Below are 53,753 nucleotides of genomic sequence, written 5' to 3' on the forward strand. Positions count from 1 at the left end.
TGGTGACCTTGACCAGGCGGTTCTGGGCCAGCGACAGCGTGCCGCCGGTACCCTTGACGCTGATCTGGTCGTTCTTGATCTGCACGTCCACGCCCTGCGGGACGGCGACCGGCATCTTTCCTACTCGGGACATTTGTCTTTCCTTCCCTTTAGGCCACGTAGCACAGCACTTCGCCGCCGACCCCGGTGGCGCGGGCCTTGCGGTCGGTCATCACGCCCTTGGGGGTGGTGATGATGGCCACGCCCAGGCCGTTCTGCACCTGGGGGATCGCCTCGCGGCCCTTGTAGACGCGCAGGCCGGGGCGGCTGACGCGCTCGATGCGCTCGATCACCGGACGGCCGGCGTAGTACTTCAGCGCGATCTCGAGCTCGCTCTTGTTGCCGTCCTTCTTGACCTCGAAGCCGTCGATGTAGCCCTCGTCCTTCAGGACCTGGGCGATCGCGACCTTGATGTTGGACGCCGGCACGCTGACCGTGGCCTTGGCCACCATCTGCGCGTTGCGGATGCGGGTCAGCAGGTCGGCGATGGGATCACTCATGCTCATGTCTTGTCACTCCTCGCCGTGGCTTACCAGCTGGCCTTGATCACGCCCGGGATGTCGCCGGTGAAGGCCATCTCGCGGATCTTGTTGCGGGCCAGGCCGAACTGGCGGAACGTGCCACGCGGGCGGCCCGTGATCTCGCAGCGGTTGCGCTGGCGGGTCGGGTTGGCGTTGCGGGGCAGCTTCTGGAGCGCCAGGCGCGCGGCGGCACGCTCCTCGTCGCTCTTCTTGGCATCGCCGGCGATGGCCTTCAGTTCCGCGTGCTTCTTCGCGTACTGGGCGACCAGCTTGTCACGCTTGAGTTCGCGCTGGATCAAAGCAGTTTTTGCCACGATGTACCTTCAGTTCTTGAACGGGAAACGGAAGCCCGCGAGCAGCGCCTTGGCTTCCTCGTCGGTCTTGGCCGTGGTGGTGATGCTGATGTTCAGGCCGCGCAGGGCGTCGACCTTGTCGTACTCGATCTCGGGGAAGATGATCTGCTCCTTCACCCCGATGTTGTAGTTGCCGCGGCCGTCGAAGGCGCGGCCGGAGATGCCGCGGAAGTCGCGCACGCGCGGCAGCGCCACCGTGACGAAACGGTCGAGGAACTCGAACATCTTCTCGCCGCGCAGCGTGACCATGCAGCCGATGGCCTGGCCTTCGCGGATCTTGAAGCCGGCGATGGCCTTCTTGGCCTTGGTGACCACGGGCTTCTGGCCGGCGATCTTGGTCAGGTCGCCGACGGCGTTGTCCATCACCTTCTTGTCCGCCACCGCCTCGCTCACGCCCATGTTCAGCGTGATCTTGGTCAGGCGCGGCACCTGCATCGGCGACTTGTAGCCGAACTTGGCGGTCAGCTCGGGGACCACCTTCTCGCGATAGTGTTGTTGCAGTCGTGCCATGGTCATGCCACCTTGATTTCTTCGCCGCTGGACTTGAAGACGCGCACGCGCTTGTCGCCCTTCAGCTCGATGCCCACGCGGTCGGCCTTGCCGGTCGCGGGATTGAAGATGGCCACGTTGGACTGGTGGATCGGCATGGCCTTCTCCACGATGCCGCCGGTCGTGCCCTTCATGGGGTTGGGCTTGGTGTGCTTCTTCACCTGGTTGATGCCCTCGACCACCACGCGCTCGTCGTCCTTGCGCAGGATGACCTTGCCGCGCTTGCCCTTGTCACGGCCGGCGAGGACGATGACCTCGTCGCCTTTGCGAATCTTGTTCATGGCTTTGCCTCTTACAGGACCTCGGGGGCCAGCGACACGATCTTCATGAACTTCTCGGTGCGCAGCTCGCGCGTCACCGGGCCGAAGATGCGGGTGCCGATGGGCTCCAGCTTGTTGTTGAGCAGCACGGCGGCGTTGCCGTCGAACTTGACCAGGGAGCCGTCGCCGCGGCGGATGCCCTTGGCGGTGCGCACCACCACGGCGCTGTAGACCTCGCCCTTCTTGACGCGGCCACGCGGGGCGGCTTCCTTGATGCTCACCTTGATGATGTCGCCCACGCTGGCGTAGCGACGCTTGGAGCCACCGAGCACCTTGATGCAAAGCACGGACTTCGCGCCCGTGTTGTCGGCGACTTCGAGCCGGGATTCAGTCTGGATCATGTCAAATATTCCCAACTTGACCCCAGCGCTGTCCTTGCGGGCGGCGCGTGGGTCAGTCTTGGGCCCGCCGTCGCTGAAAGCGAACCGTTCGCAGCCAGCTTCGAATGGGCAGAAGTTTGCCTCGCCTCATGGCAAGGGCCCGCCAAAAAATGGCGAGCCCGCGATTGTGCCATATCGCGGCGGCTTGTCAAACCCCCGGGTTCGGCAGGCCCTGGTAGGCCTGGGCCACGCGCTCGAAGGCCTGCACCTGGGGGTCGGCCCCGGTCTCCTGCCGCAGCAGCTCGCCGACCGCCGGCGCCAGCGAGGCGGCCAGCCCGGCATCGAGGAACAGCAGCCGCTGGCGCCGCGCCAGCACGTCTTCCACGGTCCGCGCGTATTCACGGCGGGCGGCGAAGCGGACCATGGCCTCGCTCAGGCCGCCGCCCAGTTCATGACGGGCGCCGGGCAGCGCGGCCACCTCGTCGGCTTCGCTGCCGTACAGGTGCAGGCCCGGCGGCGCGCTCAGGGGGCGGCAGGCGGCCGGCGCCACGTCGGCCCCGACCAGGGGCAAGTCAGCCGTCACCCCGGCAACGGCCCGGTCCAGCAGCCGTTCGGCAAAGCAGCGTTCCAGCACGTCCTCGGCCATGGCGCGGTAGGTCGTCCACTTGCCCCCGGTCACGGTGACCAGGCCGGAGCGGCTGACCAGCACGGTGTGCTCGCGGCTCAGGCTCTTGGTGTCCTCGCCGTCGTCGCCCTGCGGCTTGACCAGGGGGCGCAGGCCCACCCAGATGCTGCGCACGTCCTCGCGCCGCGGCGCCCGGCGCAGATAGCGGCCGGCCTCGCCGAGGATGAAGTCCAGTTCGTGGCCGAACGGGGTCGGCTCGCGCGCCAGGTCGTCGCGCGGCGTGTCGGTGGTGCCCAGGATCAGCTTGCCCAGCCAGGGCACGCCGAACAGCACCCGGCCGTCCGCGGTCTTGGGCACCATCAGCGCGTGGTCGCCGGGCAGGAAGTCGCGGTCCACCACCAGGTGCACGCCCTGGCTGGGCGCCACCATGGGGCGCGCCGCCCGGCCGGTGGCCTCGCCGTCCTGGCGCCGCAGCTCGTCCACCCAGACACCCGCCGCATTGATCACGCAGCGGGCGGCCAGCGGGAACTCGCGGCCGCTCTCGCGGTCGCGGCAGCGCAGGCCGGCCACCTTGCCGTCCTCGTAGACCAGGCCGGCGGCTTCGCAGTAATTGACCAGCAGCGCGCCGCGGGCGGCCGCGGTGCGCGCCAGGGCCAGGGCCAGGCGCGCGTCGTCGAACTGGCCGTCCCAGTACTTCACGCCGCCCTTGAGGCCCTCGGGCCGCAGGGTGGGCAGCAGGCCCAGCGTCTCGCCGCGGCCCAGGAACTCGGTCGAGCCCAGGCCGGCCCGGCCGGCCAGCACGTCGTAGAGCTTGAGCCCGGCGCCGTAGAACGGCGTCTCCCACAGCCGGTAGGACGGCATGACGAAGGGCAGCGGCTGCGCCAGGTGCGGCGCGTTGCGCAGCAGCGTGCCGCGCTCGTGCAGGGCCTCGCGCACCAGCGAGACATTGCCCTGCGCCAGGTAGCGCACGCCGCCGTGCACCATCTTGGTGGCGCGCGAGGAGGTGCCGCTGGCGAAATCGTGCGACTCGATCAGCACCGCCGAGAAGCCCCGCGCGGCGGCATCCAGCGCCACCCCCAGCCCGGTGGCGCCGCCGCCGATGATGGCCAGGTCGTATTTCTTGGGCCGGGCCAGTTCGGCGAGCAGCTGCTGTCGTTGCATGGCCGCGATTCTCGCAGGCAGCGCCGGGGCGGGACGTAGACTCGCGCCATGGCTTCCTCTTCCCCCGATCCCGTTCCCGGCGGCCTTCCGGTGCTGGCCTTCATCGGCGGCGGCAACATGGCCAGCGCCGTCATCGGCGGCCTGCTGCGGCAGGGGTTGCCGGCCTCGCAGGTGGAGGTGGTCGAGCCCTTCGAGCCAGCGCGCGGGCGGCTGCGGCAGCAGTTCGGCATCCAGGCGCTGGAGGCCGCCGGCCCGGCGCTGGCGCGCGCCGGCCTGGTGGTCTGGGCGGTCAAGCCCCAGACCTTCCGCGATGCGGCGGCGCAGGCCCGGCCGCACCTGGGCGCGGCGCTGCACCTGAGCGTGGCGGCCGGCATCCGCACGGACAGCATGGGCGCCTGGCTGGGCAGCGAACGCATCGTGCGCGCCATGCCCAACACGCCGGCCCTGGTGGGCCAGGGCATGACCGGCCTGTTCGCCCGGCCGGGGGTGAGCGCAGCGGACCGCGCCCTGGTCGAGCGCGTCATCGCCACCACCGGCGAGTCGCTGTGGGTGGACGGGGAGCAGCAGCTGGACGCAGTGACCGCGCTGTCCGGCTCGGGCCCGGCCTACGTGTTCCTGTTCCTGGAGGCGATGGCGCAGGCCGGCGCGGAGATGGGCCTGCCGCGCGAGCAGGCGCTGCGGCTGGCGATAGGCACCTTCGCGGGCGCCTCCTCGCTGGCGCGCGACGCGCAGGAGCCGCCGGAGGTGCTGCGCGAGCGCGTCACGTCCAAGGGCGGGACGACCTACGCCGCCATCACCTCGCTGCAGCAGGACGGCGTGCCGGCGCAGTTCGTGAAGGCCCTGCACGCGGCCCGCCGGCGCGCGGCCGAACTGGGCGACGAGTTCGGCGCGGCCTGAAGGCTCAGCGCCAGCCGTGGCCGGCCACCACGCCGGCGAACACGGTGAAGCCCAGCCAGTGGTTGAGCCGGAAGGCCCGGAAGCAGCCCTCGCGGCTGCGCCGGCGGATCAGGAAGAAGTGCCACACGGCCTGCGCCGCGGCCAGTGCCGTGGCCACGAAGAACAGCGCGCCCAGCCCGCGCGGCGCGAGGGCCAGTGTCCAGATGGCGAGGTAGGCCGCGTAGCAGGCCATGACCACGGCGACGTCGGCCCGGCCCAGGGTGATGGCCGAGGTCTTCATGCCGATGCGCAGGTCGTCGTCGCGGTCGACCATGGCGTACTCGGTGTCGTAGGCCAGCACCCAGAACAGGTTGCCGGCCAGCAGCACCCAGGCGATGGGCGGCACGCGCGACTGCACCGCCGCGAAGGCCATCGGGATGCCGAAGCTGAAGGCGACGCCCAGCACCGCCTGCGGCATGGACACGTGGCGCTTGGCAAAGGGATAGGCGAGGGTGATGGCCAGCGCGGCGAACGACCAGGCCACGGTGGCCGCGTTGGTGGTGAGCACCAGGCCGAAGGCGGCAAGCGCCAGCACCGCGCCCACCGCCAGGGCCTCCTTCACCGACACCTTGCCCGCCGTCACCGGCCGCTGTGCCGTGCGCTTGACGTGACGGTCAAAGTCGCGGTCGGCGACGTCGTTGACGCAGCAGCCGGCGCTGCGCATGAGGATGGTGCCCAGCACGAACACCGCCAGCAGGTGCCAGCCGGGGAAGCCCTGCGCCGCCACCCACAGGGCCGACAGCGTGGGCCACAGCAGCAGCAGCCAGCCGGCCGGCCGATCCCAACGAATCAGATCCAGATAAAGGGCGGCTTTCGAGCCGCCGTCACCGTCAGCCTTCAAGCAGCGAGCGCAGCATCCAGGCCGTCTGCTCGTGCACCGCCAGGCGCTGCGTCAGCAGGTCGGCCGTGGGCTCGTCGCTGGCCTTGTCGGCCACCGGGAACAGTCCGCGCGCCGTGCGGGCCACGGCCTCGTGGCCCTTGACCAGGATGCGCACCATCTCCATCGCCTGGGGCGGCTGCACCGGCACGTCGGGCAGCGAGGTGAGGCGGCCGAACTCGGCATAGGAACCGGGCGCATGGGCGCCCAGCGAGCGGATGCGCTCGGCGATCGGGTCCACGGCGTTCCACAGCTCGGTGTACTGCGCCATGAACATGTCGTGCAGCGAGGTGAACATCGGGCCGGTGACGTTCCAGTGGAAGTTGTGCGTGGTCAGGTACAGGGTGTAGGTGTCGGCCAGCAGGCGCGACAGGCCCTCGGCGATGGAGGCGCGGTCCTGCTCGCTGATGCCGATGTTGATGGCGGGTGCGCTCATCCTTGTGCTCCTTGAAAGTCGTGGTCGATCCGACACTGTAAGGCGCTGCCGGAAACCCGGGCAACAGAGGGCGTCAATCGGCCCCATAGGCGCGCACGGTCGCGCAGCGCGCCGGCGGCGACGGATCAGGACAGTCGCTTGACGCCCGGCAGCTCGCAGGCGTAGATGGCGTTGCGCAGCGCGGCGATCGCCTCGTAGCGGGTGAAACTGCGGCGCCAGGCCAGCACCACCCGGCGCATCGGCGGGTCGCCGTCGAACGGGATGTAGCGCACGAACGCCTGGTCCTCCTTGCGCCGCTTGGGCCGGGGCTCCAGCGCCTCCTTGGGCACCGACAGCCGCGGCACCAGGGTCACGCCCATGCCGGCGGCCACCATGTGCTTGATGGTTTCCAGCGAGGAGCCCTCGAAGCTCTTGCGGATGCCCTCGGCGTCGCTGGAGAAGCGGGCGAACTCCGGGCACACCTCCAGCACGTGGTCGCGGAAGCAGTGGCCGGTGCCCAGCAGCAGCATGGTCTCGCTCTTGAGCTCCTGCGAGGTGATGGCGGCGCGCGAGGCGAACGGATGGGTGGCCGGCACCGCCGTTAGGAAGGGCTCGTCGTACAGCGGCGCCAGCGCCAGGCCGGTGTCGGGGAAGGGCTCGGCCATGATGGCGCAGTCGATCTCGCCGGTGCGCAGCATCTCCAGCAGCCGCGCGGTGAAGTTCTCCTGCAGCATCAGCGGCATCTGCGGCGTGCGGGCGATGGCCTGGCGCACCAGGTCGGGCAGCAGGTAGGGGCCGATGGTGTAGATCACGCCCAGCTTGAGCGGGCCGGCCAGCGGGTCCTTGCCGCGCTTGGCGATCTCCTTGATGCTGGCCGCCTGCTCCAGCACGCTCTGCGCCTGCCGCACGATCTCCTCGCCCAGCGGCGTCACCGTCACCTCGTTGGCGCTGCGCTCGAACAGCTTGACCTCCAGCTCGTCCTCCAGCTTCTTGATCGCCACGGACAGCGTGGGCTGGGAGACGAAGCAGGCCTCGGCCGCCTTGCCGAAGTGCTTTTCCCGGGCGACGGCGACGATGTATTTGAGCTCGGTGAGGGTCATGGTCGTCCGGAATTGTCGCGCAACGCTAGGCCTTGAGGTAATCCTGCCGCCCGCCCAGCCAGCGGGCGACGTGCTTGCGCGCCAGCTCCGCATGGCGGTCCAGCATCACCGGCGCCAGCTCGCGCACCCGCTCGAGCAAGGCCGCGTCCGCCACCAGGTCGGCGAACCGCAGCAGCGGCGCGCCCGACTGGCGCGCGCCCAGGAACTCGCCCGGGCCGCGGATCTCCAGGTCGCGCCGCGCGATCTCGAAGCCGTCGGCCGTCTCCACCATGGCCTTGAGCCGCGAGCGCGCCGTCTCGCCCAGCCGGCCGTTGTCGCCGGGCGAGTACAGCAGCACGCAGGCCGAAGCCGCGGCGCCGCGGCCCACGCGCCCGCGCAGCTGGTGCAGCTGCGACAGGCCGAATCGCTCGGCATGCTCGATCACCATCAGCGAGGCATTGGGCACGTCCACGCCGACCTCGATCACCGTGGTGGACACCAGCACCGCCATCTGCCCGCCCTCGAACAGCGCCATCACGGCCTTCTTCTCCGGCGACGGCATGCGCGAGTGCAGCAGGCCCACCAGCACGCCCGGCAGGGCCTGGGACAGGGCCTGGTGCGTCGCCGTGGCATTGGTCAGGTCCAGCGCCTCGCTCTCCTCGATCAGCGGGCAGACCCAGTACACCTGCCGTCCCTGCGCGAGCTGGGCGCGGATGCGCTCGACCACCTCGTCGCGCCGGCTGTCCGAGATCAGCTTGGTGACCACCGGCGTGCGGCCCGGCGGCAACTGGTCGATGGTGGAGACGTCCAGGTCGGCGTAGTAGCTCATGGCCAGGGTGCGCGGGATGGGCGTGGCCGACATCATGAGCAGATGCGGCTCATGCCCTGCCTCGGCCATCTTGCTGCGCAAGGCCAGCCTCTGCGCCACGCCGAAGCGGTGCTGCTCGTCGATGATGGCCAGCGCCAGCCGCTGGAACTGCACCTGCTCCTGGATCACCGCGTGCGTGCCCACCACCAGCGCTGCTTCGCCGCTGGCGACCTGGGCCAGCATCTGCGCGCGCTCCTTCTTCCTTTGGCTGCCGGTCAGCCACGCCACGCGCAGGCCGCGCGGCGCCAGCAGCGGCTCCAGCCAGCCGATCAGCTTGCGGAAGTGCTGCTCGGCCAGGATCTCGGTGGGCGCCATCAGGGCGCACTGCCAGCCGGCGTCGATGGCGACGGCGGCGGCCAGCGCCGCCACCACGGTCTTGCCCGAGCCGACGTCGCCCTGCAGCAGGCGGTGCATGGGCACGGCGCGCCCCAGGTCGGCGGCGATCTCCTCCACCACGCGGCGCTGCGCCGCGGTGAGCGCGAACGGCAGCGCGGCCAGCAGCTGCTCGTGCAGCCCGCCACGGCGCGCGGCCAGCGCCGGCGCGCGCAACGCGTCGCGTTCGCGCTTGGCCTCGATCTGCGACAGCTGCTGCGCCAGCAGTTCCTCGGCCTTCAGCCGCTGCCAGGCCGGGTGGCTGCGATCTTCCAGCGTGGCCAGCGCGGTATCCGGCCCGGGCTGGTGCAGGAAACGCAGTGTGCGCCCCAGGTCCCATTCGGGCTGCAGGCCCAGCGGGCCCAGGGCCGGCGGCGGCAGCGTGTCCGACAGGTCCGCGCGCCCCAGCGCGGCCAGGATGGCCTTGCGCAGGTAGCTCTGGGGCAGGCCCGCCGCAGTGGGATAGACCGGCGTCAGCGCCTGCGGCAGCTCGCCCGCCGCCGACCGGCACACCGGATGCACCATCTGCCAGCCGAGCAGGCCGCCCTTGAGCTCGCCGCGCGCGCGGATGCGCGCGCCCACGGCCAGCGCCTTCTGCTGCGAGGGGTAGAAGCTGAAGAAGCGCAGCACGCAGGCATCGCTGCCGTCGTCCACTGTCACCACCAGCTGGCGGCGCGGACGGAAGGCGATGTGGTTGTCGGTGACCACGGCCTCGATCTGCACCGTCTGGCCCTCGCGCGCGTCGGCCAGCCGCGTGATGCGCGTCTCGTCCTCGTAGCGCAGGGGCAGGTGCAGGGCCAGGTCGATGTCGCGCTTCAGGCCCAGCTTGAGCAACGCTTTCTGGGGCTCGGTCAAGGCGGGGCCGCTGGGCATGGGCGAGAATTCTGCCTCCTGCAAGCATGCGCACCTTCACCCTCGCCGATTTCGACTTCGCCCTGCCCCCCGAGCTGATCGCCCAGCACCCGGCGGCCGAACGCAGCGCCTCGCGCCTGCTCGACGGCACCGGCGCCGAGCCGGCCGACCGCGTCTTCCGCGACCTGCCCGCGCTGCTCGCGCCGGGCGACCTGCTGGTGTTCAACGACACGCGGGTGGTCAAGGCGCGCCTGTTCGGCGAGAAACCCACCGGCGGCAGGCTGGAGCTGCTGGTCGAGCGGGTGCTGCAGGACCACGAGGTGGCGGCCCACATGAAAACCGGCAAGAAACCGCCGGTGGGCACGCAGCTGACCATGGACGGCGGCTTCAGTGCCACCCTGCTGGGCCGCTGGCCGGACGAGGACGGCACGCTGTTCCGCCTGCGCTTGTCCGGCGAGCCGCATGCGCTGATGGAGCGGCATGGCCACGTGCCGCTGCCGCCGTACATCACGCACGGGGATACGGCCGAGGACGAGCGGCGCTACCAGACCGTGTTCGCCGCCCGGCCCGGCGCCGTCGCGGCGCCCACCGCCGCCCTGCACTTCGACCAGGCCCTGCTCGCCGCGCTGGAGGCGCGCGGCATCGAGCGCGCCAGCCTCACCTTGCACGTGGGCGCAGGCACCTTCCAGCCGGTGAAGACCGAGAACCTCGCCGAGCACCGGATGCACAGCGAGTGGTACGAGGTGCCCGCGTCCACGCAGCAGGCGGTCCAGGCCACGCGCCGGCGCGGCGGCCGCATCGTGGCGGTGGGCACCACCACCGTGCGCACCCTGGAATCCTGGGCGCTCACCGGCCAGGCCAGCGGCGACACCCGCATCTTCATCACGCCCGGCTTCGGCTTCCGCCTGGTCGACCTGCTGGTCACCAATTTCCACCTGCCCAAGTCGACGCTGATGATGCTGGTCAGCGCCTTCGCCGGCCATGCCCAGGTGATGGACCTGTACCGCCACGCCATCGCCCGGCGCTACCGCTTCTTCAGCTACGGCGACGCCATGCTGCTGGCCCGGCGCGGGTCCGGCGCGCCGCCCGCCTGAGCGGCCTCAGGCCGCCCGCGCCACCCGGCCCTGCACCCCGGCGGCGATGCCCGCGATCTTCTGCAGCACGGCCGCCGCGTCCTCGCGCGTGGCCAGCTGGGCGATGTGCACCTCGCGCACGGCGCCGCGGGCGCGCACCTGCGCCGGGTAGCCGGCCCGGCGCAGGCGCTGCGCCAGGGCCGTGGCGCCCGCAGCATCGCGCGCCTCGCCGGCCACCACGCGCCAGCGGCCGCCCGCCACCGCGATGCCGCGCCCGGGCTGCGGCTCGGTCGAGCGCAGGAAGCGCGCCAGCTCGTCCGGCGTGGCGTTGCCCACCGGCTGCACCGGCCGCTCGAAGAAGCGGGCCCAGAAGGCCGTCGGCTTGTCCAGCACCAGCGCGCCCTGGTCGCGCGTGGCCAGCTCGATGCGGCCTTCGAACAGGCAGGCGGCGTCGTGCACCGCGTCGGTCATGCTCCAGAAGTCGGTGCCCCGGATGCCGATGGTGGCGGTGCGCAGCGTGACGTCGATCTCGCGCCGGCCCACGGCCTTGGCCACGGCCGAGGTGGTGAAGCGGAAGAAGCCCTCGGTCAGCTTCAGCTGCGAGCGCACCACGGTCTGGTCCTGCTCCTGCGCCACCGACAGCTGGGGCACGGCCAGGCGCGACTTCTCGCCCAGGCGCACCAGGCTGCCTTCGGGCAGGCGCATCACCAGCGCCGCATTGGCGCCGGTCTCCACCTCCTGGGCGGTGCTGACGGTATCGCCCGGGGCCAGCGGGCGGCGCTGGCCGTCCGCCTCTATCCAGGCGGGCATCTGCACGGCCTCGACCTGCAGGGTGCGCGCGGGGGCGGTGGCGGCAACGGCGGCCTCAGCGCCGGAAGCGGCCGCGGCCAAGCCGGCGGCCGACAGGCTGCCTTGCAGCAGCAGTCTGCGTTTCATGGAACTCTCCTCCAGGTGGCCGGGACGGCCGGGCGTGACTCCCTGGGCTTTGTTACGCAGCCAGCCTGCGGGTGGATGCGGGCAGCGGCCCGATCAAGCGACATGGCTGCGCGCGTTGGCCATCCGCAACGAAAACAGCTTGTATTCCAGCCGCTGCAGCCCGGCCGGCCAGGACCGCGGCGTGCCGGCACGCTGCTCGATCACCGCGCTGGCGGTATAGACGCGATCGGCCACGGGCAGGCGCAGCTGGCTGCACAGGCGCTCCAGCCGTGCCTTGACCTCGGCACCGGAGCCGGCCAGCATGAGCAACGCCCGGCCCCGGCCCCAGGACATCAGCGACTCCCCGGGCCCGACCGCGGCTTCCAGTGCCTGGGTCAGGCCGCGTTGCACCGCCACCAGCTCGTCCACGTGGGCATGGCGGTCCAGCTCCTGCCATTGATCGATCTCCAGCAGCGCCATCCAGCCGCCCGGCCCCATGGCGCCTTCCACCCCCTGCTGCCGGGACAGGGCGAACGCGCCGGCATCCAGCAGCGGCGCCCGCGAGCGGTCCAGGTGGGCCAGGGCCCGCACCAGCACCCGCAGCAGGCGCCCCACCTCGTCCTGGCCGGCGCCCGAGGCTTCGAACAGGCGGCCCTCGGTCATGAAGCGCTGCAGGCCGTCGGCGGCCCGGCGCAGCGGCTCGAACAGGCGCCACAGCGAGGCCAGCACCAGCACCGTGGCCACCAGCGTGAGCGCCAGGGCCGCGGTGAACACACCCCAGGGCGTGAGCGCGTCGGGGAACAGGACGATCAGGGCGATCAGCCCCAGCAGGGGGATGTGCGTGCTCAGAAAGGCCATCACGAAACTCTTGACGGCGACCGAGTCGTACCAGCGCGACTTCAAGCTCATCCGCCGATCCTATCGGCCTATGGGCCCGCCAACTCATCCGAGTTGCTTCTTCGAGACAATCGGCCCATGCTCCATTTCGAATTGCTGGCGACCGAGGGCCTGGCCCGGCGCGGCCGCCTGACCCTCCGCCACGGGGTGGTCGAGACCCCCATCTTCATGCCCGTGGGCACCTATGGCACCGTCAAGGGCGTGACGCCGCGCTCGCTGGAGGAGATGGGCGCGCAGATCATCCTGGGCAACACCTTCCACCTGTGGATGCGCCCGGGCCTGGACGTGCTGGCGCAGTTCGGCGGGCTGCACCGCTTCGAGCGCTGGGACCGCCCCATCCTCACCGACTCGGGCGGCTTCCAGGTCTGGAGCCTGGGCGAGATGCGCAAGATCAGCGAGGAAGGGGTGCGCTTCGCCTCGCCCGTCAACGGCGACAAGCTGTTCCTCACGCCCGAGACCTCCATGCAGATCCAGGCGGCGCTGAACAGCGACATCGTGATGCAGTTCGACGAGTGCACGCCCTACGAGACCAAGGGGCACGTCACGACCGAAGCCGAGGCCCGCTTCTCGATGGAGCTGTCGCGCCGCTGGGCGGTGCGCTGCAAGGCGGAGTTCGCGCGGCTGGAGAACCCCAACGCCTTGTTCGGCATCGTGCAGGGCGGCATGTTCGAGCACCTGCGCGAGGAGTCGCTGGCCGCGCTGGTCGAGATGGATTTTCCCGGTTACGCGGTGGGCGGGGTCAGCGTGGGCGAGCCCAAGGAGGACATGCTGCGCATCATGGCGCACACGCCCCGGCTGCTGCCGGCGGACAAGCCGCGCTACCTGATGGGCGTGGGCACGCCGGAGGACCTGGTGGCCGGCGTCGCGCAGGGGGTGGACCTGTTCGACTGCGTCATGCCCACGCGCAACGCGCGCAACGGCCATCTGTTCACCCGATTCGGCGACCTGAAGATCCGCAATGCCAGGCACCGCGGCGACGAGCGCCCGCTGGACGAGAGCTGCACCTGCTATGCCTGCCGGGGCCACACCCGGCCCGACGGCAGCGTCTCGGGCGGCTTCTCGCGCGCCTACCTGCACCACCTGGAGCGCTGCGGCGAGATGCTGGCGCCCATGCTGGCGTCCATCCACAACCTGCACTACTACCTGAACCTGATGCGCGAGGTGCGCGAGGCGCTGGACGCGGGCCGCTTCGCCGACTTCGCGCGGCAGTTCCGGCAGGACCGCGCGCGCGGCGTCTGATGCCCTCCGCGCGGACGCCACTCAGACCAGCAGCGCCACCGCGAAGATGCCCACCATCACGAAGGCCAGCACCACCTTGGCCAGCATGCCCAGCATGATGCCGACCCAGGTGGCCACGCCCACCTTCATGGCGCGCACCTGGTCGCGCCGCGCGACGAATTCGCCGATGGCCGCGCCCACCAGCGGCATGAAGAACACGCCGACCAGCCCCATGAAGATGCCGGCCACCGTGCCCACCGCCGCGCCGATCACCGCCTGGCGGCTGGCCCCCGCGCGGCGCGCGCCCAGCAGGCCGGCCACGTAGTCCAGCGCCCAGGCCAGCACGGCCAGCACCGACACCGCGGCCACCGCCCACCCGCCCACGCGGGTGAAATCGTCGATCCATGCGCCCAGGACGATGCCCATCAGCACGAACAAGGTGCCCGGCAGCGCCGGCAGCACCGTGCCCGCGATGCCCAGCGCGATCAGCGCAATGCTCAGCAGCCACCACAGGGAATCGACCATCTCAGCCTTTCAGCGCACCGCGCCACTTGTTTGTTAACCGATGGAAAAAGCGCCCCACTTCCAGCCAAGGCCGCGCAGGGTCTGTCGCAGAATTTGCGCGTGTCCATTTTCCACCTGCTGTCGGCGGCCCTGGTGGGCGTGCTGGTCGCGTGCGAAGCCACCGCGGCAGCGCCGGTGCGCGGCCGCGCCACCGGCCTGTGCCCCAGCGGTGAAGCGCGGTTCTGGCGCGACCAGGCGCTGACGGTGCGGCTGGCCGGCCAGCTGCAGATGCACCAGCCGCTGCGGCGCGAGCGCATCGAGGTCCAGGTGCGCGGCGGCGTGGTGCTGCTGTCCGGCAGCGTGTCGTCGCCGCGGCAGCAAAGGGCGGCGGCGCAATTGGCAGCGCGGGTCGAGGGCGTGCGCTGCGTGCAGAACTTCATGCGGGTCGGCCCGCCGCGTTCGCGCTGAGGCGGGGCGCGCCTCAGGCCGGGGCCGCGGCCGCCGCCCCGCAGGCGTGGCAGAAGCGGGAGAACGCGTTCTTGCGCGTGCGGCAGCGGCCGCAGGCGTCGTGCAGGCCGATGCCGCAATGCGGGCAGAAGTCGATCGCCGGGTTCTTCAGGTCCACCGGGCGCTCGCAGCCGGGGCAGACCGACTTGGCCAGCCGCGTCAGCGCCGTGTCGTAGCTCATCTCCTCCCGGCGCTGCGCATCGGGCAGCTGCTCGGCCAGCTTCTGCCGCTCCAGGTAGCGGTTGAGGGCGACGATGGCCCAGCGCCCCACCAGCACGGTGATCACGATACCGACGATGTAGCGCACGTAGCCGCCGTAGCTGGGCAGGTAGGGCACCAGCTCCACGAAGAAGGCGAACAGCGCGAACAGGATGAAGCCCCAGACGAAGGGCCACCAGCTGCCGCGCCGGTGCTGCGCGAACAGCCAGCCGGCCGCCGCCAGCAGCGGCAGCGTCAGCGCCAGGCGGTACAGGAACACGCGCAGCTCCTGCCGGCGCCGCTCGGCGGCCAGCCGCTGCTGGCCCTGGCGCTCCATCTCGGCCAGCGCCTGCCGGCTGCGCTGCTGCGCCTGCCGCGCGTCCAGCGCCGCCTGCTCCTGGCGCTCCACCTCACCGGCGGCCTGGCGCTCGGCCTGCTGCAACCCGTCCAGCGCGCGGGTGCGCGCCAGCACCTGCGGATCCTGCTCGGCGCGCTGCGTGGCGTTGCGCGTGGCCAGCCAGTTGGCCAAGGTCTCGCGCGTGCTGCGGGTGTCGGCCTGGGCCACCTGCAGCTTCAGCCGCGCCTGCTCCAGGGCCGCCTGCGCCTCCTGCGCGGCCTGGCCCGACTGGCGGATGCCGGCGCGCAGCCGCTCGGCCTCGGCGCGGTCCAGGAAGTCGTCCAGGACCAGCGTCCGCTCCACCCTGGGCAGGTCGCCCACCACCGTGCCGCCCAGCCCGGTCAGGAAACCGGCGAACACCAGCGCCACCAGCCACAGGCCGCGGCGGAACCACTTCTCGGACAGGCGCAATGCCTTGCTCATGATCGCTCCTCCTTGCCGATTCAGGCCGCGAGCAGGGCCGCCACCCGTGCCTGCAGCGCCTCGGGCTGCGCCTGCGCCGCCGGCACCGGCGCGCCCACGTTCAGCCCCACGCGGTTGAAGATCCCGCGCCGGAACGGCCGCACCATCGCGCCGCCCTGCTCGATGCGGCTGAAGAACGAGCCCCACAGGTTCGTCAGCGCCATGGGCACCACCGTCGCCTGCACGCCGTCCTGCGCGGCGCGCTCCAGGATCTTCACGATCCCGCCCTTGAAGGGCTGCAGCCGGCCGTCGCGGGTGATGGCGCCTTCCGGGAAGATGGCCAGCAGGTCGCCCTCGCGCAGCACCTGCGCCGCGCGCTCGAACGCGGCCTCGTACACCGCCGGGTCGTCCTTCTGCGGCGCGACCGGGATGGCGCGGGCCAGCCGGAACAGCGCGCCCAGCACCGGGATGCGGAAGATGCGGTGGTCCATCACGAAGTGGATCGGCCGCGGGCTGGCGGCCATCAGCAGCACCGCGTCGACGAAGCTCACGTGGTTGCACACCAGCACCGCCGCGCCCTGCACCGGGATGTGCTCGTCGCCGCGGACCCTGAAGCGGTACACCAGCCGCGAGGCTACCCAGGCGACGAAGCGCAGCAGGTACTCGGGCACCAGCAGGAAGATGTAGAGTGCCACCAGCGCGTTGGCGATGCCCAGCGCCAGGAACACCTGCGGGATGCCGAGACCCGCCTTGAGCAGCGCCCCGGCGATCACCGAACTGGCGATCATGAACAGCGCGTTCAGGATGTTGTTGGCCGCGATGATGCGCGCACGGTGCGTGGGCTGGGCGCGCAGCTGGATCAGCGCGTACATGGGCACGCTGTACAGCCCGGCGAACAGCGACAGCAGCGCCAGGTCGGCCATCACGCGCCAGTGCGCCGGCGCGGCGACGAAGGCGCCCAGGCCCAGCGGCGCGGCCGCTGGCAGGCCGCGCGAGGCGAAGAACAGGTCGATGGCGAACACGCTCATGCCGAACGCGCCCAGCGGCACCAGGCCGATTTCCACGTGCCGGCGCGACAGCGCCTCGCACAGCAGCGAGCCGGTACCTATGCCGATGGAGAACACCACCAGCAGCAGCGAGGCCACCTGCTCGTTGCCGTGCAGCACCTCGCGGGCGAAGCTGGGGAACTGGCTGAGGAACACCGCGCCGAAGAACCACATCCAGCTGATGCCCAGCAGGGAGCGGAACACCACCACGTCGCGCCGGGCCAGCTTCAGGTTGCGCCAGGTCTCGCTGAACGCGTTCCAGTTCACTCGCAGCCCCGGGTCGGTGGCCGGCGACGCCGGGATGGCCTGGGCCACCAGGCGCCCCGCCACCGCCAGCGCGATGCAGGCGATGCCCACCCACTGCGCGCCCGCCTGGGGGATGGCGACGACCAGGCCGCCGGCCACGTTGCCCAGCAGGATGGCCACGAAGGTGCCCATCTCCACCATGCCGTTGCCGCCGGTGAGCTCGCGCTCGCCCAGGTGCTGCGGCAGGTAGGCGAACTTCACCGGGCCGAACAGCGTGGAGTGCAGGCCCATGAGGAAGGTGCAGGCCAGCAGCACCGGGACATGGGCGCGGAAGAAGCCCCAGGCGGCCAGCACCATGATGGCGACCTCCAGCCACTTCACCAGCAGGATCAGGCGGCGCTTGTCGAGCTTGTCGGCCAGCTGCCCGCTGGTGGCCGAGAACAGCAGGAAGGGCAGGATAAACAGCGCGCCGATCACCAGCCCCGCCATCGCCGGCGGCAGCCAGGCCACCTGCAGCTGGTAGGTCACCATCACGGTGAAGGCGAACTTGAACAGGTTGTCGTTGGCCGCGCCGCAGAACTGGGTCCAGAAGAAGGGCGCGAAACGCCGCTGCCTCAGCAGCGCGAACTGGTTGGGGTGCTCATGCGCGCCGGCGTCGGGCGTGCGGCCGGCTTCCGCGATCACGGAATTCATGTTTCTTCTCCTCCTCGGCGCGTGGGCGCGATGGTCGCCGCATTCTGCCGGGTGCCCAGGGCGACCACCACCGGCACCGCGGCCGCGGCGGCCACCAGGTGCTTGAGACTGTGGCCCGACAGCCACTGGCCCGTGGCCTGGAACACCGCGTGGTCGCCCGCTTCCAGCAGCTTGGCCAGGCCGTAGATTGCGATCACCGCGAACCAGCAACCGGCAAGGCGCCGCCGCGCGGCAGGAGGGCCAGGCCGGCCAGCAGCAGCAGGCCGCCGAACTGCAGCACCGCCCAGGGCAGCACGTTGCCGGTGGCGGCCCAGGCGTGCACGGCCAGCGGCCCCAGCCCCAGGATGCCCAGGCCCAGCGCGGCGGCGGCGCGGCCGCTCACGCGGGCACCGGCCAGTCCGAGCAGGCCGGCGAACGCCACGGCCATGGCCTGCCGGTCCACCGCCAGGCCGGCATCGTCGGGCGCCAGGTGGTACCAGGCCGAGCCCGCGGCCGTGAGCAGCAGCCCGGCGAAGAACAGGGCGCCCATGGCCCGCTCCATGTTGTCCAGCGCGCGCGGCGGCAGCCGCCACAGCTGTACCAGACCGGACAGGCCGGCCAGCGCGAAAGGCAGGTTGCTCAGCACGTCCAGCGCGCAGGGGATGCCCCACAGCGTGCGCCCGTCGGCGAAGTGGTGGTGGCCGGCGGGCTGGGCGACCGCCGGGCCGAGCAGCGCCAGCAGCAGCAGCGCCGTGCAGGCGGCCAGCAGGGCTGCCTCGCGCCCGAAGGGCCGGTCCTGGAAATGGAAAGAGGGGCTCACGCGTTCCTTTCTGTCTCGCCGCTCGGGCGTGTGAAGAACGCGCGCAGTCTGCGCAAGGCGTGGCAGGCGGTCTCGTTTTGCGGGTACATTGCTGCCGCATCGGCCCGCAAGTATCACCAGGCGATACCCCCCATGAGCACCACCGCCGACCTGGTCATCGCGCTGAAGAAGGAACTCAAGGCGGCGCAGATGACGTACGCCGACCTGGCGCGCGCCCTGGGCATGGCCGAGTCCAGCGTCAAGCGCATGCTGGCGCAGGGCGAGATGCCGCTGTCGCGGGTGGACGCGATCTGCCGCGCGCTGAAGCTGGATTTCGCCGAGCTGGCCCGGCGCGTGGCCGACGCCCAGCCGCTGCTCAGGGAGCTGACCCAGGAGCAGGAGCGCGCCGTGGTGGCCGACAAGAAGCTGCTGCTGTGCGCCATCTGCGTGCTGAGCCAGTGGACGCTGGAGCAGATCACCGGCAGCTACCGCATCTCCGAACCCGAGGGCATCCGCTACTTCGCGCAGCTGGACCGCCTCGGCATCATCGAGCTGCGCCCGCTCAACCGCTACCGGCTCAAGCTGGCCAAGACCTTCCGCTGGCGGCCGCACGGGCCGGTGATGCACTACTTCCGCGACAACGCATTGCTGGACTACTTCGCCGGCGGCTTCGACAGGCCGGGCGAGGGCGTGCTGCTGGTGCACGGCTCGATCAGCCGGGCGCTGGCGCCCTCGTTCCTGGAACGCATGCAGCGGGTGGCGCAGGATTCGCGCAGCAGCACCAGACCGACCAGAAGCTGGCCGAGCAGGGCCGCGAGGGCTACACGCTGCTGCTGGCGATGCGCAGCTGGGAATTCCAGGCCTTCACCGCGCTGCGCCGCTGAAGCGGTGCGCTCAGAGCGCGCCGAACACCGTGTTGGGCACCAGGTCGACCAGCGTGTCCAGCTCGGACGGCGCCTGCACCAGCACGATGGCGAACAGCTGCTCGGACGGGTCCACGAAGAACATCGTGCCGCCGATGCCGCTCCAGCCGTAGGTGCCGGGCGAGCCGGCACGCGCGGCCAGGCCGACGCCGCGGCGCACCGCGACGCCGAGGCCGAACCCGTGGCCGGCCGGCAGCACGCTGCCGGCGACGGGAATGGCGCCCAGGTGGTCGGCCGTCATCCAGGCGATGGTCTTGCGCCCGGCCAGGCGCACGCCGTCCAGCGTGCCGCCGGCCAGCAGCAGCGACAGGAAGCGCGCGTAGTCGGCCGCCGTGGACACCAGCCCGCCGCCGCCGGACTCGAAGGGCACGGGCTGGCGCACGTCGTTCAGCCGCAGCGCCAGCGCGTCGCCGGCCCGCGGCGCGAACGGCTCGGCGATGCGGCCGTGGTCCGCCTCGGGGACGCAGAAGCCGGTGTCGCGCAGGCCCAGCGGCCCGAAGACGGCCTCGCGCAGCAGCTCGCCCAGCGGGCGCCCGGCCACCTGCTCCAGCAGCGCGCCCAGCACGTCGGTCGCGCGGCTGTATTCCCAGGCCGTGCCCGGCTGGTGCGCCAGCGGCAGCGGGCCCAGGGCCTGCGCCAGCTGCGCGTTGCTGAGGCCGCGCGAGCCTATGCGCGCGCCCTGGTAGGCCTCCTGCAGCGCACCCGGCTCCCAGCCGTAGGACAGGCCGGCGGTGTGGCGCAGCAGGTCGTGCACGGTCGCTTCGCGCGCCACCGGCGCCAGCCGGCCGTCGGCGCCCAGCACGCGCTGGCCGGCAAAGGCGGGCAGCCAGCGCGAGACCGGCTCGCCCAGCAGCAGCCGGCCCTGTTCCACCAGCATCAGCGCGGCCAGCGAGACCACCGGCTTGGTCATGGAGTAGATGCGGAAGATGCTGTCGCAGGCCATGGGCGGCGCCCCGGACCCCGGCCCCTGCCGGCCCAGCGCCTCGCACAGCGCGGTCCGGCCGCGGTGCTGCACCCAGGCCACGGCACCCGGCATCCGCCCGGCGTCTATGCGCGCCTGCAGCGCGGTACGCAGGGCGTCGAAGGTCGCGGCAGCTTCCATGGGTTTCAGCTGAACACCGTGAGCACGCCGGTGTAGCCGTACAGGTGGTGCCGGGCGATCTCGCCGCCGGCGAAGAAGCCCACCAGCGGCACGTCGCCCAGCGCCCGGCGCACGATCTGCAGCTCGGCGCTGGGCCCGCCGAAGTGCGGGCCGCCGCGGCCGGCGCAGCTGACGTAGACCGCGCCGGCGATGCGCCGGGCCGGGTGCGGCGCCGCCCGCGGGTCGGGCGCCGCCAGGGCCGAAGCCACCGGCAGGCTCATCTCCTCGGGCTCGAGCTCCTCGCGGATCTCGGCGCAGATGCGCACCAGGTCGGCGCGCGCCGCCTGCGCATCGCGCCGGCAGAACGCCATGCGCATGCCGGGCTCGACCTTGTCGGCGATGGCGACGCCGCGCCGGCCCGGGTCCAGGCCGATGATGTGCCGCACCACCACGTCGGCGCCGAAGCTGCCGGTGCGCGCCACGGCGTCGGCCCCCGGCGCGGTCAGGCCCACCAGGGTGGCGCGCAGCGTGGCCATCGCCGCCTGCGGCTCGTCCAGCGTGATGCCCAGGTCGGCCAGCAGCACGTCCAGCGCCGGCTCGCCGTCCAGGGTGAGGATGACGTTGGCTTGGGCCTGGGTGACCTCGCGCTGCGGCGCCACCGGCTGGCAGCCCTGGGTGACGCGCGAGACCAGGGCCACGCCCTCGCCGAAGGCCACGCCCGACAGGCCGCCGGTGAACACGCCGCTGGCCGCGCCGTGCCCCTTGATGTTGCCGTTGCCGCCGACGGCGAACTGCACCGTGGGCCCGCGGCTGGACGCCAGCCCGCCGAACAGGTAGCCGGTGGCGGTGCGGGCGGCCATCTCGCCTATCAGTTCGGCGACGTCGGGCGTGCCGGCATCGGCGTGCACCAGCGCCGTGTGCGGCTCGAAGCCCATGCCGTCGCCCACGCCCAGCGGCGCCACGCCGGAGAACACGCGGTACCGGTCGGCCGGCACGCCGCACAGCATCACCGCCAGCGCCGGCTCGTCGAAGTACTCCACGTTGCTGGAGGCGATGCCCACGCCCACGGTGCCGGACCAGTCCGTGACCTCGGGCAGCTCGGCCGCCAGGTGGTCCAGGATGTCCTTGGCGTGCGCCGCGTAGTGGTCGGTGATGTAGAGCAGGCCCAGCGTCGGCGCGGGCGTGTACTCGGGCAGCGCCATCTGGGCGCGCAGCTGCGCCAGCACCAGGCCGGCGGCCATGGGCCATTGCGGGTGCGTGGCATGGCCGAAGGGGAACAGCTTCACGGCGACGCTCCCTGCGCTCAGCGCGCCGCCGTCTTGCGTGCCGGCTTCTTTTTGGCCGGCGCCTTGGCGGGCGCATCCGCGGGAGCGGCCCCGCCTCCTTCGCCCGCGGTCTTGGCCGCCGCCGGGTCCACGCCGGCGGCCGGGCTGCGCGCGGCGAAGTCGGCGCCCTTTTGCGCCGCGTCCTGCATGGCGTTGGCCGCGATCTGCTGGAACTGCTGCGTCAGCGCGCCCCACCATTGCAGCGGGTCGATGGCGCCGGCGGGCTTGCCGCCGGACGCCTCGCCCGTGTCGGTCGCCGGCTGGGCCCGGCCGGTGCCCAGGGCGTCGGCTGCCTTGAGCTTGAGCGCGTTGGCCACCTCGCCCATGCTGACGTTCATGCCCTGCAGCGTGGCCAGGGTCATCTTCTGCACCTCCAGCGCCTGGATGGTGGCCGACAGGGCCTTGGTGTTCTGGTCCAGCCAGAAATGCACGGCCCGCAGCTCCTGCAGCCGCTTGTCCAGCTCCTCCACGTTCAGGGTGGGCGCGACCCAGCTGGACAGGTTGGGCATCTGGGGCATGGAGGAGCCGGCGCCCTTGGCCAGGTTCTGCAGGAAGTCGAAGCCGGGCACCAGTTTGCCGAAGCCGAAGGCGTTGTTCGAGTCGCTCATCGCACGCTCCACAGAGTTCGAAAGGAGCTTATCAGGCGCGGGGCCGGCGCAGGGCTCAGCACCTGCCCGACACGCTTCCGGCAATCCAGAGGCTTGCCTTCCGACACCCGTCCGAGGCCACGCAGGTGGCCCTGGAGCCGCGGGTCTCAGTGCTTGTGCTTGTGAGATTCAGGCTCCAGCAGGCGCATGCCGCCGGCGGGCGATGGCGCGCGGGCGCTGACCGGCACCTGCAGGTCCAGCTTGCGCTCGGCGCCCTTGGCGTCGCGGAACACCAGGCTGATGGGCACGGTGGTGCCCTGCTGCAGCGGCGCCTTCAGGTCCAGCAGCATCAGGTGGTAGCCGCCCGGCCTGAGCTCGACCGGCCGGCCCGCCGGCAATTCCAGCGCCGGGATGGCACGCATGCGCATCACGTCGCCCTCCAGCTTCATCTCGTGCACCTCGGTCACGCCGGCGGCGGGCGAACTGGCGCCCACCAGCGTGAGCGGTTCGCGGGCGGTCAGGCGCATGAAGGCGCCGCTGCCGCGCTGGCCCTGCACGCTGGTGCGGGCCCAGGCGCCGTCGACCTGGACGATGTCGCCGGCGGCGGAGGCGGCGCCCGCGGCGAGGGCGAAGGAGAGGCCGAGAAGCATGTGTCGGATGGTCATGGGGGCTCCAGTGTCAGTGCTTGTGCGCGCCCGCGCCGGCGGCGGGCAGGATGTCCAGCATCACGGCGGGGGACTTCAGCGCCGAGGCCGGCTGGCCGGGCCGCGGCACCTCGACCCAGTCGTGGCGGCCTTCCTGGCAGACCTGGCGCACCGGCCACCAGATCGCGCCGGCCTGCTGCGGCATGCGCGCGGCCAGCACGAACTCGTCGAAGTGGTCGGCAGACAGCATGTCCTGGGGGCCATTGGCCGTCCAGGTCACACGCACCACATCGTCGGTCACCGCGCGGCCATGGTAGGTCTCGGGCTGGGCCAGCTTGTCACGCACGATCTCCAGCGTCCAGCCCGGCTTGGGCATGGGTCGGGCGCCGCGCACGCCGGCAGGGATCTCGACCGTGACCTGGCGGGTTGGCGAGCTGCCGCAGCCGTGCGTGATCCTGAAGCTGGCCTTGTAGTGGCTGCCGGCAGTGGCGGCCTGCCATTCCAGCGCCACGTGGGCGGATGCGGGCAGGGCCGTCAAGAAGGCAGCCGCCAGCAGCGCGGCCGCAACAAGATTGGGGCGAAAGGGATTCGTCATCGGGGCTCCTGGGGTGGCGACGGCATGGGCCGTCCGCCGCCGGTTCATGGGGAAAGTCCGGGCACGCCGGCAGGCGGCGCAGACCGGAATCAGGCCAGGAGCGGAACGGGTGGCCCTCGGGCCGGCAACGGCGCCGCGGTGAGCGCGGCGATGCGCGCGGCGGGAATGGGCTGGAGCGCGTGGCCCAGCGGCAGCGGCATGGCGGCCGCCACGGGCGCGGGCGCGGGGGGCGCGCCTGCCGGCGTGCACAGCGGGCAGTCCAGTGCCTGGCTGGCGCCTGCAGGGCCGCCCTCATCGACTGTCATCAGCTTCATCACGCCGCCGGCGCAGACCAGCTCGACACCCTGCGGCTGCACCACCGGCGAGGCCAGGGCCGCGCCCAGCGACAGCGCGAACCACGCCAGCACCAGGCGGGCGAGGCGGCGGGCGTTGCGCAGGGCGTGCATGGCGCGATTATGGGCGGGTCCGGTCAGAACCGATGGACCAGCACCAGGCGGAAGCTGCGCGACTCGATCGGGTGGAAGTGGATGTCGGCCACCGGCCCGGCTTCGCCCGGCAGCTGGGACTCGTAGTAGTAGTCGATGGCCGAGACCTGCCGGTCGGTCAGGTTGTAGCCCTCCAGCTCGATGCGGGTGCTGGGGCTGAGCTTGTAGCCGATGCGGCCGTTGAGCGTGGCCGTGCTGCCGGAGCGCACGCTGTTGTCCTCGATCAGCGGGCGCGGGCCGAAGTAGCGCAGCTGCAGCGCGCCGAACCAGGGGCCGACGTTGTCCACCGCCGCCGCGATGGACGCGACGCCCTCGACCGCGCCGGGGATGCGGTTGCCGGCCGGGTCGCTGCCCCGGAAGCGCGCCCGCGCGAAGGCCAGGTCGGCGTCCAGCGTCAGCCAGCGGTTGGGCTTGTAGTAGTTGGAGAACTCGAAGCCCACCCGGCGGCTGGGCCGCCCGGCCTCCGTGGTGCCGGCATCGCCCACGAACACCAGCTCGGAAGCCAGTTCCAGCCGGTAGACCGAGAAGCTGGACTGCAGGCCGGGGACCAGCTCGCTGCGCACGCCCAGTTCGTAGCCGGTGGAGCGCGCCAGCGGCGTCACGCGGTCGGCCGGCAGCCCGGTGGCCGGGTCGGTGGTGATGGTGGTGCCGCGCGCGTCGTTGCTGTGGAAGCCCCGTCCCGCGCCGGCGTAGAACTCGGTCTTGGCCCAGGGCCCGAAGATCAGGTTCAGCTTGGGGCTGAACTGGCGGGCGTCGGCGCGGCCGCCGTTCTCCGGCCGGTCGCTGCGCACGTCGAAGCGGAAGGCGTCGGCGCGCACGCCGGCCACGGTGCGCAGCCAGGGCAGCCAGCGGGTGGCGTTCTCCAGGTACAGGCCGGCGCTGCTCTCGACGATGTGGTCCTCGCGCACCGTGGCCAGCCGCTGGCGCGCGACGGTGGTGTACAGGCCGTTGTAGATGTTGTCGTTCTGCAGTTGCAGGCCCACGGTCGTTTCGGACTCGCGGCCCATAAACGGCGTGGCCCAGGTATGGCTGGCGTTCAGGCCGGTGGTGGTGCGCCGGTCGGGCTGGGCGAACTGGTCGCCATTGACCGGGTCGTTGAGGAAGTAGGTGAAGTTGGAGAACAGCTGCAGCCGGTTGGCCACCGCGTAGGCGTTGACCTTGGTGGCGCCCGCGGCGGTGGTGCGCTGCCAGCCGCCCGACAGGCTGTAGCGCTCGGCGCGGCCGCCGTCGGTCTGGTCGATCGCGTCGAAGCGGTCCAGCCGGCCGGCCTGCACCTCGCGCAGCGGGAGCTGGTCGGTCGCATGCCAGCGGCCGCGGTAGGCCATGCCGGTGAGGTTGAAGCCGTTGGCCGAGCTGCCCTGGCTGTAGCGCAGCACGGCGTTGACCTTGCGGTAGTCGTCCTCCACCACCCAGGGGCCGTCGTTGTGGAACAGCTCCAGTGCGTACAGCAGGTGGCCGTCGCCGAGCTTGGGCGAATCCGCCAGCAGGGTGCGCCGCCAGCCGTACTGGCCCAGGCCCACGCTGGCGATGCCCCGCTCCAGCCGGTCGGCATAGGTGATGTGCACGGCGCCGGCCGAGGCGAAGTCGCCCTCGGCCGCGTAGAACGGGCCCTTGCGGTACTCCAGCAGCGTGGCCAGCTCGGGGATCAGGAAGTTCAGGTCGGTCCAGCCCTGGCCGTGCGCGTGGCTGCGCTGGTTGACCAGCATGCCGTCGATGGTGGTGCGCAGGTCGGTGCCGTGGTCCAGGTTGAAGCCGCGCAGGTAGAACTGGTTGGCCTTGCCCTCGCCGCTGTGCTGGCTGACCACCAGGCCGGGCGTGGTCTCCAGCAGTTCACCGGGCCGGTAGACGGTGCGGGCGTCGAGCTGCTCCTGTGTCACCACGCCGGTGTTGGCGGTCTCGGCCGTCTCCAGCTGGCTGGTGCGCGAGCCCTGCACCGTCACGGGCTTGAGCGTCCCGGCATCCTGGGCGCGCACGGGCGCAGCCAGGGACAGGGCGGCGGCGGCGAGCGCGCCGAGGCGGAAGACGGTCACGGGGGTTCCCAAGAAAAAAGGATGAGATTGCGATCATAGGAACAGCCCTTGCGCGCGCGGCCAAGCCCCCGCGCCGCAGGATGGTTCTTGTGGCGCCGCCCCGACAGGAGCCGTTCAGAACCGCGGCGCGCGCCGCTCGCGCAGCGACGCCAGGCCTTCGTGCACGTCCGGCCCGCCGAAGCCCATGAATTCCAGCGCCAGCGAGGTGTCGAAGACCGGGCCGGCCTGGCGCAGCCAGTTGTTGAGCGCGTACTTGGTCCAGCGGATCGCGGTCTGCGAGCCGGCCGCCAGCCTGTCGGCAATGGCGTAGGCGCGCGGCAGCAGCTCGGCCTCCTCCACCGCCAGCGACACCAGGCCGATGCGCTCGGCCTCCTCGCCGCTCACCGGCTCGCACAGCAGCAGGTAGTACTTGGCCTTGGCCATGCCGCACAGCAGCGGCCAGACGATGGCCGCATGGTCGCCGGCGGCCACGCCCAGGCGGGTGTGGCCGTCCACGATCTTCGCGCTACGGGCCGCCACCGAGATGTCGGCCAGCAGGCCGGCCACCAGGCCCGCGCCCACCGCCGGGCCGTGCAGCGCGCTGACGATGGGCTTGTCGCAGTTGATCACGTTGTAGACCAGCTCGCGCGCCTCCTTCCAGACCCGGGTGCGGGTCTCGAAATCGGCCGCCATGTCCTGCACCAGCCCCAGGTCGCCGCCGCCCGAGAAGCCCTGGCCCTCGCCGCGCAGCACGGCCGCGCGCACGCCCTCATCCTGCGAGACGTCGCGCCAGATCTCCGCCAGCTCGCGGTGGCCGTCGTGGCCGGCCGTGGGCAGCTTGCCGTTGGCCGCCCGCATCTGGATGTCCAGCACCGCGCCCCCGGGCCCGCGGCGGCTGATGTGCAGGGTCTGGTAGCGGCCGTAGTCCATGCGCCGGTCTCCTGGTTTTGGGTGTAATCGGGGGATGGCTAGCTTATTCCACCTCGCCTTCCACGTGACCGACCTGGCCGCGGCGCGCCGCTTCTACGGCGGCGTGATGGGCTGCGCCGAAGGCCGCAGCACCGACACCTGGGTCGACTACGACTTCTTCGGCCACCAGATCTCGCTGCACCTGGGCGAGCCGTTCAAGACCACCCGCACCGGCCGGGTGGGCGACCAGCTGGTGCCCATGCCGCACTTCGGCCTGGTGCTGGCGCTGCCCGAGTGGCGTCAGCTGGCCGACCGGCTGCGCCAGGCCGGCACCGAGTTCGTGATGGAGCCCCAGCTGCGCTATCCCGGCCAGCCGGGCGAACAGTGGACCATGTTCTTCTGCGACCCCAGCGGCAACCCGATCGAGGTGAAGGGCTTGGCCTCGATGGACGGCCTCTACGCGCGCCAGTAGGCCAGGTCCTACAAACGCTGTTGACCCGAGACGCTGGCGCCGGCGGCCCGGGTTTGTTACGGTCGTTGCCCATGACTTTCGCAGACCTCCTGTGTCCGTCCTGCGCCCTGTTCCTGGACTTCGACGGCACGCTGGTGGACATCGCCCCCCAGCCCGAGGCCGTGGTCGTGCCGGCCGGGCTGATCGACACCCTTCAGACCCTGCACGGCTACCTGGAGGGGGCCGTGGCCGTGATCAGCGGCCGGCCGATCGCGCAGATCGATGAATTCCTCACGCCGCTGCGCCTGCCCGCCGCCGGCGTGCACGGCGCCGAGCGCCGCCGCGCCGACGGCGAGCTGCTGCTGCTGGCCACGCCGCCGCTGCGGCAGGTGGAGGACGCCGCCCGTGCCCTGGTGGGCCAGCATCCGCGGCTGCGCCTGGAGCTCAAGCGCGGTTCGGTCGCGCTGCATTACCGGCAGGCGCCGGAGCTCGAATCGCGCTGCGTGCAGGCGCTGCAGGAGGCGGTGGACCAGTCGCCGGGCCTGACCCTGCTGCGCGGCAAGATGGTGGTGGAGGCCAAGCCGGGCGGCGCCAGCAAGGGCCGGGCGATCGAGGAGTTCCTGCAGGAGCCTCCCTTCCTGGGCCGCACGCCGGTGTTCATCGGCGACGACATCACCGACGAGGTGGGCTTTTCCACGGTGCAGCGGCTGGGGGGGCTGGGCGTCAAGGTGGGCGAAGGCGCCAGCGTCGCCTGGCAGCGCATGGCCAATCCGGCCGTGATGCGCGAGGAGATGGAGCGCGCCGTGTGCGCGCAGATGCGAAAGGCCGGGTCATGAGCCGCACGGCCGTTCCGAAGGCTCATGGCACCGCAGCCCACAGGGCGGAGGTTTCCCGATGACCGCCGGGCGGCTGAAGCCCTCGCTCGACCTGGGCGTGATCGGCAACTGCGCCTACAGCGCGCTGGTGGACGCGCGCGGCGGCATCGTCTGGTGTTGCCTGCCGCGCTTCGACGGCGACCCGGTGTTCAACAGCCTGCTCGACCCGAGCGAGAACGGCGCCTTCTGGACCATCGAGCTGGAGGACTTCGAGCGCAGCGAGCAGTTCTACGAGCCCAACACCGCGGTGCTGCACACCCGCCTGTACGACCGGCAGGGCCAGGGCATAGAGATCACCGACTTCGCGCCGCGCTTCGTCAACCGCGGCCGCACCTTCCGCCCGCTCACGCTGGTGCGGCGCGTCAAGGTGCTGGGCGGCTCGCCGCGCATGCGGGTGCTGCTGCGGCCGCGCTTCGACTGGGGCCGGCAGAAGCCCCAGACCACCCAGGGCAGCACCCACATCCGCTACGTCGGCGCGCACACCACGCTGCGGCTCAACAGCGACACGCCGCTGTCGTACCTCCTGTCCGAGTCCTTCTTCGTGGCCGACCGGCCGATGAACTTCATCCTGGGCCCGGACGAGACGCTGCTGACCGGCATCGAGGACACGGCGCGCGGCTTCGAGCAGGAGACCGTGGCCTACTGGCGGGCCTGGACCCGCGCGCTGTCGCTGCCGCTGGAGTGGCAGGAGGCGGTGATCCGCGCCGCCATCACGCTCAAGCTGTCGCTGTTCGAGGACACGGGCGCCATCGTGGCCGCCATGACCACCAGCATCCCCGAGGCGGCCGACAGCGGCCGCAACTGGGACTACCGCTACTGCTGGCTGCGCGACGCCTTCTTCGTGGTGCGTGCCCTCAACAGCATCAGCGAGGTGGCCACCATGGAGGACTACCTGCGCTGGCTGAACAACGTGATCGTCAGCTCGCGCGGCGGCCACATCCAGCCGCTGTACGGCATCGGCATGGAAAAGGCGCTGCCGGAGTCCATCCTGACGCACCTGCCGGGCTACCGCGGCATGGGGCCGGTGCGCGTGGGCAACCAGGCCGCCGAGCACTTCCAGCACGACGTGTACGGCAACATCGTGCTGGGCGCGGCCCAGGCCTTCCACGACCAGCGCCTGTTCCGCCGCGCCGGCCGCACCGAGTTCGGCTACATGGAGGCGGTGGGCGAACAGGCCTTCCGCATCTACGACACGCCCGACGCCGGCATGTGGGAGCTGCGCACCCGCGCGCGCGTGCACACCTCGTCGGCCCTCATGAGCTGGGCCGCCTGCGACCGGCTGGCCAAGATCGCCGCCACGCTCGCGCTGCCGCAGCGGCAGCGCTACTGGCGCGAGCGCGCGGACGCGATGCGCGAGCGCATCCTGCGCGAGTCCTGGAGCGAGGAGCGCCAGGCCTTCGCCGAAAGCTTCGGCGGCCGCGACCTGGACGCCAGCGTGCTGCTGATGGCCGAGGTCAACATGATCGACCCGAACGACCCGCGCTTCCTGGCCACCATCGCCGCGCTGGAGAAGACGCTGTGCGACGGGCCGTACATGCGCCGCTACGAGGCGGCCGACGACTTCGGCAAGCCCGAGACCGCGTTCAACATCTGCACCTTCTGGCGCATCGACGCGCTGGCGCGCATCGGCCGCAAGAAGGAGGCGCGCGAGATCTTCGAGGTCATGCTCAAGAGCCGCAACCCGCTGGGCCTGCTGTCCGAAGACACGCATGCCGAGAGTAGCGAGATGTGGGGCAACTTCCCCCAGACCTATTCCATGGTCGGCCTGATCAACGCCGCGGTGCGCTTGTCGGCGTCCTGGGACACCGTCATCTAGCGCCGCCATGCCGCGCCTGGTCGTCGTCTCCAACCGCATCGCCGACCCGCGCAAGACGGCGGCCGGCGGCCTGGCGGTCGCGCTGGCCGAGGTGCTGAACAACACCGGCGGCATGTGGTTCGGCTGGAGCGGCAAGGTGATCGAGCCGTCGGCCGGCGGCAAGGCCGGCGAGGGCGAGGTGCACACCCAGCAGGCCGGAGCGGTGAAGCTGGTGACGGTGGACCTGGCCCGCGAGGACTACGACGCCTACTACGTGGGCTACTCCAACGGCGTGCTGTGGCCGGTGTTCCACTACCGGCTGGACCTGGCCGACTTCGACGCCGGCTACATCGGCGGCTACCGGCGGGTCAACCAGCTGTTCGCGCGCAAGCTCGCGCCGCTGCTGCAGCCGGACGACGTGATCTGGGTGCACGACTACCACCTGATCCCGCTGGCCGCCGAGCTGCGCGCCCTGGGCTGCCAGCAGCGCATCGGCTATTTCCTGCACATCCCGCTGCCGCCGCCGCTGATCCTGGCGGCCATCCCCGGCCACGACTGGCTGGTGCGAGGCCTGTGCTCGTACGACCTGGTGGGCTTCCAGAGCGAGGCCGACCACCAGCACTTCTGCCGCTACATCCAGTCGGAGGCGGGCGCGCAGGACGTCGGCGGCGGACGCTGGCGGGTGTTCAACCGCACGGTGCATGCCGGCGCTTACCCCATCGGCATCGACGTCGACGAGTTCGCCGCCGTCACGCAGGCGCCCGAGGCGCGCGAGATGTACGAGCGCATGAGGCGCGAGTACTCGCGGCGCAAGCTGCTGGTGGGCGTGGACCGGCTGGACTATTCCAAGGGCCTGCCGCACCGGCTCAAGGCCTTCCGCGAGCTGCTGCAGAAGTACCCGGAGACGCACAAGAGCGCCACCCTGATCCAGATCGCCTCGCCCAGCCGCGAGGACGTCAGCGCCTACAGCGACATCCTGCACGAGCTGGAGAGCCTGTGCGGCTCCATCAACGGCAACTTCGGCGAGCTGGACTGGATGCCGGTGCGCTACATGCACCGCACGGTGGCGCGCGCCCGCCTGCCCGGCCTGTACCGGGCCAGCCGGGTGGCCCTGGTCACGCCGCTGCGCGACGGCATGAACCTGGTGGCCAAGGAGTTCGTTGCGGCGCAGGACCCGGAGGACCCGGGGGTGCTGGTGCTGTCGCGTTTCGCCGGCGCGGCCGAGCAGCTGAAGGAGGCCCTGCTGGTCAACCCCTATGACAAGGAAGGCACGGCGGGCGCCATCCAGGTGGCGCTGCAGATGCCGCTGGAGGAGCGGCGCCAGCGCCACCAGGCCCTGCTGGCCAACTGCAAGCGCTTCGACGTGCACTGGTGGTGCGACACCTTCCTGGACACCCTGCGCACGGCACAGGCCGAGGAATCCGGCACGCCCTGGCTGCGGCTTTGATGCGGGCTGGGCAGCCGATGGATGTCACGACGGCCTGGATCCCGGCCGCACACCGCCATGCACGGCCGCGAGCACGGCCAGCATCGCGAAACCGACCGAGATGGCAGCGGGGAAGAAGGCCGCTCCGAACACATCCATCCCAAGGCCGATGACGGGTGGGCCAACGACGCCACCCACGCCGCTTCCCATCGTGAGGGCGGCGCTTCCCGCCAGGAGAGCCCCGCCTCTGAAATGATCGCCCAGCAAAGCCGTTGCGACGGTGGATACGCCGTAGGCTAAGGCGCCCCAGACGAACAGGAACGGCATGAACAGCGGTGTTGGGGCGACGGCGCCCAGGCACGCCGCGCCGGCTGCGGTGAGAGCCGCGCAGCCCGCGAGCACCCACTTGCGCGGATACCGGTCGGCCAGCCATCCGATCGGCACCTGCAAAACCACATTGCCGATGTTCAGAACGGCGACTGCGACTCCCATCTCGCGCAGGGCCACGCCTTGGTCCACGCCATAGGCCGGAAGAAACGCCAGGGTGGCGTGGTCAAACAGGCCGAACAGGGCCGTTGATGCGACCAGGATCGGCGCAAGGGGAAGAAACCGCAGGACCGAGACGCTCTCTTCCTTTTTGAAAGGCGGCACGCGACGACGCCACATCACCAGGCCGATGCAGGAGAGGACCAGCAGGCCCGAGAGCAGGCCCAGCCCTGCATCGCTGGAGAAGTCCACCAGCGACAGCAGCAGGGGGCCGCAGGAGAAGCCCGCCGCGAGGAACGTGGTGAAGATGCCGATCACCTTCCCGCGCTGCGCCGCGGGTGTCAGGCAGGCGATCCAGGCCTTGCTGACGATGTAGAACCCGGCGATGGCCATCCCCCACAGCAGGCGCGCCAGCAGCCAAACGCGGGGATCCTCCCACTGGGCCATCAAGAGGAGGAGGAGCGCTCCGCCCAGGGCGCAACCGGTGGCCAACGCAAACGCGCTGACCCGGCGCGTCAGCAAAGGCACGGCGAAGGCGCCGACGATCAGGCCCAGCGGCGTCATGCCCGCGGACAGGCCCACGAATGCGGAGCTGTATCGGTGCTGCTTGAGCAGGACACCCATCAAGACCGGGGTGCCCCCCACGGCGCCCGCGAACAACGCCACCAGCAGCGAGATCACCACGACATCGAGCCAGCGGACCTCGTCAGGCGACGTCAAGTTACTGGGCATGGGATGCCATCCACATCAGTCTGACCAGCCAGCATTTTGCCCGGGGCAAGGCCAGAAGCCGACCGGCGCGCGGGGACAAAGACATCCAAAGCCGGCGGCCGTCCGTAAAGGACTGCAGCAGGGACAGCGGTCCCTGTCATCCACAAACAGGAGCATCCCCAATGAAGAAGATTCTGATCGCCGCCTGCGCGGCCTCGCTGCTGGGCGCGTGCGCCAGCGGCATGAACAACAGCGGCTCCGGCGCGGGCATGGGCGCCTCGGCATCTGCCTCCGCCAACACCAAGATGGTGGGCGGCGCGCCCATGTTCCCCAGCAAGGACATCGTCGACAACGCGGTCAACTCCAAGGACCACACCACGCTGGTCGCCGCCGTCAAGGCCGCCGGACTGGTGGACACGCTGAAGTCGCCCGGCCCGTTCACCGTGTTCGCGCCGACCAACGCGGCGTTCTCCGCGCTGCCGGCCGGCACCGTGGACACGCTGCTCAAGCCGGAGAACAAGGCCACCCTGACCAAGGTGCTGACCTACCACGTGGTGCCCGGGCGCGTCGACGCGGCGGCGCTGGCGCGGCAGATCCAGGCCGGCGGCGGCAAGGCCATGCTCAAGACGGCCAGCGGCGGCACGCTGACGGCCACCATGAGCGGCCCCAACGTGCTGATCACCGACGACAAGGGCGGCGCGGCCACCGTGACCATCGCCGACGTCTACCAGTCCAACGGCGTGATCCACGTGGTCAACAAGGTGTTGCTGCCGGGTTGATGGCGCAGGCCGGGCCCCGCGGCCCGGTTTTAGACTCGACGCATGAAGCTCATCATGCGTCGCGCCGCGTGCGCCCTTCTCCTCTCGACCGGCGCCGCGGCGCCGGCCTGGGCCCTGCAGGCCTGCGAAGTCGACGGCACGCCCGTCGATACCGCCATCGGCAGCAGCACCCGCGGCAAGACCGGCTGGCTGCGCTGCCGCGACGCCGACTCGGGCCTGCTGCAGCGCGAACAGGAGCTGCGGGACGGCGCCTTCGTCGGGCGGGTGCGCTTCTACGACAAGGGCCGCCTGCAGCAGGAGCACTCGCTCAACGCGCGCGGCAACAAGCACGGCCCGGCGCGCGAGTTCGGGCCCGCCGGTCAGGTGCTGCGCGAATCCAGCTACGAGGACGGCCGCGAGAGCGGCCTGGCGCGCAGCTTCCACCCGGACGGCAGCCTGCGCCGCGCCGGCTTCCACGCGCCGCCCGCGGGCGAACAGGCCTTCGCGGAGTTCCTGGCGGGCGGCAAGCTGTACGACATCCGCTGCGGCAGCCGGCCGCTGCTGGCGCCGGCCGTGGACGATGCCGCGCTGTGCGGCTTCGGCGGCGCCGCGCCTTCGCAGGTCGAGCTGCACGGCGGCGATGGGCGGGTGCGGCACCGGCTGCGCTACGCGGGTGGCCAGGCGGTACGCGCCGAGTCGCTGCACGCCAACGGCCAGCCCAGCGTGGTCGAGGAGCTGGAAGGCGGCCGCCGCACCGAGCGCCGGTTCTCGCCCGAGGGCGTGAAGCGCCGCGAGACCGCCTGGGTCGCGGGCGAGCGCGGCGCGGTCAAGGAGCTGGAGCAGGAGTTCTCGGAGCGCGGCAGCCTGGTGCGCGAGCAGCGCTGGCAAAGCGGCGAGCCGGCCAGCGAGCGCAGCTTCTACCTGAACGGCCAGCCGCGCAGCAGCACCGAGTGGCGGCGCGAAGGCGCCCGCGTGCTGCGCACCGTGAGCCAGTTCCACGACAGCGGCGTGATCGAAAGCCGCGGCAGCTACGAGCAGCTGGCGCGCGGGCGCAGCCTTCCCGCGGGCAGCCACCAGCGCTTCGACGAGCAGGGGCGGCTGGCGGCCGAATCGGTCTACGACGGCCAGGGCCGGCTCTCGCGCGAGCGTGCCTGGGACGCGGCCGGCCAGCTGGTGCGCGACGACGAGGTGTTCGAGGACGGCTCGCGGCGGGCGTTCGCGCGCTAGGCGCTACGCCTTCGCCGGCGGCGCGATCTTCTGCTCGATCGCGCCGAAGAGGCTCTGGCCGTCCCTGCCCTTCATCTCGATGCGGATGGTGTCGCCGAACTTCATGAACTCGGTCGAGGGCTTGCCGTCCTGGATGGTCTCGATGGCGCGCTTCTCGGCGATGCAGCTGTAGCCCTTGGGCCATTCCATGCGGCCGTTGCGCTCCTCGCCCTTGTTGCTGACGGTGCCCGAGCCGACGATGCTGCCGGCGCGCACGTTGCGCGTCTTGCAGATGTGGGCGATCAGCTGGCCGAAGTGGAAGGTCATCTCCGGGCCGGCCTCGCACAGGCCGACCTTGCGGCCGTTCCAGCTGGACTGCAGCGTCAGGTGCAGCCGGCCGCCCTGCCAGGCGTCGCCCACCTCGTCCAGCGTCACCGCCACCGGGCTGAAGGCGGTGGCCGGCTTGCTCTGGAAGAAGCCGAAGCCCTTGGCCAGCTCGGCCGGGATCAGGTTGCGCAGGCTCACGTCGTTGGCCAGCATCAGCAGGCGCACCCCCTCCAGCGCCTGCTCCGGCGTGGCGCCCATGGGCACGTCGCCGGTGACCACCGCGATCTCGGCCTCGAAGTCGATGCCGAACTCCTCCTTGGGGACCACCACGTCGTCGCAGGGCCCCAGGAAGTCGTCGCTGCCGCCCTGGTACATCAGCGGGTCGGTGTAGAAGGTCTCGGGCACCTCGCTGTTGCGCGCGCGGCGCACCAGCTCCACGTGGTTGATGTAGGCCGAGCCGTCGGCCCACTGGTAGGCACGCGGCAGCGGCGCCATGCACTGCGCCGGATCGAAGGGGAAGGCATGGCGGGCCTTGCCCTGGTTCAGCGTCTCGTACAGGTCCTGCAGCTGGGGCGACAGGAAGTTCCAGTCGTCCAGCACCTGCTGCAGCCTGGCCGCGATGCCGGTCGCATAATGGGCCGTGCCGAGGTCGCGGGAGACGACCACCAGCTGGCCGTCGCGCGATCCGTCCTTGTAGGTTGCGAGCTTCATGCGGCTTGTTCTTTCCGAAGACGGTGCACCGGAAGCACCGGCGCGCGTTACGCTTAGTGAAATGAATTTAACTAATCGAAATTCTACAGGACGGCAGTGAAGGAGCGGGCGGGCATCCAGTCGGTGGAGGTGGGCTTCGCCCTGCTGCAGGTGCTGGCCCAGGCGCCCGGTCCTCTGATGCTGCGCGACCTGGCCGCCGCCGCCGGCATGAGCGCGGCCAAGGCGCACCGCTACCTGGTGAGTTTCCAGCGGCTGCAGCTGGTGGTGCAGGACGCCGGCAGCACGCGCTACGACCTGGGCCCGGCGGCGCTGAAGCTGGGCCTGGCCTCGCTGTCCCGGCTGGATGCCGTCAAGCTGGCGCGCGAACGGGTCGCCGGCCTGATGGAGCGCATCGGCCACACCCTGGCGCTGGCGGTGTGGGGCAACCAGGGCCCCACCATCGTGCACTGGGAGGAGTCGCCTTCCGCGGTCACCGTGAACCTGCGCCTGGGCGACGTGATGCCGCTGCTGTCCTCGGCCACCGGCCGCTGCTTCGCCGCCTACGCGCCCCAGGAGGCGATCGCTTCCCGGCTGCAGGAGGAGATCGCGCGCGCCCAGAAGCAGGGCCGCACCGACGTGCCCACCTCGATGGCGCAGGCGCACGAGATGCTGGACCAGGTGCGCGCGCGCGGCATGGCGCGGGTGGTCGACGTGCTGCTGCCCGGCATCGTGGGCTTTTGCGCGCCGGTGTTCGACTCCGACGGCCACATGGTGCTGGGGCTGGTGGCCCTGGGCCCCACCGGCACCTTCGACCCGGACTGGGGCGGCACGGTGGAGGCGCCGCTGCGCGAGGCGGCGGCGCAGCTGTCGCGCGATCTGGGGCATCGCGGATGAATCGCCGGGCCCGGCCCTGGCGCGCGATGGCGCTGCTGGCCGGGTCGGTGCTGGCGCTGCACCTGGCGGTGCTGGAGGGTCTGTCGGCGGCCCGGCCGGTGCCGGCGTCGACTGCCGGCGGCTCCAGCTTCAGGTTCCGCCACATCGAACCAGCGGCGCCACCGCCGGCAGCGGATCCCCGGCCGGCCGCGGCCCCGGAGCCGGCGCGCAGCACGGCGAGGCGAACCGCCGTCCCATCGACGGTGTCCGCCACACCTGCTCCATCCGCGAAACCCGCCGCATCCACCGCCCCCGTTCCACCCTCGCCGGCCGCTTCCGCCGCCCTTGCCCTGGCCGAGGACATCGGTGGCGCGGCCGGTCCCGGCGGCTGGGACCTGGCAAGCATCGCCGACCCCATGCGGCTGCATTACCAGGTGAACACGGCCCGCCAGCCGGACGCGGTGGGCAGCGCGCAGCTGGACTGGCGGCACGACGGCCGGCGCTACGAAGCCGCGCTGGACATCGCGGCACCCGGGGCGCCGCCGCGCCACCAGCGCAGCAGCGGTGCCGTCACCGCCCAGGGGCTGGCGCCGGAGCGCTTCGCCGACCGGGTGCGCAGCGAGCAGGCGGCCCACTTCGACCGCGGCGCCGGGCGCCTGGTGTTCAGCACCAACCGGCCGGGCGCCGGCCTGCTGCCCGGCGCGCAGGACCGGCTGAGCGTGCTGATGCAGCTCGGGGGGCTGCTGGCCGCGGCGCCGCCGGGCCGCCTGCGCCCCGGCCAGGTGCTGGCCCTGCAGACGGCCGGCACGCGCGAGGCCGCGGTCTGGCGCTTCCAGGTCGAAGCCGAGGAGGACCTGCAGCTGCCCGGCGGGACGCTGCGCGCCTGGCGGCTGGTGCGCCCGCCGCGGCACGAATGGGACCTGCACATCCAGCTGTGGCTGGCCCCCGGGCAGGCTTACGCCCCCGTGCGCCTGCGTCTGACACCCGCGAATGGCGAATGGCTGGACCTGCAGTGGCTGCGAACCGACAAAGGCTGAGGCAGGGCATCCCTACCCTGCAAGACATGGGAGGCTCGCGCTCGCGGCCGGTCCACCTTGAAACCGGCTCGAACGTTGCTAACTGACGTGGCTAGAAGGACACTACACCATGCAAATGCTCTATGACTCCGACTCGTTCGTCGTCGTGCACATGCAGGCCAATGCACCCGCCGAGGGTGAACCCGAGCCGCGCATCGCGCGCCACGGCTTCGAGATCGTCGACAAGCGGACCAACCGCGAGGTCTACCTGGACGGCAGCTGGGCCGACGCGTTCCAGCGGCAGATCAACGCCTGGCAGCTGAACACCCCCACCCAGGAGGAAGTGGAAGAAACCCTGGACGGCTACGCCGAACTGGCCCAGAACCCGCTGGTCATGCACTGAAGAATCAGTGCCCCCACGCTTGTCACTGCGTGTACTGCGCTGCCCCCCGAGGGGGCCTTCGCGCCTTGGGACGGCCCGGCGGCGCTCAAGAACCTCGCGTTAACCGGTACAGCGGCCCGACCAGCACCAGGACCGCGACCAGCCGGCACACCTGGAAGGCCGTCACCACCGGCACCCCCATTTGCAGCACCTTGGCGGTGATCGCCATCTCGGCGATGCCGCCGGGCGCGGTGCCCAGCACCAGCGTGGCCGGGTGCAGGCCGGTCAGCCGCGCCAGCAGCAGCGCGAAGCCGGCCGACAGCACGATCATCACCCCCGACCCCAGCGCCACCGAAGCCAGCCAGCGCGGCGCCGTGTGGACGAACTCGGCGCGAAAGCGCACCCCCAGGCTGACGCCGATCACCAGCTGCGCGGCATTGGTGGCCCAGGCCGGCAGCGCCGACAGCTCCAGGCCCGTCATGGCGAAGGCCATGGCCACCAGCAGCGCGCCCATGAACCAGGGATTGGCCCAGCGCGTGCGCGACATCAGCAGGGCGCCGGTCCCGGTGGCGCCGGCCAGCAGCGCCAGCCCGCCCGGATCGAACCGGCGCGCCGCCGCGCCCGGGTCCAGGCCGTGCACGCCGCTGAAGCTGAAGGCGAAGGGGATGGCCACGGTCACCACCAGCAGGCGCAGGCTGTGCGCGGCCGCCACCAGGTCGGTGCGAGCGCCTTCGCGCTCGGCCAGCAGCGTCATCTCCGAGGCGCCGCCCACCGCCCCGGCGAAATAGCTGGTGGCGCGCCGCACCGGTTCGCTCTCGGGCAGGCGACGCGCCAGGTCGCGGTGCAGCCAGCGGCCGAACAGCCAGCCCAGGGCCAGGGCCCAGGCGATGCCCAGCGCGATCGCCCACCACAGCCGCGCCACCAGCGCGGTGACCTGCGGCGTGAAGTACAGCCCCAGCGCGGTGCCGATCAGCCACTGGCCGGCATTGCGCAGCGGGTCCCAGCTCTGCGTGGGCGCGCCCAGCATCGAGGCCGCGGCCGTGGCCAGCAGCGGGCCGATCATCCAGGGCAGGGGGACGCCCAGCCGGCTGCACAGCAGCGCGGCGGCCAGGGCGGCGGCCAGGGTGGCGAGGGTGCGAAGCTGGAAACTGCGGGTCATTCGAAGGCAGTGGGCGCGGGGCGCGGCCGGCGCTTAGTATCGTTGCATGAGCCTGAGCCTGAGCTTGCGCCGTCTTGCCGCCGTGCTGGTCCTGCCGCTGGCCGCGGCGGCCTGCGCGTCCCTGCCGCCGCCGGTGGCGCAGGCGTTGCCGGCCGACGTGCTGCTGCTGGGCGAGCAGCACGACGTGGCGGCGCACCAGGAGCGCCATCGCGAGACGGTGGCCGGGCTGGCGGCCCAGGGCCGGCTGGCCGCCCTGGCACTGGAAATGGCCGAGGTCGGGCGCTCCACCGCCGGCCTGCAGCGCGACGCCTCCGAAGCCGCGGTGCGCGAGGCGCTGCGCTGGAACGACGAAGGCTGGCCTTGGCAGGCCTACGGCCCGGCCGTCATGGCCGCGGTGCGCGCCGGCGTGCCCGTGCTGGGCGCCAACCTGCCGCGCAAGGACATGCGCGGCGCCATGGTCGACGCGGGTCTGGACGGCCGCCTGCCCGAGGCCGAGCTGGCCGCCCAGCGCCAGGCGATCCGCGACGGCCATTGCGGCCTGCTGCCGCAGGCGCAGATCGCGCCCATGGCGCGGATCCAGATCGCGCGCGACATCGCGATGGCGCGCACGCTGGCGCAGGCCGCGCGTCCCGGCCGGACCGTGGTGCTGCTGGCGGGCAGCGGCCACGTGGACGAGCAGCTGGGCGTGCCGCGGCACCTGCCGTCCGCGCTGCGCTGGCGCGCCATCCGCTGGCCCGCCGATCCGGGCCAGCCGGCGCGCGACTACTGCGCGCAGCTGCGCGAGCAGATGCCGCCGCGCCGCTGAAGCAGCGCCGCCGTCCCTTTCAGGCGTGCTGCCGGATCGAGTCGGCCAGCGTGTTCACCAGCTGGTCGATGTGCGACTTCTCCACGACGTAGGGCGGCGCGATCACCACCACGTCGCCGGCCGGGCGCACCAGGGCGCCCTTGCGGAAGCAATCGAGGTAGATGTCGTAGGCGCGCTTGCCCGGCAGGCCGGCGATCGGCGCCAGCTCCACCGCCGCCGCCAGCCCCAGGCTGCGGATGCCCACCACGTTGGGCAGGCCCTTGAAGGTGGAATGGAAGGCGTCGCCCAGCACCTTGCCCATTTCGCCGGCGCGCGGGAACAGGCCTTCCTTCTGGTACAGGTCCAGCGTGGCGATCGCCGCGGCGCAGGACACCGGATGGCCCGAGTAGGTGTAGCCGTGGAAGAACTCGATGACGTGCTCCGGCGCGTCGGTCTTCATCATCGTGTCGTAGAGCTTGTCGCGGCAGATCACGCCGCCCAGCGGGATCACGCCGTTGGTGACGCACTTGGCGAAGTTCAGCATGTCCGGCACCACGCCGTAGAAGTCGGCGCCGAAGCTGGTGCCCATGCGGCCGAAGCCGGTGATCACCTCGTCGAAGATCAGCAGGATGCCGTGCTTGTCGCAGATCTCGCGCAGCCGCTTGAGGTAGCCCTTGGGCGGCAGGTACCAGCCGGCCGAGCCCGCCACCGGCTCGACGATGATGGCGGCGACATTCTCGGGGGAGTGCAGCGGCAGGATGCGCTGCTCCAGCTCCAGCAGGTAGTCCTCCTGCGACACCGGCTCCTGGTTGTGGATGTAGGCGTTGGCCGGGTCGTGGATGAAGCGCATGTGGTCCACCCGCGGCAGCAGCGCGGTGCCGTACACCTTGCGGTTGGCGGGAATGCCGCCCACGCTCATGCCGCCGAAGCCCACGCCGTGGTAGCCGCGCTCGCGGCCGATGAAGATGTTGCGATGCCCTTCGCCGCGGGCGCGGTGGTAGGCCAGCGCCACCTTCATCGAGGTGTCCGCCGCTTCCGAGCCGGAGTTGCAGAACAGCACCTTGTTCAGGTCGCCCGGCGCCATCGCGGCGATCTTCTGCGCCGCCAGGAAGGCCTGGTCGTTGGCGGCGTTGAACGCGGTGGCGTAGTCCAGCGTGTCCAGCTGCTTCTTGATGGCCTCGTTGATGGGCTTGCGGTTGTGGCCGGCGCCCACGCACCACAGGCTGGAGATGCCGTCGACGACCTGGCGGCCGTCGTGGGTGGTGAAGTGCATGCCGTCGGCCGCCACGAACACGCGCGGTTCCTTCTTGAAATGGCGGTTCGGCGTGAAGGGCAGCCAGTGGTTGCCCGTGTCGAAGTCGTTGTAGGCCATGGTCTCTCCTTGGAACGAGCGACCATTGTGCGCCGATCGCGGCCGCGCCAGTAGCCCTTCAGTCGGCCAGACGAGGCAGGGCCTGCATGAAATGGCGGCACTGCGCGTGCATCTGGTCGACGGCGTCGGACACGTGCTCCGGCATCAGCAGGTCCCACTGGGTCGCACTCGACACGCCCAGCCAGCTGGCCAGCGAGACGCCGCGCCGCAGCAGGCCGCCCTGCGCGGCCTCGACCCAGTGCTCGTATTCGAGCTGCCGGGAACGGCCGGACAGGTCGACGAGGGTGACGAGCACGACGCCGGCGACCGGCGTGCGGTAGCGCCAGGTCTGCTGACCGTCGATGTCCAGCGGTTTGCCCAGGAGCGGATCGAGCACCTCCCGGACCTGGCTGCGCAACCCGGGCAGCCGGACACCGCTGCCTTTGGGATCGGGCAGGCGGCTGGCGAGGTGCATGCGGCGCAGGTTCGCTGCCTCGAACAACTCCAGCTGAGCAGGAGTCAGCGCCAGACCCGCCCGCGCGGCCGCAGCCGGATGGAAGCGCAGCAGCATGGCGCTCGCGAGCTCACAGCAGCCGGCGTCGTCGGTCTCGTCCATCAGGGCGACCAGGCCCTGCGCGCCGCGGCCCCGCAGCGCCCGCAGGCGGGCCAGGTCCGAGTCGAGTTCGCACCGGGACTCCTCGCGCGCCCAGGCGAACAGGCGGTCCTCGAAGCGCGCCCGCAGGGTGGCGTCGGCAGGCTGCATCGTCTTGGTCAGCGCAGCGCGCCGAACACCTTGCTCAGCAGCGCGCTGCCGGCGGCGGCCGGGTTCTGCCGCAGCTTGCGCTCCTCCTCGCCGATCACCAGGTACAGCCCGTCCAGCGACTTGCGCGTGACGTAATGCTGGATGCTGGGATCCTCGTTCCTCACCAGGCCCAGCCCCTGGGCCTGGGCGGCCAGGCGGTTGTACTTCCCGGCCAGCCCCACCTTCTCGGTGGCGCGCTGCACCACCGGCAGGAACTGGGCGGCCAGGGGCGCGCGCGTCTTGTCGGCGAAGAACCGGGTGACCGAGGTGTCGCCGCCGGTGAGGATGTTCTTGGCGTCGACGACCGACATGCGCTGGACGGCGTCGACCAGCAGGTTCCGAGCCAGCGGCACGGCCGATTCGGCGGCGCGGTTCATCGCCAGCTCCAGCTCGTCGAGCCTCCTGCGCTGGCCCACGGCCCTCAGGAACCCGGCGGCATCCTGCAGCCAGCCGGGCAGGGGGATGCGCACGCGGGGGTTGGCCAGGAAGCCGTCGGGCACGCCCAGCAGCCGCACCGCCGCCAGGGCGCCGTTCTCCAGGGCCGCCTTGAGGCCGCGCGAGGCGTCGAATTCGCTGATGGAAGCCAGGTCGATCGAGCGCAGGTCCTGGGCCCGGGCCAGGGAGGCGGCCTGCAGCAGGGCCAGCGCAAGGGCGGCGCCGGCGGCGTGGCGGTCGAGGAACTGTCGTCGGTTCATGCGTTCCATGATGCCGCCAGCCCATCCGCAAGGCAAACGCCGTGGCCCGCCTGCGACAATCGCCGGCTTATGTCTTCCGCCTACATCCTGACGCTCTCGTGCCCCGACCGGCCCGGCATCGTGCATGCCGTCTCGGGCTTCCTGTACGAGCGCGGCGGCAACATCGAGGAGGCCGCGCAATACAACGACCACGGCACCGGCCTGTTCTTCATGCGGGTGCGCTTCGCCTACGGCCAGCTCGCGCACGAAGAGCTGCGCTCGCAGCTGCGCCCCTTCGCCGAGCCGCTGAAGATGAGCTGGCGGCTGCACGCCGCGGCGCAGCCCATGCGCGCGGTGATCATGGTCAGCAAGGAAGGCCATTGCCTGAACGACCTGCTGTTCCGCTGGAAGAGCGGCCTGTTGCCGCTGGACATCCGGGCCATCGTGTCCAACCACCGCGATTTCTACCAGCTGGCGGCCGGCTACAACGTGCCCTTCCACCACATCCCGGTGACGGCGGCGGGCAAGGCGCAGGCCGAGGCCAGGCAGTACGAGATCATCGAATCCGAGCAGGCCGAGCTGGTGGTGCTGGCGCGCTACATGCAGATCCTGTCCGACGGGATGTGCCACCGGCTGGCCGGCCGCGCCATCAACATCCACCACAGCTTCCTGCCCAGCTTCAAGGGCGCCAAGCCCTACTACCAGGCGCACGACCGCGGGGTGAAGCTGATCGGCGCCACCGCGCACTACGTGACGGCCGACCTGGACGAGGGCCCCATCATCGAGCAGGACGTGGCGCGCGTGGACCACAGCAAGACGGTGGAGGACTTCACCGCCATCGGCCGCGACACCGAGAGCCTGGTGCTGGCCCGCGCCGTGAAGTGGCACAGCGAGCACCGCGTGCTGCTGAACGGGCACAGGACGGTGATCTTCCGCTAAGTGACGTAGGTCACTAACAAAAAGCTAGCCGCAAGATCTTTTTTAAGATCTTTATGCCATACACTCTGCGGCATGGTTGCGCGTCCACTCCGCCCTGAAACTGCACCCCCTCAATTACCCCGCATCGTCGGCGGCTTCTCCACGGTCCTGGCTGACCCACCTTGGCGATTTGCAAACCGCACTGGCAAGGTTGCGCCAGAGCATCGGCGTCTGGATCGCTATTCCACAATGCCGCTTGAGGCAATTAAGGCACTGCCGGTCAGCAAGACACTTGCCGTGAACGCGCACCTCTATCTCTGGGTGCCAAATGCATTGCTCCCCGACGGGCTCGAGGTGATGAGCGCATGGGGTTTCCGATATGTGAGCAACATCGTTTGGGCAAAGCGTCGCATCGATGGTGGTCCGGATGGACGCGGAGTTGGCTTCTACTTCCGCAATGTGACGGAACTGCTGCTGTTCGGCGTGCGCGGCTCGATGCGGACACTGGCTCCGGGGAGGAGTCAAGTCAACATGATCGAGACGCGCAAGCGAGAGCACTCACGTAAGCCGGATGAGCAATATGACCTTATTGAATCTTGTTCACCGGGAGCTTATCTCGAGCTCTTTGCCCGTCATAAGCGGGCAGGTTGGACGGTATGGGGCGACGAGTCGTCAGATGACGTCGTGCCTCGCGGCCTCGTGCATAAAGGCTATGAAGGCGGACCTATTCTTCCGCCCTTGTTGCCCAACGAGCACATCGATCTCGGTCGGGCTGAAGTACTCGGAGAAAGACTTCGGACCATGTATTTGGCCGGCCAAAGCGTACGCCAACTTGCCGAGGAGACTGGGTATTCGATTCAGCGTGTTAGAGCTCTGTTACAAGCGGCGGGCACTAGCATGAGGCCGCGCGGCCGGGCACCGGTGCCTGAACTCGACTTGTTTCACGTGCTCGAGTAGGTTTGACCGTTCCACGTGTCGCGCGTTGCGGCGATAACAAGCAGCGGACACGTACCCATCACACCTCGCCTGACACGTAAGGCGGCCTTCTCCAGGTTGGTCGTCGTGGAAGTATCCAGGTCGATAGGTAACTTGCTCCTTCTTTGCTCGGGCGCAAGCGTTTCCTGATGCGACGCCCATATTTCTTCCGCCAAACCCTTCAGTGCAACTCTGTCTTGCGTGATCAGCACGGCGGCCGAAATCACGCCCGCCTCATGCCAAGCACGATAAGCTGACATGTCGCGATCCAAGTTGCCGTCCTTGGCGTTCCACTCCACGTCCAGTGCAACTCGGCCCTTGAAGTTGTCGACTAGGTACCCCTCCTGGCGGACTTCGGGTAGCCGATCAAGCACCACTCCGTTCTTCCCTATGAGAAGGCCTTGCGTCAGCAAGTCCACGCGGACCTCGCGCCACCCTCTCTCGCCGAACATCTCGTCGATTTCCTTGGCGATGCTGCCGCGGTTTCCGCCTGCTTTCAGCCAGTGCGCGGGGTTAAGCTCGAACGTCTTCAGGAAGTGAGTGATGTCTTCCCACTCCGCGGGGCACACCGAGCGCAATACGGCTGCCGCTGAACTGGTTTCCAAGAAAGCCCAGCGCCTCCTAATTTCCGACGCGAGAACGAGTGGATCATCGAAAGTACTGGTTTCAAACATCGCTTTAGTTTAGGGGGCAGCGTGATGTTTCATCCCAAGCCGCTTTTCAGCCCGCGCGAGCGTTTGCAAACATGACACAGCGCAAGCGACCTCTCTGACTATGACTACTCGCATCCCGCCCATCCAGTGCCTGCTGACCTTCGAGGCGCTGGCGCGGCTGCGCTCGGTGACGCAGGCGGCCGACGAGCTGTGCGTCACGCCCAGCGCCGTCAGCCACCGGGTGCGGCAGCTGGAGCAGATGCTGGGCACCAAGCTGTTCGGCCGCGCCGACTTCTCGCTCACCACCGAGGGCAGCGAGTACCTGGCGCACGTGCGCGAGGGCATCACGGCCCTGGGGCGTTTCCCCGGCCAGGGCGGCGCGCAGGGCAAGCGCAAGCTGCGGGTGGCGGTCACGCCCACCTTCTCGCGCTCCATCCTGATGCCGCGGCTGCGCGGCTTCACCGAGGCCTATCCGGAGATCGACCTGACGCTGCAGGTCTCCATCCCGCTGCTGGACGTGGTGGCCGAGGACGCCGACCTGATGATCCGCTTCGGCACCGGCCGCTATGCCGATGTGGAGCACGTCTGCCTGATGACCGACGAGGTCACGCCGCTGGCCTCGCCGGCCTACCTGCGCGAGAACGGGCCGTTCGACGACATCGGGGAGCTGCTGGGCGCCAAGCTGATCAAGAGCCCGCTGGAGCCCTGGCGCACCTGGTTCCTGGCGCATGGCGTGGACGCGGGCGAACCGGCCGAGGGCTCGTCCTTCAACGACATCGGCCTGATGTGCGACGCCGCCGCGCAGGGGCTGGGCGTGGCGCTGGTGCGGCTCAAGCTGGGCCAGCCCTGGCTGGAGAGCGGCCAGCTCGAGCGCGTGTCGGCGCGCAGCGTGCCCAGCCCGCATGCCCATTACCTGTGCTGGCGCACCGGCGCGCTGGAGCGCTGGGAATGCCAGGCGTTCGCCGACTGGCTGAAGAAGAGCCTGGCCTGAGGCCGGCCCGCTAGCGGCCCAGCTCGAAAGGCCGGCAGGTGGTGGTGGCCATGGCCACCAGCATGGCCTGCCCGCCGGCCAAGGCCCAGACGCGCGCCGTCGACACCGCGTGGCTCTTGCCGACCCGCACCGCCTCGCCGACGGCGATCAGCCGCTCGCCCGCGGCCGGCGCCAGGTTGTGCACCTCGTAACCCGTGGTGGACGCCGCCCAGCCCGCCGGCAGGGTCGATGCGGCGGCGCTGACGCCGGCGTAGTCGGCCAGCAGGCCCACGACGCCGCCCTGAACCACCCGGCCGTCGAAAGTGATGGCGGGCACGATGGGCAGCTCGACGGCCGACAGGCCCTCCGGCGCAAAGCCCAGCACCCGCAAGCCGACCAGCCGGGAAACCGGCATCGCGTGGAGAGCCTGGGCCAGGTCGGCGCGCAGGCCGGGCTGGAGGTCGGGAAGCCGGAACGCGAGGCTCATGGCAGCACTCCTGAAGCAAGCCTCCACACTGTGATCCCCCGGTCCCGACGGCGCGGTCGCCGCAGCGACAGCCTGCTGCGCATGAACCGCATTGAGCGGCGCATTGAAGAATCTTCAGGCGGCCGCCGCCGCAACCGGCTACCCTTGCCGCCATGAACGCCCCCCTCGCTCCCGAGCTCGCCCAGCGCGCCGAACGCCAGGCCCAGGTGGTGGCCGCGTTGCAGGCCGTGCTGCCGCACGGCGCCCTGCTGTGGAACGCCGAAGACACCACGCCCTACGAATGCGACGGCCTGACCGCCTACCGCCAGCGGCCGCTGGTGGTGGCGCTGCCCGAGACCGAGGCCCAGGTGCAGGCCGTGCTGCAGGCCTGCCATGCCCTGGCCGTGCCGGTGGTGGCGCGCGGCGCGGGCACCGGGCTGTCCGGCGGCGCCATGCCGCATGCGCTGGGCGTGACGCTGTCGCTGGCCAGGTTCAACCGCATCCTGGCCGTCGATCCGGCCAGCCGCACGGCGCGGGTGCAGTGCGGCGTGCGCAACCTGGCGATCAGCGAGGCGGCCGCGCCGCACGGCCTGTACTACGCGCCGGACCCGTCCAGCCAGATCGCCTGCACCATCGGCGGCAACGTGGCCGAGAACTCCGGCGGCGTGCACTGCCTCAAGTACGGGCTGACGCTGCACAACGTGCTCAAGGTGCGCGGCTTCACGGTGGAAGGCGAGCCGGTGGAGTTCGGCGGCGAGGCGCTGGACGTGCCGGGCTACGACCTGCTGTCGGTGCTGGTGGGCAGCGAGGGCATGCTGGCCGTGACGACCGAGGTGACGGTGAAGCTGGTGCCCAAGCCCCTGCTGGCGCGCTGCATCATGGCCAGCTTCGACGACCTGCGCAAGGCCGGCGACGCGGTGGCCGCGGTGATCGCCGCCGGCATCATCCCGGCGGGGCTGGAGATGATGGACAAGCCCATGACGGCCGCCGTCGAGGACTTCGTCCACGCCGGCTACGACCTCGCGGCCGAGGCCATCCTGCTGTGCGAGAGCGACGGCACGCCCGAGGAGGTGGAAGAAGAGATCGGCCGCATGAGCGAGGTGCTGCGCGCCGCCGGCGCCATCGCCATCGCCGTCAGCCGCGACGAGTCCGAGCGGCTGCGTTTCTGGAGCGGGCGCAAGAACGCCTTCCCCGCCTCGGGCCGCATCAGCCCCGACTACATGTGCATGGACTCGACCATCCCGCGCAAGCGGCTGGCCGACATCCTGCTGGCGATCCAGGCCATGGAGAAGAAGTACGGCCTGCGCTGCGCCAACGTGTTCCATGCCGGTGACGGCAACCTGCACCCGCTGATCCTGTTCGACGCCAACGACCCGGACCAGCTGCATCGCTGCGAGCTGTTCGGCGCCGACATCCTGGAGACCAGCGTGGCCATGGGCGGCACGGTAACGGGCGAGCACGGCGTGGGCGTGGAGAAGCTCAACTCCATGTGCGTGCAGTTCAGCCCCGAGGAGCGCGAGCAGATGTTCGGCGTCAAGCGTGCCTTCGATCCCCGGGGGCTGCTCAATCCCGGCAAGGTGATCCCCACCCTGAACCGCTGCGCCGAGTACGGCAAGATGCTGGTGCGCGCCGGGCGCATCGCGCACCCGGAACTGCCGCGCTACTGAGCAGCCGCCGCCCGGCCGGCGGGCTGTTGCGCCATCAGCTCCAGTGCCAGGCACAGGTCGGCCCAGGCCTTGGCCTTGTCCGGCAGGTTGCGCAGCAGGTAGGCCGGGTGGTAGGTCACGACCACCGGGACGCCGTGGTACTGGTGGGGCCGGCCGCGCAGCTTGCCGATGGGCTCCTGCGTGCCCAGCAGCGACTGCACGGCGAAGCGGCCCATGGCCAGGATGATTTTGGGCTGCAGCAGCTCGACCTGGCGGCGCAGGAAGGGCTCGCACTGCGCCACCTCGTCGGGTTCGGGGTTGCGGTTGCCGGGCGGGCGGCACTTGAGCACGTTGGCGATGTAGACGTTGCCGCCCGCGCCATCTCCCTCCTCGCCCGGCGCGCCGCGGCGGGACAGGCCGATGGCGCGCAGCATGTTGTCCAGCAGCTTGCCGGCCTGGCCGACGAAGGGCTCGCCCTGCAGGTCCTCGTTCTCGCCGGGCGCCTCGCCCACGATCAGCCAGTCGGCCTGCCGGTCGCCCACGCCGAACACGGTGTTGCGCCGGCTCTGGCACAGCTTGCAGGCCCGGCAGCCGGCAACCGTTCCGGCCAGGGCGTCCCAGTCCATCTCGGCCACGCCGCCCGGCTGCAGGGCCGGGGCGGGATCGGGGACGATTTGCTCGGTTTCCAGGTCGAACCGCACCTCGGCCGGGGCAGCGGACCGCACGGCCGGCGCCACCACAGGCGCAACGGCTGGCCGCGGCGGGGGGGTTGCCGGCGGCTCGAACAGCCGCACGCCGAATTCGGCCAGCATGGCGCGCTGGCGCGCGTCGAGCTGCAAGGTCATGCGCTGCGCCCTTCCCGCTTCACAGCTTCAGGCTCATCACCAGCGCGTCCTCGCGGCGCCCGGCGGCGGCCGGGTAGTAGCCCTTGCGCTCGCCCACGCGGCGGTAGCCCTGGCGTTCGTAGACCCGCTGCGCGCGCTGGTTGCCGGCGCGCACCTCCAGCCACAGCCACTGCGCGCCCTCGCCGCGCGCCCACAGCGCCAGCGCGTCCAGCATCACACGGCCCCAGCCCTGGCCTTGCAGCGCGGGCGCGACCGTGATGTTGAGCAGGTGCACCTCGTCCACTCCCTTCATGGCGACGAAGTAGCCCAGCACCGAACCGTCGGCGGTCAACAGCTGGGCCTGGTAGCCCGAGCGCAGCGAATCGGCGAAGTTGCCCGGCGTCCAGGGATGCTCGTAGGCGGCGCGCTCGATGGCCAGCACGGCGTCGAGCCGGGCCTCGGTCATGGGCTCGAACTCGGCTTCCAGCAGGGATTGGACGACAGCGTTCATCGGGCGGCGGCCGCGGCGCGTTCGGCCGTGGTTTGCGCGACTTTATCGCGGATGTACAGCGGCAGGGCGGCTTCGGCGGGCACGGCCGCGCCGGCGGCGATCAGCGCCGGCGCCAGGCGCAGCAGCGCCTGCGCGCTGGGCAGCGCCTCGATGCGCCCAGCCGCCGCGCGCAGCCGCGTGCCGTAGGCGCCGAACGCGTTGCCCGCCAGCGCGAAGCCGGGCGGCACCACCACCGACTCGGGGGCGCACAGCGCCAGGGCGCCTTCACGATGCCAGCCGTCCGGCCCCAGCACATACGCGGCGCTGTAGACCTCATCCATGCGTGCATCGAGCACCGCCACCACCCGCGTGGCGCCGGCGGCCTGCCGCGCCTGCTCCGCCACCGCGAGCAGCGTCTCCACCGGCAGCACCGGCCGGCCGGCGCCGAAAGCCAGGCCCTGGGCCACGGCGCAGGCCGTGCGCAGGCCGGTGAAGGAACCCGGCCCGCAGCCGAAGACGATGGCCTCCAGCCGGGCCAGTGGCAACCCGGCCCGCGCCAGCATCGCCATCGCCTGGGGGATCAGCGTGGCGGAGGCGTGGGCGCCGCCGGGCGCCTGGTGGTTCAGCTGCTGGGGGGCACCCTGCGCGTCGCGCCAGGCCAGCGCCAGCGAAAGCGTCTCGGTGCTGGTGTCGAAGGCAAGCAGGTTCACGGGATGGTGCGCGGGCGAAACCGGCCATTATGGGCCGCCGATAATCCGGCATGCCTGCAACCCTGCGCCTGGTCGTCCTGCTGCTGTTTGGCCTGATGGGACGCCTGGGGACCGCCCAGGCCCTGCCGCCCGAGGTGGAGGCCGCGCTGGCCCGCGAGAAGCTGCCACGCGATGCGGTGACGCTGCTGGTGGTCGACGCGCAGGGCAAGTCGCCGCCGCGCCTGGCGCACCGCACCCAGGTTCCGGTGAGCCCGGCGTCGCTGGCCAAGCTGGCCACCACCTTCGCCGGTCTGGAGCTGCTGGGCCCGGCCTACACCTGGGCCACGCCGGTGTACGCCGACGGGCCGGTCCGGGACGGCGTGCTGGAAGGCAACCTCTACCTCAAGGGCCAGGGCGATCCCAAGCTGGTGCAGGAGCGGCTGTGGCTGCTGCTGGGGCGGCTGCGGGGCCTGGGCATCCGGCATGTCGCCGGCGACATCGTGCTGGACCGCAGCGCCTTCGACCTGCCGCCGCAGGACCCCGGCGCCTTCGACGGCGAGCCGCTGCGGCCCTACAACGCCACGCCCGACGCCCTGCTGGTCAACTACCGCTCCCTGGTGTTCAGCTTCACGCCGCTGGGCGGGCAGGCCCAGGTGCATGCCGAGCCGGCGCTTGCCGGCGTGCAGTGGCCGGCGTCCGTGCCGCTGCTGCCGGGCGAATGCGGCGACTGGCGCGCCGCGCTCAAGGCCGACTTCAGCGACCCGCTGCGCGTGCGCTTCGAGGGCGGCCTGCCGCTGGCCTGCGGCGAACGCAGCTGGCCGCTGGCCTACGGTGACCCCCCCGGCTACGCGGCGCGCGCGGTGGCCGGCCTGTGGCAGTCGCTGGGCGGCAGCCTGCAGGGCCAGGTGCGCGAGGGGCGCGTGCCGCCGGAACTGCAGCCGCTGCTGGTGCACGCCTCGCCCCCCTTGGCCGAGGTGGTGCGCGACATCAACAAGTTCAGCAACAACGTGATGGCCCAGCAGCTGTTCCTGACGCTGAGCCTGCAGCAGCGCGGCACCGGCACCTTCGCCGGCTCGCGCACGGTGCTGCAGCAGTGGTGGCGCGAGCGCTTCGGCGACGAGCCGCCCTGGTTCGACAACGGCTCGGGCCTGTCGCGCGACGAGCGCATCACGGCACGGCAGCTGGGACAGCTGCTGCAGCGTGCCTGGGCCTCGCCGCTGATGCCCGAGCTGCTGGCGTCCCTGCCCATCGCCGGCGTCGACGGCACGGCGCGCCGCAGCCAGGCGCGCACCCCGGGTCTGGCGCACCTGAAGACCGGCAGCCTGCGCGACGTGTGGGGCGTGGCCGGCTACGTGCACGCGCCTGGCGGGCGCCGCTACGTGCTGGTGGCCATCGCCAACCACCCCCAGGCCTCGGCGCTGCGGCCGGCGGTCGACGCGCTGATCGACTGGACGGCGCGCGAGCAGCCCTAGTAGCGGCCGCCGCGCGTCGCGCAGGTGACGCGCCCGGGCCCGGCGGCAGCCCGCCACCCTACCCGCGCGCGCCGCCCTTGGCTAGCATGCAGGCGCCTCCAAGAAGGCGTCAGTTCCACAACCCAGGAGACATTCCACATGCCCCAGAGACACAGGCTCACCGCCCTGGCCGCCGCCGTGCTGCTGGCCGCTTGCGGCGGCGGCGGCGGCGACGACAACCGCGGCGAGCTGCGCAGCGATCCGCAGACCCTGGCCACGCTCACCGCCGCGCAGATCGACACGGGCGCCACCGACAGCGGCCTGCGGCCGCTGACCGGCGCGGCGCGCTGCGACGTGCGGGTGGTCGCGCTGGACTACGACACCATCGGCGTGCGCGGCGAGCAGGCCAATGCCTCCGGCGTGCTGCTGGTGCCGGCCGGCGCCTGCGCCGGCGCATCGCACCCGCTGGTGGCCTACGCCAAGGGCACCGACGTGCAGAAACCCCGCACCCTGGCCAACCCGTCGGACGGCGAGACCTTCCTGCTGGCCGCCATGTACGCCGCCCAGGGCTACGCCGTAGTCGCCACGGATTACCTGGGCTATGCCAAGTCGACCTACGGCTTCCACCCCTACCTGCACGCCGATTCCGAGGCCAGCGTGGTGGTCGACTCCATCCGCGCCGCACGCGAGGCGGCGCGGCGCCAGAACGTGGCGCTGTCGGGCAAGGTGATGGTGACCGGCTATTCGCAGGGCGGCCACTCGTCGGCGGCGGCGCAGCGCGCCATCGAGCGCGACAACGCGGGCGAGATCAACCTGGTGGCCGGCGCGCACCTGTCGGCGCCGCTGAACCTGTCGGGCTCGTTCAAGCTGACCGAGGCCATCGCCGGCTACCAGTTCTTCGTGCCCTTCATCGTGACCTCCTGGCAGAAGGTGTACGGCAACATCTACACCGACGTGAACCAGGTGTTCAGGCAGCCCTACGCCGCCTCCATCGAGAACCTGCTGCCCAGCCCCACGCTGACCTACACCACGCTGGTCACCACGGGCGCCCTGCCGGGCGGCACGCCCAACCAGGCGCGCGACGCGCTGTTCCAGCCCGCCTTCCTGGCCGACGTGCGCACCAACGACAACAACCCGCTCTACCAGGCCGCCAGGCGCAACGACCTGCTGGGCTGGAACCCGCGGGCCCGCACCCTGCTGTGCGCCGGCGCGGCCGACCCCACGGTGCCGCCCGCGCTGCACCAGCAGGTGGCCCAGGCCGACTTCGCCAGCCGCGGCCTGTCCAACGTCACCTCGGTCGACGTGGACCCGTCGGTCCAGGCCGCGTTCGGCCCGGGCGGCGTGGCCCCCACCGACCCGACCAGCCCGGCCTTTGCCACCTACTACGGCAGCTACCACGGCACCTACGTGCCGCCGTTCTGCCATGCGCAGGCACGGACGGTGTTCGAGCAGGTCAGGTAGCCTGCGTCAAAACCGGTTGCGCACCCGGTCGTACGCGTAGTCGCCGAACAGCACGTGCGCGCGCGGCGTCGGGTACACCGGGTCGGCGAAGAAGAACACGTTCGGGTCGGCCACCACCGTCCCGGTATTGCACAGCGCCGAGTTGACCCGGCCGGGACCGATGCCGATGCCCGGTCCCGGATCCACGGTGTTGCACACCACGGTGTTCACCGCCGCCTCGTTCAGCGTGTACGCGGTGGGCGAGGCGGTGACCAGGTTGTAGTAGAACGCCAGGTCCACGTACAGCACGCGCGAGCCCAGGTCGACGATGGCGATCTTCAGCTCCTCGTCGAACGCGCTGGACAGCTGCTGCAGCAGGCCTTCCCGGGGGCCGCCCCGCACCCAGGCCGACCGGCCCAGGTTGTACGGGCCGACCACCACCACGTAGCGCGCGCCGGCGTCCACCAGCCGGCGCACCTGAGCGCCCATGTCGCGGCCGGCCTGGCGCACGCCGGCGACGGCCTGGTCGCCGCTCTGCACGCCGGCGATGGCGTCGCGGCCCTGGACGATGACGTCCGAGATGCCGCCGTTGATCAGCACCAGGTCGCCGGCGCCGAAGGTGCCGCCACTGGCCAGGAAGGTGTCGATCTGCTCGGCGATGGTGGGCGTGGCGGCATTGCCCGCCGCATCCGGCTCGGCCGCCACGCGGGCATTGCCGGTGGCGTAGGAAGTGCCGCCGGCCGCCG

Annotated in this window: 58 protein-coding genes and 1 pseudogene (2 of these 59 cut by a window edge); 21 read left to right on the plus strand and 38 right to left on the minus strand. The window is 71.3% G+C overall.

What is annotated here, in order from left to right:
• The 7 genes from rplF to RTA_RS18545 all read right to left on the minus strand — a co-directional run.
• On the minus strand, window positions 1-133 hold the start of the coding sequence (gene rplF / locus RTA_RS18515) for a 50S ribosomal protein L6 (protein ID WP_041675751.1). It extends 401 nt beyond the left edge of the window; 133 of the gene's 534 nt are visible here — the first part of the coding sequence; its start codon is at window positions 131-133; its stop codon lies beyond the left edge, outside the window.
• A 16-nt stretch (window positions 134-149) separates the two neighbouring features.
• The gene (gene rpsH / locus RTA_RS18520; RefSeq protein ID WP_013902960.1) at window positions 150-545 is read right to left on the minus strand and encodes a 30S ribosomal protein S8; all 396 of its coding nucleotides are present in this window, start codon (window positions 543-545) and stop codon (window positions 150-152) included.
• Between the two features lie 23 nt (window positions 546-568).
• Complete coding sequence (gene rpsN, locus RTA_RS18525) at window positions 569-874, minus strand: 30S ribosomal protein S14 (protein WP_013902961.1); 306 nt, start codon at window positions 872-874, stop codon at window positions 569-571.
• Between the two features lie 9 nt (window positions 875-883).
• Window positions 884-1,423, minus strand: coding sequence for a 50S ribosomal protein L5 (gene rplE, locus RTA_RS18530; RefSeq protein WP_013902962.1), 540 nt, complete (start codon window positions 1,421-1,423; stop codon window positions 884-886).
• Window positions 1,424-1,425: 2 nt separating this feature from the next.
• The gene (rplX, locus tag RTA_RS18535) at window positions 1,426-1,743 is read right to left on the minus strand and encodes a 50S ribosomal protein L24 (protein WP_013902963.1); all 318 of its coding nucleotides are present in this window, start codon (window positions 1,741-1,743) and stop codon (window positions 1,426-1,428) included.
• Window positions 1,744-1,754: 11 nt separating this feature from the next.
• A complete protein-coding gene (rplN, locus tag RTA_RS18540) occupies window positions 1,755-2,123 on the minus strand; it encodes a 50S ribosomal protein L14 (protein WP_013902964.1) in 369 nt (122 codons plus the stop codon).
• Between the two features lie 187 nt (window positions 2,124-2,310).
• Window positions 2,311-3,888 carry a glycerol-3-phosphate dehydrogenase/oxidase gene (locus tag RTA_RS18545; RefSeq protein WP_013902965.1) on the minus strand — a complete coding sequence of 526 codons (1,578 nt, stop codon included), beginning with the start codon at window positions 3,886-3,888 and terminating at the stop codon, window positions 2,311-2,313.
• Between the two features lie 48 nt (window positions 3,889-3,936).
• Here RTA_RS18545 and proC point away from each other — a divergent pair, with 48 nt between their 5' ends.
• Complete coding sequence (gene proC / locus RTA_RS18550; protein WP_041675752.1) at window positions 3,937-4,785, plus strand: pyrroline-5-carboxylate reductase; 849 nt, start codon at window positions 3,937-3,939, stop codon at window positions 4,783-4,785.
• 4 nt (window positions 4,786-4,789) lie between these two features.
• On the opposite strand, the gene ubiA is transcribed toward proC, so the two are convergent.
• The 4 genes from ubiA to recG form a co-directional block, all read right to left on the minus strand.
• Window positions 4,790-5,665 (minus strand): 4-hydroxybenzoate octaprenyltransferase, encoded by an 876-nt coding sequence (ubiA, locus tag RTA_RS18555; RefSeq protein ID WP_013902967.1) that lies wholly within the window; start codon window positions 5,663-5,665, stop codon window positions 4,790-4,792.
• Window positions 5,655-6,137, minus strand: a complete 483-nt coding sequence (locus tag RTA_RS18560; RefSeq protein WP_013902968.1) for a Dps family protein — start codon at window positions 6,135-6,137, stop codon at window positions 5,655-5,657. Before RTA_RS18560 ends, ubiA begins: the two co-directional genes overlap by 11 nt.
• Window positions 6,138-6,262: 125 nt before the next feature.
• A complete protein-coding gene (locus tag RTA_RS18565) occupies window positions 6,263-7,216 on the minus strand; it encodes a LysR substrate-binding domain-containing protein (protein WP_013902969.1) in 954 nt (317 codons plus the stop codon).
• Between the two features lie 25 nt (window positions 7,217-7,241).
• Window positions 7,242-9,308, minus strand: a complete 2,067-nt coding sequence (recG, locus tag RTA_RS18570; RefSeq protein ID WP_041676593.1) for an ATP-dependent DNA helicase RecG — start codon at window positions 9,306-9,308, stop codon at window positions 7,242-7,244.
• A gap of 26 nt (window positions 9,309-9,334) precedes the next feature.
• Between recG and queA the strand changes: the two genes are divergently transcribed.
• Complete coding sequence (gene queA / locus RTA_RS18575) at window positions 9,335-10,381, plus strand: tRNA preQ1(34) S-adenosylmethionine ribosyltransferase-isomerase QueA (protein WP_013902971.1); 1,047 nt, start codon at window positions 9,335-9,337, stop codon at window positions 10,379-10,381.
• 6 nt (window positions 10,382-10,387) lie between these two features.
• Here queA and RTA_RS18580 read toward each other — a convergent pair whose 3' ends face one another.
• Together RTA_RS18580 and RTA_RS19960 are read right to left on the minus strand one after the other, a co-directional pair.
• Window positions 10,388-11,296 carry a FecR domain-containing protein gene (locus tag RTA_RS18580; protein ID WP_013902972.1) on the minus strand — a complete coding sequence of 303 codons (909 nt, stop codon included), beginning with the start codon at window positions 11,294-11,296 and terminating at the stop codon, window positions 10,388-10,390.
• A 93-nt stretch (window positions 11,297-11,389) separates the two neighbouring features.
• Window positions 11,390-12,184, minus strand: a complete 795-nt coding sequence (locus RTA_RS19960; RefSeq protein WP_013902973.1) for a hypothetical protein — start codon at window positions 12,182-12,184, stop codon at window positions 11,390-11,392.
• A gap of 66 nt (window positions 12,185-12,250) precedes the next feature.
• On the opposite strand from RTA_RS19960, the gene tgt reads away from it, so the two are divergent.
• On the plus strand, window positions 12,251-13,411 hold the full coding sequence (tgt, locus tag RTA_RS18590) for a tRNA guanosine(34) transglycosylase Tgt (protein ID WP_013902974.1): 1,161 nt from the start codon (window positions 12,251-12,253) through the stop codon (window positions 13,409-13,411).
• A gap of 21 nt (window positions 13,412-13,432) precedes the next feature.
• Here tgt and RTA_RS18595 read toward each other — a convergent pair whose 3' ends face one another.
• Window positions 13,433-13,915 carry a DUF456 domain-containing protein gene (locus RTA_RS18595; RefSeq protein ID WP_013902975.1) on the minus strand — a complete coding sequence of 161 codons (483 nt, stop codon included), beginning with the start codon at window positions 13,913-13,915 and terminating at the stop codon, window positions 13,433-13,435.
• A 99-nt stretch (window positions 13,916-14,014) separates the two neighbouring features.
• Here RTA_RS18595 and RTA_RS18600 point away from each other — a divergent pair, with 99 nt between their 5' ends.
• Window positions 14,015-14,362: a BON domain-containing protein gene (locus tag RTA_RS18600; RefSeq protein ID WP_041675755.1), complete on the plus strand. Its 348-nt coding sequence runs from the start codon at window positions 14,015-14,017 to the stop codon at window positions 14,360-14,362.
• Between the two features lie 13 nt (window positions 14,363-14,375).
• Here RTA_RS18600 and RTA_RS18605 read toward each other — a convergent pair whose 3' ends face one another.
• The 4 genes from RTA_RS18605 to RTA_RS18615 are packed head-to-tail and all read right to left on the minus strand — an operon-like array spanning window position 14,376 to window position 18,182.
• Complete coding sequence (locus RTA_RS18605) at window positions 14,376-15,419, minus strand: zinc ribbon domain-containing protein (RefSeq protein WP_013902977.1); 1,044 nt, start codon at window positions 15,417-15,419, stop codon at window positions 14,376-14,378.
• 20 nt (window positions 15,420-15,439) lie between these two features.
• Window positions 15,440-17,383: an MFS transporter gene (locus RTA_RS18610; protein WP_013902978.1), complete on the minus strand. Its 1,944-nt coding sequence runs from the start codon at window positions 17,381-17,383 to the stop codon at window positions 15,440-15,442.
• On the minus strand, window positions 17,380-17,580 hold the full coding sequence (locus tag RTA_RS21325) for a hypothetical protein (protein WP_013902979.1): 201 nt from the start codon (window positions 17,578-17,580) through the stop codon (window positions 17,380-17,382). The genes RTA_RS18610 and RTA_RS21325 overlap by 4 nt, the downstream gene beginning before the upstream one ends.
• The gene (locus tag RTA_RS18615) at window positions 17,577-18,182 is read right to left on the minus strand and encodes a hypothetical protein (RefSeq protein ID WP_013902980.1); all 606 of its coding nucleotides are present in this window, start codon (window positions 18,180-18,182) and stop codon (window positions 17,577-17,579) included. Before RTA_RS18615 ends, RTA_RS21325 begins: the two co-directional genes overlap by 4 nt.
• A gap of 132 nt (window positions 18,183-18,314) precedes the next feature.
• Here RTA_RS18615 and RTA_RS20475 point away from each other — a divergent pair.
• Window positions 18,315-19,045: pseudogene (locus tag RTA_RS20475) on the plus strand (helix-turn-helix domain-containing protein).
• A 10-nt stretch (window positions 19,046-19,055) separates the two neighbouring features.
• On the opposite strand, the gene RTA_RS18625 reads toward RTA_RS20475, so the two are convergent.
• The 8 genes from RTA_RS18625 to RTA_RS18660 all read right to left on the minus strand — a co-directional run bounded on the left by RTA_RS18625 (window position 19,056) and on the right by RTA_RS18660 (window position 26,740).
• Entirely contained in the window at window positions 19,056-20,186 is a 1,131-nt protein-coding gene (locus RTA_RS18625; protein ID WP_013902981.1) for a serine hydrolase domain-containing protein, read from the minus strand.
• Window positions 20,187-20,191: 5 nt separating this feature from the next.
• On the minus strand, window positions 20,192-21,451 hold the full coding sequence (locus RTA_RS18630; RefSeq protein WP_013902982.1) for an FIST signal transduction protein: 1,260 nt from the start codon (window positions 21,449-21,451) through the stop codon (window positions 20,192-20,194).
• 17 nt (window positions 21,452-21,468) lie between these two features.
• Window positions 21,469-22,098, minus strand: a complete 630-nt coding sequence (locus RTA_RS18635) for a PhaM family polyhydroxyalkanoate granule multifunctional regulatory protein (protein ID WP_013902983.1) — start codon at window positions 22,096-22,098, stop codon at window positions 21,469-21,471.
• A gap of 146 nt (window positions 22,099-22,244) precedes the next feature.
• Entirely contained in the window at window positions 22,245-22,742 is a 498-nt protein-coding gene (locus tag RTA_RS18640) for a copper chaperone PCu(A)C (RefSeq protein ID WP_013902984.1), read from the minus strand.
• A gap of 13 nt (window positions 22,743-22,755) precedes the next feature.
• Entirely contained in the window at window positions 22,756-23,316 is a 561-nt protein-coding gene (locus RTA_RS18645) for a YcnI family copper-binding membrane protein (protein ID WP_013902985.1), read from the minus strand.
• An 89-nt stretch (window positions 23,317-23,405) separates the two neighbouring features.
• Window positions 23,406-23,762, minus strand: coding sequence for a hypothetical protein (locus tag RTA_RS18650; RefSeq protein ID WP_013902986.1), 357 nt, complete (start codon window positions 23,760-23,762; stop codon window positions 23,406-23,408).
• A 23-nt stretch (window positions 23,763-23,785) separates the two neighbouring features.
• Window positions 23,786-25,831, minus strand: a complete 2,046-nt coding sequence (locus RTA_RS18655; protein ID WP_013902987.1) for a TonB-dependent receptor — start codon at window positions 25,829-25,831, stop codon at window positions 23,786-23,788.
• Window positions 25,832-25,945: 114 nt separating this feature from the next.
• Window positions 25,946-26,740 carry an enoyl-CoA hydratase/isomerase family protein gene (locus RTA_RS18660; RefSeq protein ID WP_013902988.1) on the minus strand — a complete coding sequence of 265 codons (795 nt, stop codon included), beginning with the start codon at window positions 26,738-26,740 and terminating at the stop codon, window positions 25,946-25,948.
• Between the two features lie 34 nt (window positions 26,741-26,774).
• Between RTA_RS18660 and RTA_RS18665 the strand changes: the two genes are divergently transcribed.
• The 4 genes from RTA_RS18665 to otsA all read left to right on the plus strand — a co-directional run bounded on the left by RTA_RS18665 (window position 26,775) and on the right by otsA (window position 31,287).
• Complete coding sequence (locus tag RTA_RS18665; protein WP_013902989.1) at window positions 26,775-27,191, plus strand: VOC family protein; 417 nt, start codon at window positions 26,775-26,777, stop codon at window positions 27,189-27,191.
• A 71-nt stretch (window positions 27,192-27,262) separates the two neighbouring features.
• Window positions 27,263-28,006 (plus strand): trehalose-phosphatase, encoded by a 744-nt coding sequence (gene otsB, locus RTA_RS18670; RefSeq protein ID WP_041675758.1) that lies wholly within the window; start codon window positions 27,263-27,265, stop codon window positions 28,004-28,006.
• A gap of 58 nt (window positions 28,007-28,064) precedes the next feature.
• Window positions 28,065-29,861: a glycoside hydrolase family 15 protein gene (locus RTA_RS18675; protein WP_013902991.1), complete on the plus strand. Its 1,797-nt coding sequence runs from the start codon at window positions 28,065-28,067 to the stop codon at window positions 29,859-29,861.
• A 7-nt stretch (window positions 29,862-29,868) separates the two neighbouring features.
• Complete coding sequence (gene otsA, locus RTA_RS18680) at window positions 29,869-31,287, plus strand: alpha,alpha-trehalose-phosphate synthase (UDP-forming) (RefSeq protein ID WP_013902992.1); 1,419 nt, start codon at window positions 29,869-29,871, stop codon at window positions 31,285-31,287.
• 24 nt (window positions 31,288-31,311) lie between these two features.
• Here otsA and RTA_RS18685 read toward each other — a convergent pair whose 3' ends face one another.
• Window positions 31,312-32,484, minus strand: coding sequence for an MFS transporter (locus RTA_RS18685; protein WP_013902993.1), 1,173 nt, complete (start codon window positions 32,482-32,484; stop codon window positions 31,312-31,314).
• Window positions 32,485-32,645: 161 nt separating this feature from the next.
• Here RTA_RS18685 and RTA_RS18690 point away from each other — a divergent pair, with 161 nt between their 5' ends.
• Both RTA_RS18690 and RTA_RS18695 read left to right on the plus strand, forming a co-directional pair.
• Window positions 32,646-33,242: a fasciclin domain-containing protein gene (locus tag RTA_RS18690; protein WP_013902994.1), complete on the plus strand. Its 597-nt coding sequence runs from the start codon at window positions 32,646-32,648 to the stop codon at window positions 33,240-33,242.
• Window positions 33,243-33,284: 42 nt separating this feature from the next.
• Window positions 33,285-34,448: a toxin-antitoxin system YwqK family antitoxin gene (locus RTA_RS18695; RefSeq protein WP_013902995.1), complete on the plus strand. Its 1,164-nt coding sequence runs from the start codon at window positions 33,285-33,287 to the stop codon at window positions 34,446-34,448.
• A gap of 3 nt (window positions 34,449-34,451) precedes the next feature.
• Here the strand turns inward: RTA_RS18695 and RTA_RS18700 are convergent, their stop codons facing one another.
• Window positions 34,452-35,465: a fumarylacetoacetate hydrolase family protein gene (locus RTA_RS18700; RefSeq protein WP_013902996.1), complete on the minus strand. Its 1,014-nt coding sequence runs from the start codon at window positions 35,463-35,465 to the stop codon at window positions 34,452-34,454.
• Between the two features lie 96 nt (window positions 35,466-35,561).
• Here RTA_RS18700 and RTA_RS18705 point away from each other — a divergent pair, with 96 nt between their 5' ends.
• The 3 genes from RTA_RS18705 to RTA_RS18715 all read left to right on the plus strand — a co-directional run bounded on the left by RTA_RS18705 (window position 35,562) and on the right by RTA_RS18715 (window position 37,736).
• Window positions 35,562-36,338: an IclR family transcriptional regulator gene (locus tag RTA_RS18705; protein ID WP_013902997.1), complete on the plus strand. Its 777-nt coding sequence runs from the start codon at window positions 35,562-35,564 to the stop codon at window positions 36,336-36,338.
• Entirely contained in the window at window positions 36,335-37,354 is a 1,020-nt protein-coding gene (locus RTA_RS18710) for a DUF3108 domain-containing protein (RefSeq protein WP_013902998.1), read from the plus strand. The genes RTA_RS18705 and RTA_RS18710 overlap by 4 nt, the downstream gene beginning before the upstream one ends.
• A 109-nt stretch (window positions 37,355-37,463) precedes the next feature.
• Window positions 37,464-37,736 carry a BTH_I0359 family protein gene (locus tag RTA_RS18715; protein WP_013902999.1) on the plus strand — a complete coding sequence of 91 codons (273 nt, stop codon included), beginning with the start codon at window positions 37,464-37,466 and terminating at the stop codon, window positions 37,734-37,736.
• 85 nt (window positions 37,737-37,821) lie between these two features.
• Here the strand turns inward: RTA_RS18715 and RTA_RS18720 are convergent, their stop codons facing one another.
• Window positions 37,822-38,874, minus strand: a complete 1,053-nt coding sequence (locus RTA_RS18720; protein WP_013903000.1) for an AbrB family transcriptional regulator — start codon at window positions 38,872-38,874, stop codon at window positions 37,822-37,824.
• A gap of 46 nt (window positions 38,875-38,920) precedes the next feature.
• On the opposite strand from RTA_RS18720, the gene RTA_RS18725 reads away from it, so the two are divergent.
• Window positions 38,921-39,679: a ChaN family lipoprotein gene (locus RTA_RS18725; protein WP_013903001.1), complete on the plus strand. Its 759-nt coding sequence runs from the start codon at window positions 38,921-38,923 to the stop codon at window positions 39,677-39,679.
• Window positions 39,680-39,698: 19 nt separating this feature from the next.
• Here RTA_RS18725 and aptA read toward each other — a convergent pair whose 3' ends face one another.
• Genes aptA through RTA_RS18740 form a run of 3 tightly spaced genes read right to left on the minus strand, consistent with a single transcriptional unit; the run spans window position 39,699 to window position 42,506 of the window.
• On the minus strand, window positions 39,699-41,030 hold the full coding sequence (aptA, locus tag RTA_RS18730; protein ID WP_013903002.1) for an omega-aminotransferase AptA: 1,332 nt from the start codon (window positions 41,028-41,030) through the stop codon (window positions 39,699-39,701).
• Window positions 41,031-41,088: 58 nt separating this feature from the next.
• The gene (locus RTA_RS18735; RefSeq protein WP_041675759.1) at window positions 41,089-41,772 is read right to left on the minus strand and encodes a hypothetical protein; all 684 of its coding nucleotides are present in this window, start codon (window positions 41,770-41,772) and stop codon (window positions 41,089-41,091) included.
• A gap of 8 nt (window positions 41,773-41,780) precedes the next feature.
• Window positions 41,781-42,506, minus strand: a complete 726-nt coding sequence (locus RTA_RS18740) for a DUF4197 domain-containing protein (RefSeq protein ID WP_041676597.1) — start codon at window positions 42,504-42,506, stop codon at window positions 41,781-41,783.
• Window positions 42,507-42,575: 69 nt separating this feature from the next.
• Here RTA_RS18740 and purU point away from each other — a divergent pair, with 69 nt between their 5' ends.
• Both purU and RTA_RS20480 read left to right on the plus strand, forming a co-directional pair.
• Window positions 42,576-43,424, plus strand: a complete 849-nt coding sequence (purU, locus tag RTA_RS18745) for a formyltetrahydrofolate deformylase (protein WP_013903005.1) — start codon at window positions 42,576-42,578, stop codon at window positions 43,422-43,424.
• 72 nt (window positions 43,425-43,496) lie between these two features.
• Complete coding sequence (locus RTA_RS20480; RefSeq protein WP_013903006.1) at window positions 43,497-44,360, plus strand: MT-A70 family methyltransferase; 864 nt, start codon at window positions 43,497-43,499, stop codon at window positions 44,358-44,360.
• On the opposite strand, the gene RTA_RS18750 is transcribed toward RTA_RS20480, so the two are convergent.
• Complete coding sequence (locus tag RTA_RS18750; protein WP_143763009.1) at window positions 44,345-45,052, minus strand: BglII/BstYI family type II restriction endonuclease; 708 nt, start codon at window positions 45,050-45,052, stop codon at window positions 44,345-44,347. The genes RTA_RS20480 and RTA_RS18750 overlap by 16 nt on opposite strands.
• Before the next feature lie 100 nt (window positions 45,053-45,152).
• On the opposite strand from RTA_RS18750, the gene RTA_RS18755 reads away from it, so the two are divergent.
• Window positions 45,153-46,022, plus strand: coding sequence for a LysR substrate-binding domain-containing protein (locus RTA_RS18755; RefSeq protein WP_013903008.1), 870 nt, complete (start codon window positions 45,153-45,155; stop codon window positions 46,020-46,022).
• A gap of 10 nt (window positions 46,023-46,032) precedes the next feature.
• Here RTA_RS18755 and RTA_RS18760 read toward each other — a convergent pair whose 3' ends face one another.
• Window positions 46,033-46,488 (minus strand): PaaI family thioesterase, encoded by a 456-nt coding sequence (locus tag RTA_RS18760; RefSeq protein ID WP_013903009.1) that lies wholly within the window; start codon window positions 46,486-46,488, stop codon window positions 46,033-46,035.
• Between the two features lie 152 nt (window positions 46,489-46,640).
• Between RTA_RS18760 and RTA_RS18765 the strand changes: the two genes are divergently transcribed.
• Window positions 46,641-48,134 carry an FAD-linked oxidase C-terminal domain-containing protein gene (locus tag RTA_RS18765; RefSeq protein WP_041675762.1) on the plus strand — a complete coding sequence of 498 codons (1,494 nt, stop codon included), beginning with the start codon at window positions 46,641-46,643 and terminating at the stop codon, window positions 48,132-48,134.
• Here RTA_RS18765 and RTA_RS18770 read toward each other — a convergent pair.
• From RTA_RS18770 to tsaB, 3 genes are read right to left on the minus strand one after another with little or no spacing between them, the layout of a single operon-like run.
• The gene (locus RTA_RS18770; RefSeq protein WP_013903011.1) at window positions 48,128-48,958 is read right to left on the minus strand and encodes a uracil-DNA glycosylase; all 831 of its coding nucleotides are present in this window, start codon (window positions 48,956-48,958) and stop codon (window positions 48,128-48,130) included. The two genes, RTA_RS18765 and RTA_RS18770, sit on opposite strands and share 7 nt — an antisense overlap.
• Window positions 48,959-48,977: 19 nt before the next feature.
• On the minus strand, window positions 48,978-49,448 hold the full coding sequence (gene rimI / locus RTA_RS18775; protein WP_013903012.1) for a ribosomal protein S18-alanine N-acetyltransferase: 471 nt from the start codon (window positions 49,446-49,448) through the stop codon (window positions 48,978-48,980).
• Window positions 49,445-50,137, minus strand: a complete 693-nt coding sequence (gene tsaB, locus RTA_RS18780) for a tRNA (adenosine(37)-N6)-threonylcarbamoyltransferase complex dimerization subunit type 1 TsaB (RefSeq protein WP_013903013.1) — start codon at window positions 50,135-50,137, stop codon at window positions 49,445-49,447. The genes rimI and tsaB overlap by 4 nt, the downstream gene beginning before the upstream one ends.
• A gap of 50 nt (window positions 50,138-50,187) precedes the next feature.
• Between tsaB and dacB the strand changes: the two genes are divergently transcribed.
• Window positions 50,188-51,588: a D-alanyl-D-alanine carboxypeptidase/D-alanyl-D-alanine endopeptidase gene (dacB, locus tag RTA_RS18785; protein ID WP_013903014.1), complete on the plus strand. Its 1,401-nt coding sequence runs from the start codon at window positions 50,188-50,190 to the stop codon at window positions 51,586-51,588.
• Between the two features lie 138 nt (window positions 51,589-51,726).
• On the plus strand, window positions 51,727-53,028 hold the full coding sequence (locus tag RTA_RS18790) for a lipase family protein (RefSeq protein WP_013903015.1): 1,302 nt from the start codon (window positions 51,727-51,729) through the stop codon (window positions 53,026-53,028).
• A 6-nt stretch (window positions 53,029-53,034) separates the two neighbouring features.
• Here the strand turns inward: RTA_RS18790 and RTA_RS18795 are convergent, their stop codons facing one another.
• Window positions 53,035-53,753, minus strand: the 3' portion of a protein-coding gene (locus RTA_RS18795; protein WP_013903016.1) for an SGNH/GDSL hydrolase family protein. 235 nt of this gene lie beyond the right edge of the window; 719 of the gene's 954 nt are visible here — the last part of the coding sequence; its start codon lies off the right edge, out of view; it ends in the stop codon at window positions 53,035-53,037.

This window comes from Ramlibacter tataouinensis TTB310 (assembly GCF_000215705.1).
In the GTDB taxonomy this organism is placed as follows: Bacteria; Pseudomonadota; Gammaproteobacteria; order Burkholderiales; family Burkholderiaceae_C; genus Ramlibacter; species Ramlibacter tataouinensis.

Bases quoted from the DNA above. Each gene is read 5' to 3' on its own strand.
- rpsH (WP_013902960.1), bottom strand. From the start codon at position 545: ATGAGCATGAGTGATCCCATCGCCGACCTGCTGACCCGCATCCGCAAC.
- rplE (WP_013902962.1), bottom strand. From the start codon at position 1,423: ATGGCACGACTGCAACAACACTATCGCGAGAAGGTGGTCCCCGAGCTG.
- rplX (WP_013902963.1), bottom strand. From the start codon at position 1,743: ATGAACAAGATTCGCAAAGGCGACGAGGTCATCGTCCTCGCCGGCCGT.
- rplN (WP_013902964.1), bottom strand. From the start codon at position 2,123: ATGATCCAGACTGAATCCCGGCTCGAAGTCGCCGACAACACGGGCGCG.
- RTA_RS18545 (WP_013902965.1), bottom strand. From the start codon at position 3,888: ATGCAACGACAGCAGCTGCTCGCCGAACTGGCCCGGCCCAAGAAATAC.
- proC (WP_041675752.1), top strand. From the start codon at position 3,937: ATGGCTTCCTCTTCCCCCGATCCCGTTCCCGGCGGCCTTCCGGTGCTG.
- RTA_RS18560 (WP_013902968.1), bottom strand. From the start codon at position 6,137: ATGAGCGCACCCGCCATCAACATCGGCATCAGCGAGCAGGACCGCGCC.
- RTA_RS18565 (WP_013902969.1), bottom strand. From the start codon at position 7,216: ATGACCCTCACCGAGCTCAAATACATCGTCGCCGTCGCCCGGGAAAAG.
- recG (WP_041676593.1), bottom strand. From the start codon at position 9,308: ATGCCCAGCGGCCCCGCCTTGACCGAGCCCCAGAAAGCGTTGCTCAAG.
- queA (WP_013902971.1), top strand. From the start codon at position 9,335: ATGCGCACCTTCACCCTCGCCGATTTCGACTTCGCCCTGCCCCCCGAG.
- RTA_RS18580 (WP_013902972.1), bottom strand. From the start codon at position 11,296: ATGAAACGCAGACTGCTGCTGCAAGGCAGCCTGTCGGCCGCCGGCTTG.
- RTA_RS19960 (WP_013902973.1), bottom strand. From the start codon at position 12,184: ATGAGCTTGAAGTCGCGCTGGTACGACTCGGTCGCCGTCAAGAGTTTC.
- tgt (WP_013902974.1), top strand. From the start codon at position 12,251: ATGCTCCATTTCGAATTGCTGGCGACCGAGGGCCTGGCCCGGCGCGGC.
- RTA_RS18595 (WP_013902975.1), bottom strand. From the start codon at position 13,915: ATGGTCGATTCCCTGTGGTGGCTGCTGAGCATTGCGCTGATCGCGCTG.
- RTA_RS18605 (WP_013902977.1), bottom strand. From the start codon at position 15,419: ATGAGCAAGGCATTGCGCCTGTCCGAGAAGTGGTTCCGCCGCGGCCTG.
- RTA_RS18610 (WP_013902978.1), bottom strand. From the start codon at position 17,383: ATGAATTCCGTGATCGCGGAAGCCGGCCGCACGCCCGACGCCGGCGCG.
- RTA_RS18625 (WP_013902981.1), bottom strand. From the start codon at position 20,186: ATGGAAGCTGCCGCGACCTTCGACGCCCTGCGTACCGCGCTGCAGGCG.
- RTA_RS18635 (WP_013902983.1), bottom strand. From the start codon at position 22,098: ATGAGCGACTCGAACAACGCCTTCGGCTTCGGCAAACTGGTGCCCGGC.
- RTA_RS18640 (WP_013902984.1), bottom strand. From the start codon at position 22,742: ATGACCATCCGACACATGCTTCTCGGCCTCTCCTTCGCCCTCGCCGCG.
- RTA_RS18645 (WP_013902985.1), bottom strand. From the start codon at position 23,316: ATGACGAATCCCTTTCGCCCCAATCTTGTTGCGGCCGCGCTGCTGGCG.
- RTA_RS18650 (WP_013902986.1), bottom strand. From the start codon at position 23,762: ATGCACGCCCTGCGCAACGCCCGCCGCCTCGCCCGCCTGGTGCTGGCG.
- RTA_RS18660 (WP_013902988.1), bottom strand. From the start codon at position 26,740: ATGGACTACGGCCGCTACCAGACCCTGCACATCAGCCGCCGCGGGCCC.
- RTA_RS18665 (WP_013902989.1), top strand. From the start codon at position 26,775: ATGGCTAGCTTATTCCACCTCGCCTTCCACGTGACCGACCTGGCCGCG.
- otsB (WP_041675758.1), top strand. From the start codon at position 27,263: ATGACTTTCGCAGACCTCCTGTGTCCGTCCTGCGCCCTGTTCCTGGAC.
- RTA_RS18675 (WP_013902991.1), top strand. From the start codon at position 28,065: ATGACCGCCGGGCGGCTGAAGCCCTCGCTCGACCTGGGCGTGATCGGC.
- otsA (WP_013902992.1), top strand. From the start codon at position 29,869: ATGCCGCGCCTGGTCGTCGTCTCCAACCGCATCGCCGACCCGCGCAAG.
- RTA_RS18685 (WP_013902993.1), bottom strand. From the start codon at position 32,484: ATGCCCAGTAACTTGACGTCGCCTGACGAGGTCCGCTGGCTCGATGTC.
- RTA_RS18690 (WP_013902994.1), top strand. From the start codon at position 32,646: ATGAAGAAGATTCTGATCGCCGCCTGCGCGGCCTCGCTGCTGGGCGCG.
- RTA_RS18695 (WP_013902995.1), top strand. From the start codon at position 33,285: ATGAAGCTCATCATGCGTCGCGCCGCGTGCGCCCTTCTCCTCTCGACC.
- RTA_RS18700 (WP_013902996.1), bottom strand. From the start codon at position 35,465: ATGAAGCTCGCAACCTACAAGGACGGATCGCGCGACGGCCAGCTGGTG.
- RTA_RS18710 (WP_013902998.1), top strand. From the start codon at position 36,335: ATGAATCGCCGGGCCCGGCCCTGGCGCGCGATGGCGCTGCTGGCCGGG.
- RTA_RS18715 (WP_013902999.1), top strand. From the start codon at position 37,464: ATGCAAATGCTCTATGACTCCGACTCGTTCGTCGTCGTGCACATGCAG.
- RTA_RS18720 (WP_013903000.1), bottom strand. From the start codon at position 38,874: ATGACCCGCAGTTTCCAGCTTCGCACCCTCGCCACCCTGGCCGCCGCC.
- RTA_RS18725 (WP_013903001.1), top strand. From the start codon at position 38,921: ATGAGCCTGAGCCTGAGCTTGCGCCGTCTTGCCGCCGTGCTGGTCCTG.
- aptA (WP_013903002.1), bottom strand. From the start codon at position 41,030: ATGGCCTACAACGACTTCGACACGGGCAACCACTGGCTGCCCTTCACG.
- RTA_RS18735 (WP_041675759.1), bottom strand. From the start codon at position 41,772: ATGCAGCCTGCCGACGCCACCCTGCGGGCGCGCTTCGAGGACCGCCTG.
- RTA_RS18740 (WP_041676597.1), bottom strand. From the start codon at position 42,506: ATGAACCGACGACAGTTCCTCGACCGCCACGCCGCCGGCGCCGCCCTT.
- purU (WP_013903005.1), top strand. From the start codon at position 42,576: ATGTCTTCCGCCTACATCCTGACGCTCTCGTGCCCCGACCGGCCCGGC.
- RTA_RS20480 (WP_013903006.1), top strand. From the start codon at position 43,497: ATGGTTGCGCGTCCACTCCGCCCTGAAACTGCACCCCCTCAATTACCC.
- RTA_RS18750 (WP_143763009.1), bottom strand. From the start codon at position 45,052: ATGTTTGAAACCAGTACTTTCGATGATCCACTCGTTCTCGCGTCGGAA.
- RTA_RS18755 (WP_013903008.1), top strand. From the start codon at position 45,153: ATGACTACTCGCATCCCGCCCATCCAGTGCCTGCTGACCTTCGAGGCG.
- RTA_RS18760 (WP_013903009.1), bottom strand. From the start codon at position 46,488: ATGAGCCTCGCGTTCCGGCTTCCCGACCTCCAGCCCGGCCTGCGCGCC.
- RTA_RS18765 (WP_041675762.1), top strand. From the start codon at position 46,641: ATGAACGCCCCCCTCGCTCCCGAGCTCGCCCAGCGCGCCGAACGCCAG.
- RTA_RS18770 (WP_013903011.1), bottom strand. From the start codon at position 48,958: ATGACCTTGCAGCTCGACGCGCGCCAGCGCGCCATGCTGGCCGAATTC.
- rimI (WP_013903012.1), bottom strand. From the start codon at position 49,448: ATGAACGCTGTCGTCCAATCCCTGCTGGAAGCCGAGTTCGAGCCCATG.
- dacB (WP_013903014.1), top strand. From the start codon at position 50,188: ATGCCTGCAACCCTGCGCCTGGTCGTCCTGCTGCTGTTTGGCCTGATG.
- RTA_RS18790 (WP_013903015.1), top strand. From the start codon at position 51,727: ATGCCCCAGAGACACAGGCTCACCGCCCTGGCCGCCGCCGTGCTGCTG.